A 57,671-nucleotide genomic window follows, 5' to 3' on the forward strand; every position below is an offset into this window, starting at 1 on the left:
TCTAATTTAATCATTAAAGATGGCGGCATTCGTGGCATTGTGATGTATTTAGATGCATTGCACGCCATTAAACGCGAAGGCACGAAGATTGTCGCTGGTTGTGGCGCTAAAATCATTGATGTATCCCGATTTGCCTTAGAATCATCACTTAGCGGTTTAGAATTCGCGTGTGGCATCCCAGGATCTGTCGGTGGTGCCCTATACATGAATGCAGGCGCATACGGCGGCGAAATCTCAGACGTCCTAATCGAAGCAACCGTCATTACACCATCCGGAGAAATCAAACAGCTCCAAAAAGACCAACTAGAAGCCAAATACCGCAAAAGCTCGATTGCCGATAAAAACTACACCGTATTAGAAGCAGTATTCGAATTGCAACTAGCAGAATCACACACAATCGCGCTCAAAATGGAAGAACTAACAACTTTGCGTGAAGAGAAGCAACCACTGGAATACCCATCATGCGGCAGTGTTTTCAAACGCCCACCAGGTCATTTTGCTGGGAGACTAATTCAAGACGCAGGACTTCAAGGGCACCAAATCGGCGGCGCACAAGTATCAACAAAACACGCTGGCTTTATTGTAAACATCGACAATGCGACGGCAACCGATTATATGAATCTTATTGACCACGTCCAAAAAACAGTCCTAGCGCATTCAGGTGTACTACTAGAAACAGAAGTAAAAATTATTGGTGAAGATAAGTAAAATAAATGAAACGCTTAATAAGCACTTATGGCTTTCCGATGCATAAGTGCTTTTGTTTTGTGGTGCAACACGACGCTTTTTTTGGTACAATGAAGTAAGGTCTAATACATAACCTAGGAGGATTGATTTTGGAGGCTTTTATTAATTTATTTTATAATCGTAGTTTTCGGCGAGTACTGGTCTTTGTGCTAGTTGCCTTTGTACTATATTTAATGCGGAGTATGATCGACATTATTTTGCTAACATTTATTTTCTCGTTTTTGATTAATCGCTTGGAGAACTTTATTTTGAAGCGGATATCGATTTATCGGAAAATTATCGTTATTGTGCTGTACGCGTTAATTGCGTTGGGAATTACGTTACTTATCGTGAAGTATATTCCGATGTTGATTGAACAATTGGATCAGCTGATTCGCTCGATTAATGGTTTTTACACGAAGCCTGGGAATAATGAGACCGTCAATTACATTATGAACTTGCTAAAAGAGTTCGAGGTGACGAAATATGTGAATGATGGCGTGCAGTTCTTATTTGCATACTTGGCGAACATTGGTGTCGTAGCAATGAATACGTTTATTGCGCTAATACTCAGCTTGTTCTTCTCACTAGGAAAAGAAAGACTAATCTTATTTACTAGCAAATTCGGACATAGTAAAGTCGCTTTCATTTACGAAGAATTAAGCTATTTCGGTAGAAAATTCAACGAGACATTCGGAAAAGTAATTGAAGCACAATTTATGATTGCCCTGGTGAACTGCGTGCTCACAACGATTGCCTTATGGATTATGGGCTTTCCGCAATTGTTCTCACTAGCCATCATGGTGTTCTTGCTAGGCTTGATTCCAGTTGCAGGGGTTATCATTTCCATGGTACCGTTAACGATTATTGCTTATACGATTGGCGGCGTGAACTATGTCTTAATTATTTTAGTGCTAGTCGTTGTGATTCATGCGATTGAGTCTTATATTTTGAATCCGAAATTGATGTCAGCTAAAACAGATCTACCGGTCTTTTATACGTTCATTATCCTCATTTTCTCCGAGCATTTCTTTGGTATTTGGGGACTGATTGTTGGTATTCCGGTGTTCATGTTCTTGCTGGATGTCTTAGGCGTGATTAATGAAGACGAAGTACTGGTACACCCAGATAAAAAAGTACTAGATAAATAATATGAAAGCTGAGAAAGTTGATAATGCGATTTTCTCAGTTTTTTTAACCAAAAAGGGGATATGAGTGTGACGCGTTATTTAGTAGTGGTGTCATTAGATGCGTTAGGCGCTAGTGATTTAGAAGATTTAGGCGAATTACCAACGCTTGCATTTTTAAAAGAGAATGGGGCGCATGTGAAGCGGGTGACATCGATTTATCCTTCGCTCACTTATCCAGCGCATACGACGATTGTGACGGGACATTATCCAGCAACGCACGGCATCGTTAATAATACGAAAATACAGCCCGAGAAAGAATCACCGGATTGGTATTGGTATCGCGATGCTATTAAGGTTCCGACTTTATACGACGTCGCTAAAAAGGCCGGATTAAAAACGGCAGCATTTCTTTGGCCAGTGGCGGCGCGGAGTTCGATTGATTACAATATTGCCGAGATATTTCCGAATCGGTTCTGGTTGAATCAGATGATGGTGTCTTTGTGGGGAAGTTCTCCGGGATTTTTGATAGATATGAATCGGAAGTTTGGTCATTTACGGCGTGGGATTGCCCAGCCAGAACTCGATGATTTTTTGATTGCGGCGGTAGAGGATACAATCGTTCGTAAAAAGCCAAATCTGACATTGGCGCATTTTGTTGATATGGATAGTATGCGGCATGCGTACGGTGTTCGGTCCAATGAAGCAAAGGCAGCGTTGAAGCGCCACGACGAGCGATTAGCTCGAATTATTGCAGCTACAAAACAAAATGGAACCTACGATGAGACGACATTCATTGTATTAGGTGATCATTATCAAATAGATGTCCACACAGCGATTCAATTAAATGTCTTATTTGCTAAGAAAGGTTGGCAGACGTTGAAAGAAACGCAGATCGTGGCGTGGCAAGTGTATGCCAAAAGTTGTGACGGTTCCTGCTACATATACACGAAAGAGATTGGACTAGCGTCAGAGATACGCGAACTTTTGAAGGGACTAGAAGGTATCGAGACGATTTACAGCCAAGAAGAGGCTTCGCAATTAGGTGCAGACAAAACGTGCACTTTCATGTTGGAGGCTAAAGCAGGGTACTATTTTAAAGATCAAGCAGTTGGTGCGCTAACACAAGTGATTAGCAAAGAAGATATGGGGAGTCCTGATTATTATCGCGCGGTGCATGGTTATTCGCCGCAGAAATCAGACTATGCAACGACACTCATTGCTTTTGGAAAAGGCATTCGAGAAGGTATAACGATTGAAGCGGCAAGGCTAATCGATGAAGCGCCAACTTTCGCCCGAATTTTAAATATTGATTTACCGGATACAAAAGGGCAAGTGCTAGAAGACATCTTGAAATAGAAAAGGAGAGACGTCACGATGAAACTAACAAAACAAGAGAAAAGTTGGGTTTTGCAAGATTGGGGAAATTCGGTATATTCCATCATGATTACGACGGCCATTTTACCTATTTATTTTAAAAGTATTGCGTCTAATGCTGGTATTGCAGACAATGTTTCTACCGCATACTGGGGTTACGCTAATTCGATTGGGACGCTGTTGATTTCGCTACTAGCGCCGATTTTAGGAACAATTGCGGATTATCAATTTTTTAAGAAACGATTTTTTAGCCTTTTTACATGGATTGGCGTAGCTTTTACGGTTGCTTTCGTGTTTGTACCAGGAGATCAGTGGCTGCTATTGCTCGGGTTTTATGTGTTATCCTTAATTGGTTTTGCTGGTGCGAACATATTTTATGATTCGTTCTTGGTTGATGTAACAACAAACGAACGGATGGACAAAATTTCTTCGTTCGGCTATGCATTCGGCTATTTAGGAAGCTGCATCCCGTTTATCGCCTTCATCGTGTGCCAAGCAACAGGAATCTTACCAGTAAGTCAGAAAACGTTGTTAAACGGCGCATTCTTGCTAACTGCTATTTGGTGGGTAGTATTTACGATCCCACTGTGGCGCAATGTTCAGCAAGTTTACTACATTCCACATGACAAAAAGCCGATTCGCAACAGCTTTCTTCGTCTAGGCAAAACATTGAAAAACATTAAGCAATACCGCAATATTGTGTTGTTCCTAGTCGCGTATTTCTTTTATATCGATGGTGTCGATACGATTTTCCGGATGGCGTCCTCATACGGTATTGATTTAGGCATTTCCGATACTACGCTTATCATCGTGCTTTTAGTGACGCAACTGGTGGCCTTTCCGTTCACGATTATTTACGGCCAACTTGCCAAAAGATTCGGTGGGAAGTCGCTTATTCTTGTCGCAATTTCGATTTATATTATTATTTGTATTTACGCGATTTTCATGAAAACAGCTACTGATTTTTGGATTTTAGCGATGTTGGTCGGCACATCACAAGGCGGGATTCAGGCGCTGAGTCGTTCTTACTTTGGTAAAATTATTCCGAAAACAAGATCCAATGAATTTTACGGTTTCTATAATATTTTTGGTAAATTTTCAGCGATTATGGGACCTGCTTTGATGGGAATTATCGCGCAACTGACTGGGCACACGCAATATGGCGTAGCAAGTCTCGTCGTTTTATTTATGATTGGCGGTGTGTTATTCTTATTTGTGAAAGAGACTCCAGCTGAGGAGAATTTAGTAAGTTAAGGAGAGAGATAGATGCAAGAAACATACAACAAACAAACGGATAAAACTGGAGACATGATATTTGAAATCGAATTAAAAGGTAACATTGAAACTGTGTGGAATTTAATCGCAACAACAAAAGGATTTGAACAATGGTTTCCAGAAATAAGTGTCGGCGAGCCTGGCGTGAATGGTCTGATCTTATTTGATTTCGGCGATGGCCAATATGAAGAATCGACAATTACAGCATACGAACCACCAACTTTGTTACAATACGATTGGGATAAAAATACGGTTCGGTTTGAGCTAACGGATCAAGGCGATACAACGATATTAACGTTTACAGAAAGCATTGTTAATCTAACTACACACACACCGCGGGATATTGCAGGATGGCATATGTGTTTACAACGTATCCAAGGAATCTTAGAATCGCGCGAAGTATCATTTACAGAAGATGAGTTTCTAGCTTTATTTGATAAATACCAAGCGTTATTATTCGAGAAATAGGTGAGACATGCCAATATTCATCACGGTTATCATACTTATTTATTTCATCACGAAACAATTTGAATACGAGAAAGTAAACCGGCTGACCTATGTAGCCATTCCGATCTATTCGATTTACCAGATTACTGTAACGTTGCCACATCGCAGCACAGATATTCCAGTGTGGATTGTCTTTCTCGTTTTTGTCATCGGCGCATGCATCGGTATTTACCAAGCGAGCAAGGTCCAGATAAAAGATGCGAAAGTAACGACTGGATACACAGAAGTGGCAGGCGTAGAACAAGTCGTTTATAAGAAACAAATCATGGTAAAAGGCGGCGCGCGCTATTTAATCGGTTGGGCAGCGATTATCCTGGCGAAATTTTTACTAGCGTTCTTGCTTCATCTAGATGTTCACGAAAGCATGATGGAAGCATTCGTACAAGACGCGCTGAAAGATATGGTGTTCTTCCTATCATTCGCTGCAAAAGAAGGCCCAACTGCATGGATGGACTGGACGCTAATTGGAATCTCGAGCGCTGTATACACGCTACGATTAATCCAGAAGTCACCATTAGTCAAAACGGAACTATTACACCACAAGCATAAGAAATAAGGAGGGCGTTACAATGATTGGATTTGAGATTGATATGGTAGTTGAAGATTGCTTGGAAGCCGTACCGTTTTATCAGAGCATTTTTGATCTAGAGATTGTAGAGGCGACGAGCTTTGCAAAAGGATTGAATGAGGCTGTGTTCAAGTTACATGGTGCACGATTTCACTTGTTAGATGAGAATCCGGAGTATCAATTAATTGCGCCTAAGCCTGGTGATTCGACACCGATTTGGTTTAATGTCACTGTTGCTGATATCAACGACACTTTCCAAAAAGCTGTAGCGGCCGATTGCAAAGTCATTCAAGGTGTGACAGAAATGATGGATTCGGCCATTTCAAACGCGATGTTCTCCGATAAATTCGGTTATGTTTGGATGTTACACCAAGTGCACCGAGAAGTAAGTTTTGAAGAACGCGTGAAAATGTTTGAAGACGCAGAGAAAAAAGCTGAATAAAATGGTAAACTCTTTGAAAATGGCGATAACAATGCTGTTTTCAAGGAGTTTTTTATATAGTATACTTATTGTTGTTTACAAAATAATGACAGGGGCTGATTGCATTGCAGTATGGATAGCAAGACTCGTGTAATTTAAAAAATATGGAGAGAAGGAATTTTGGATGAATAGAAATGAATTTTTGGCTGAGCTTCACGTAGATGTGGAGAAAATCGTTTTAGAACAAGGATACATTGTTTCTAGAGAAAATGAGCGCAATGAATACGTGTATGTGATTGAATCGGGTTTCTGTAGTTTTTGCCGTGATAACCATATTTCGGGATTCTTAAGTGAGGATGATATGATCGGTATTTTTGATATTTTAGATGGCGAGAAATCTACGATGACTATACGGACGCTGACAACTGTGACGGCTTTACGTTTCAAAAAAACGGGTGCAATTAAACAAATGATAAATACGCCGCAAAAATCGTATTATTTTTATAGCCGTTTGCAACGTTATCAGCAGCAATTTGTAGACAAGTCGATAATACTTACGTTAAGTGCGAATGAACGCTTGACTAAATGCTTGAAGCTGATTGCAGACACATATGGGAAGTCTTTGGATGGCGGGATCATGTTGCCAAAAGCTTTTACGATAGATATCATTGCAAATTATGTAGAAATTCGGTCTGAACGTATGCATTATTTATATAAGAAAATGATACAAACTGGTCGTATTAAAAATTATAATGGTCAATTGTTCATTATACTAGATAATTAGGGCTTAAAAAACATTAAATAAGACTAAAAACGAGAAGAGTAGGACGAATAAAGTTCTTATTTACGTTTCTCGTTTTTTAGTTTACATAATATATATTATAGGAAGTAATGGTTCGATAATAGCAAAGTCTTATACCGATTTATAAAGCTATAATTGATACTAAAACGTATGTTCTTTCGTCTAATTTGCTATGATTACCGTCGTAAATCAAAATAAAACCACTCATCAGCAATTTCTTACCGACAAGTGGTTCCAATTATTATAAATTAGGATCTTTTTTGAAGTTCTCGTGTAAAGTTTCGTTCTCATGATATGCTTGGAATGTATAACCTTTATCACGTAACATTTTAATTACTTTAGGCAATGCTTCCAATGTATTTTTACGTTCGTGGAATAAGATTACCAGCGGATCATTGCTACCAGCATATGCGTTTACTTGTGATAGAACGTTTTGATATACAGCGCCTGAATTACCTGAGGAGTAACGCCAATCGTTGCTATCAATATTCCAGTCCACAAGTCGGAAACCGTTTTGCTTCGTTTGTTCTACTTGTTGCTGTGACAGATAAGTACTGCCGTATGGAGCGCGTATTAGGTTTGTTCGAATGCCACTGATTTCTTCAAATTTATCGCGTTCCTTGCTCATTTCTGTAATGAATGTAGGATTGTTCTTGCGGTATAATTGCTTAGCATCGTGCGTATAGCTATGTAAGCCAATCACAAAGCCATTATCAATCATGCGTTTGTAGGTTGCTTTATCCGCATTTGGGAACTCGTTGCCAACAAAGAAAAACGATGATGGCACTTTCTCTTTCTCCAATATATCTAAGAAACCTTTGAGATGCACACTAGGACCATCATCAAATGTTAAATAAGCTACTTTCTTGCCTGCTGCTGGACCTGGTGGCGTTTTCGGTACTGCTTTCAATGGTTGTTGCATATCTGAAACTTTCCAATGCTGCACGGTCACTGCTTCAGCCTTTAATTCTAATATGTCTTTCGATGAGGCGCTTTCTGAAAATAGGTTTTTCGTTATCACTAATCCCCCGATAGTTAAAACAAATGTCGCTATAACGATAGCAATGAGCCATTTGAGTCTTGATGTTTTCTTGCGAGTAGCCTGTGTTCTCCTGTTTTGTCTCATTTCTTTGCCTCCTTTTAAAACTTCTACTCTACCATTTAAACATACATAAGCATATTTTTCAAGTGTTATATGTATTATTTTTAATTAAATTGCAATGATAACGTTTACTTTGTAATTTTAACGTAATAAAAGAAGACAATTCTCCCAATGGAAAGAAATTGCCTTCTTGCTATTAATTATATTTTTGTGTTTCTAAAATCTGATTTGCCATTGTGACAACATTGTCTTCTGGAGGTTCGATACCTTCAAGTGGATAACGAATGCCTAAGTTCTCCCACTTGTAAACGCCCATTGTATGGTAAGGTAATACTTCTACCCGTTCTACATTTGGCAACGTTGTGATGAACTCATGAAGCTTCGTTAAATCATTTGGATCATCCGTTTTAGTCGGAATTAGCACGTGACGAACCCAGATTGGTTGATTTTTGTCGGCTAGATATTGTGCAAAATCAAGAATTGGTGCATTTGGACGTGTTGTAAGTTTCAGATGTTTCTCTGGGTCGATTTGTTTAATATCAAGTAAGATTAAATCTGTCACTTCCATTAAACGATCTAGTTTTTCAATAAATTCAGGGTCTCTTGTAAAGCAACCACCGCAAGAATCGATTGTTGTATGGATTCCTGCTTTCTTGCACAGCGTGAAGAGTTCAATCAAGAAATCGACTTGTAACAACGGTTCCCCGCCGCTTACAGTGATTCCCCCGCCTGAAGCATCCATAAAAGCTTTATATTTATAAGCTTCTTCAAAAACATCTTGAGCCGTTCTTTCCTCTCCAATACCAATTTTCCAAGTATCTGGATTATGACAAAATTGGCAACGCAATAAACAACCTTGCATGAAAACAATAAAGCGAATTCCTGGACCGTCTACAGTTCCCATTGTTTCCACGGAATGAACTCGACCAATAACTTCAGACATGTGACTCCTCTTCCTTTCAAGTGATAAATTTACAACAGACAGGGATTGCGTAACTCACACAATCCCTGATTTGTTTTGTTATCTTACATAGATTCGTGCATTGTACGGTGAATAACATCTAATTGTTGTTCACGAGTTAATTTAATGAAGTTAACTGCGTAACCTGATACACGAATTGTTAATTGTGGGTATTCTTCAGGGTGTTCCATAGCGTCTAATAATGTGTCACGGTTGAATACGTTGATGTTCAAGTGATGACCCATCTTCGTAGAATAACCATCTAGCATTGCTACTAGGTTGTTGATTTGTGATTCATCTTCGCGACCTAATGCTTTTGGTACGATAGAGAATGTGTTGGAAATACCATCTTGTCCATATTCGTATGGAAGTTTAGCAACGGATGATAGAGAAGCAAGTGCACCTTTCGTATCGCGTCCGTGCATTGGGTTAGCTCCTGGTGCGAATGGTTCGCCAGCGCGACGTCCATCTGGAGTATTACCAGTTTTCTTACCATAAACAACATTCGATGTGATTGTAAGAACAGATGTTGTATGAACAGAATCACGGTATGTTTTATGTTTCTTCACTTTAGTCATGAATGATTTTAGTAGGTTAACAGCGATTTCGTCTACGCGATCATCGTTGTTTCCGTATTTCGGATAGTCACCGATGATTTCAAAATCAACTGCGATACCGTTTTCGTCACGGATTGGTTTTACTTGTGCATATTTGATAGCACTTAGGGAATCGGCTGCAACGGAAAGTCCAGCGATACCTGTTGCCATTGTACGTAAGATGTGTGTATCATGTAACGCCATTTCTAAGCGTTCGTATGAATACTTATCATGCATGTAGTGAATAACGTTTAGTGTATTCAAGTAAAGTTCTGCGATCCATTCCATCATTGTATCGTATTTCGCCATTACTTCTTCGTAATCTAATACTTCTGATGTGATTCCTTGGTATGCTGGTCCAACTTGTGCTTTAGACTTCTCATCTACACCACCGTTGATTGCGTAAAGCAATGTTTTCGCAAGGTTGGCACGTGCGCCGAAGAATTGCATTTGTTTACCAATACGCATTGCGGATACACAGCAAGCGATTCCGTAATCGTCGCCCCATTTAGGACGCATTACATCGTCATTTTCATATTGGATAGCACTTGTTTTGATAGACATTTTTGCACAGAATTTCTTGAATCCTGATGGTAAATGTGTTGACCAAAGTACTGTTAAGTTTGGTTCTGGAGCTGGTCCTAAGTTGTTTAATGTGTGCAAGAAACGGAATGAGTTCTTCGTAACAAGCGGTGCGCCTTCTTCTGAAATACCACCGATTGATTCTGTTACCCATGTTGGATCTCCAGAGAATAATTCATTGTAGTCAGGTGTACGTGCAAATTTTACAAGGCGTAGTTTCATAATGAAATGGTCTACGATTTCTTGTGCTTGTTCTTCTGTTAAAACGCCATTGCGAAGATCGCGTTCTACGAAGATGTCAAGGAATGTAGATGTACGGCCTAAACTCATTGCTGCACCATTTTGTTCTTTAATTGCTGCAAGGTAACCGAAGTATAACCATTGGAAAGCTTCTTGTGCTGTTACTGCTGGTTTAGAAATATCAAAACCGTGTTGTGCTCCCATTTGTTTCAATTCGCTTAATGCGCGGATTTGTTCATTTAGTTCTTCACGTAAGCGAATGATGTCGTCGCTCATTGTGCGAAGTCCTGTGTTTTTAAGGTCGTTCTTCTTGTCTTCGATTAGGCGATCCACACCGTATAAAGCTACACGACGATAGTCACCAATGATACGGCCGCGGCCATAAGCATCTGGAAGACCAGTAATAACGCCTGATTTACGAGCAGCACGCATTTCGTCATTGTAAGCATCGAAAACACCTTGGTTATGCGTTTTACGCCAGTCTCTGAAAATGTGTGAAATTTCTTCGTCCACTTTGTAACCGTAAGCTTCGCATGCAAGTTCTGCCATACGAATACCGCCGAATGGTTGTAGTGAGCGTTTGAATGGTACGTCAGTTTGTACACCAACGACTGTTTCTAAATCTTTGTTTAAGTATCCAGGATTGTGTGATGTGATCGTTGATACGATTTTTGTATCCATATCTAGAACGCCACCGTTTTCCCGTTCTTGCTTTGTCAAATCCATTACTTGATCCCATAATTGCGATGTTGCATCAGTAGGACCTGCAAGGAAAGTGTCATCACCTTCGTATAATCTGTAGTTCTTCAAAATAAAGTCTCTTACATCAATTTCGTTTTCCCAATTACCACCTGTGAATTCAAACCATTGTTCTTTCATTTCGGAAACCTCCTACGTTTCAATTGTTCGTTTATGAGCGTTAAAAAATGAGCAAAGCTACCCTAGTAACTTCTTATACTGTTATCATACCACAATTTAAAAATAATGCTACAGTTTTCACATAAAAAATTTATCTTTTTTCAAATGAAATAAAGCACTTTCATTGCTTTTATAGCGCTAAGTGATTGGTATCACAATGTTTTCTAGATTGTTATGATTATCATTAAAAAATAAAAATAATTTGATTGACACATTGTAATATTGCTGTACTATTGGAAAATGGCATTTCTGTTATAATACAGTTGACTTGTTACTAGTCTGTATTAACTCAGTATTAGAACACAGAAAAAGACTGGGACAAAACCCAAGATAAAGCAAAATCGCCTAGCCATTTACTTTGGGTAAGACGAAAAATTTTGCTTTACACAAATCGAGCGCTTGTCGCCGATTTATTTGGGTTATGTCCCAGACTCTTCTATCTCGCTTAATTTTGGCATGCCTGTTTGGGCGCCGATTTTTGTTGTGCTAAGTGCTGCTGCTTTGTTGGCGAATGCCACGGCGTCTTGTAGGTTTTTTCCAGATGTCATCGCGACTGCAAAAGCGCCATTGAACGTGTCCCCTGCTCCAGTTGAATCGGCAACATCGACCGGAAATGCTGGGACATGGTTGACACCGGATTCGTCATGGACCTCTACTCCATTTTTGCCTTGTGTCACTAGTACTGCTTTTGTTTCATCTTGGAGTATGTCTTCGGGAAGTTGCTTAAATTCTGTTTCATTCGGTGTCAGATACGTGATTTTTCGTAAAAAAGAAAGCGGGAACTGGTCTACTGGTGCTGGGTCGAAAATGGTTGGAACATCGTAGAGTCGTGCTATGTCCACTGCTTTTTCAGTGACTGTGAATGGAATTTCGTTTTGTAGTAATAAGATGGATGCGTTAGCAATGATTGTTTCCAGTGGTAGCTCATCCAGCCAGGCGTTATTTGCACCTGGGGCTACGATGATTCGATTATCGCCATTTTCGCGTAAAATCATCGCTAAACCGGTCGTTTCAGGAACCGTCCAGACATTAGTTACGTCGATACAATGACTGTTTAAGTTTGCTAGTGCATCTGCTCCAAACGCATCGTCGCCGATCATGCCGACCATCATGACATCACCGCCGAGTTTTGCCGCTGCTACTGCTTGGTTAGCGCCTTTACCTCCAGGTGAAATACCGACATTGCTGCCCTTTATTGTCTCGCCAATCTGTGGTAAGTCGTGTAGTTCTGTAGAAATATCCATATTAATGCTTCCAATAACAACAATTTTTCCCACGCTTAATCCCTCATTTCCAAAGTGATTTTTGAGATGTCGTGATCGCTGTTGCTTTTGCCGCTAAAATGTCATCCACTTGTTGTTGCGACGTGATAAGGCCTCCTGCGATAACAGGGATGTGTAGCAGTTCTGTCATTTGTTCGACCATCGTTGGTAAAATACCTGGCAATAATTCGATGAAATCGGGTTGAATTTTTTGGACGAGTGCGGTTCCTTTTGTAAAAGCGCTAGAGTCTAACATAAATAGGCGCTGAATCGCGATTACTTTATGCTGTTTTGCTTTTAGAATGACATTGCCTCGTGTGGAAATAATACCTGCTGGGCGAATTTCTTGGCATAGGAAATCGACGGCGTATTCATCGTTTTTTAGGCCATTTATTAAGTCGGCGTGCAGCAATACTTTTTTGCCACCAGAAGCGGCTAAGTTGATGAGTGATTTGAGTTGCCCGACTTGGGTTTCCAACATCACCATGTACTCCGCATCTAGGTTAAGAATTTTCTCAACGTCTCGGTGATTATGTGCGGCTGGTATGATAGTTTGACCATTAAACGACATTTTTTTCGCTCCTTATTACATAATACGTTTGAACATTTTTTCTAATTCGTAGGTGGAATAATGAATGATGACCGGCCGACCATGCGGACATGTGAACGGATCGCTTGCTTCGCGCAATGTATCCAGCAAGGTTTCCATGTCTTCTTGTGTTAAATAATGATTGGCTTTAATCGACTTCTTACAACTCATCATAATCGCTGCGTCTTCACGTAATTTATGAATGCTAATCTGCGGTTTTTGCAAGGCTTCATCCAAAATATCGCGCAAGGTGCTCTCTTCTTCGCCTTTTGGAAGCCACGTTGGATGTTCGCGGATAATAAAGCTATTTTGGCCAAAATTCTCAAGAAAAACGCCGACTTCTTCTAATTTCGCTTTTTGATCGCGTAATTTGATAAATTCATCGGTTGAAAAATCCAGCACGATTGGGACGAGCAGTTGTTGTAATTCACGGTCGACTTCCCCGATTTTTTCACGGAAAAATTCGTACTTGATGCGTTCTTGTGCGGCGTGTTGGTCGATTAAATACATGCCGGTTTCGTTTTGCGCCACGATATAGGTTGCGTGGACTTGTCCGACGGGGTACATTTTTGGTATGCGTTCTTTTTGCGGTTCTGGTTCGGTTGCTTCTATTGGTGGTGTTACGTCGTAGCTAGCCAGTTCTTCGTTGATGAAAAGCGGTGGTTCGTCGGGTAAATCAGCGCTTGTTGGTAAATCTGGTTTTGTATAGGTTTGCTGATAGATTGGTGCCTCTGGTTGGGGCGCTGCTTTTACTTCCTCGTTGGATGCCGTCTTTTCTTCTCCATCAAAATTGATAGCTAACTGTTCGGAGGCGATTTTTTGGCGTTTGGAAAGTGTCGCGTCTGGGATGAGTTGTTCTTGGTGAAATGCGGCTTTTAGCGTGTCTGCGATGAATTGGCCAAGTTCGACTTCTTTGCTCAGGCGGACTTCAAGCTTAGCTGGATGCACATTGACATCAACGATAAGCGGATCCATTTCAATCTGCAAAACTAGAATTGGAAAGCGACCGATGGGCAGTAAAGTATGATAGCCTTCTTGAATAGCGCGAACTAAGGCGTAGTTTTTGATGAAGCGACCGTTCACGATGGTAGAAATATAATTCCGATTGGAGCGGTTGACCTCTGGAAGTGCCGCGTAGCCTTTGATTTTGAAATCGAGTGATTCGGCTTGAATTGGAATCATCTTTTTGGCTACAGCGAGTCCGTAAATCGATGCCATCACTTGTTGTAAGTCGCCGTTTCCGCTTGTTTTTAGCAAACTTTTCCCGTTATGCGAAAAACGGAAGCTGACTTCGGGATGAGACAGTGCCAGACGGTTCATGATGTCTGTAATATTGCCTAGTTCGGTATGCAGGCTTTTTAAGTATTTCAAACGAGCCGGCGTATTGAAAAAGAGATTAGAAACTTGGATTTCGGTTCCTTTTCGTGCTTGGGCACTTTGTTTTTCCAGTTCTTTGCCGCCTTCTACGACGATTTTTGTTCCAGCGCCATCACCGGTTGCCGTGGTCATCTCTAGATAGGAAACAGAAGCGATACTCGGTAAAGCTTCTCCGCGAAAACCTAATGTGTGGACGCGAAATAAGTCGTGTTCGTTTTTGATTTTGCTTGTTGCATGGCGTTTGAAGGCAACAGAAACGTCTTCTGCTCCAATGCCGATACCATTATCGATAATCGTGATTTTATTTAGTCCGCCTTCTTCGACTAAGACATCGATAACGGTACTTTTGGCGTCGATTGCATTTTCGACAAGTTCTTTGACAACCGAAGCTGGGCGTTCTACTACTTCGCCGGCTGCTATTTTATTGGATAAGGCATCGGTTAGTTCGATTATTTTAGGCATCTGACTTCACCTTGCTTTCTATTGTTTCACTTTTTTCTGTAAATCATATAGTGTTGCCATCGCGTCCATTGGTGTCATGTGCATTAAGTCGATGTTCTTAATAAGCTTGATGAGTGATTGTTCTTGTTTCGTACGCACGGTTTTTTCTTCAATTGGGAACATTGATAGTTGGACTTCTTCTTGTACTTCAGGAACGCGCGCTTTTTCTGCTGGAACGATGATTTTTTCTTCGGAGCTTTCTAATTGCTCTAGAATATCGCGTGCACGACCGATGAGTTTGGCTGGTAAGTTCGCCAGTTCTGCGACATGAATGCCGTAGCTTTTGTCCGCAGGCCCGTTCTCGATTTTGTGCAGGAAGACGACTTTGCCATTTTCTTCAACGGCGCTAACGTGGACATTGTGCATGCCAGTTAATGTTTCATCTAAAATTGTCAGTTCGTGATAGTGCGTGGAGAACAATGTTTTAGCGTGAACTTCTTCGTGAATATACTCAATAATGGCTTGCGCTAGTGCCATACCATCGTAGGTTGCCGTTCCACGACCGATTTCATCGAATAAAATCAAACTTTGCGACGTCGCATTCGCAATGGCATTTCTAGCTTCTAACATTTCCACCATGAACGTACTTTGCCCAGCAATTAAATCATCCGCCGCACCAATCCGCGTAAAAATTTGATCGAAAATTGGTAGTGTTGCTTGTTCGGCAGGAATGTAACAACCAACTTGCGCCATAATTGCAGTCAAGGCTATTTGTCGCATGTACGTGCTCTTACCAGACATGTTTGGTCCTGTAATCAACAACATGTTGCGGCTATCATCCATGATGCAGTCGTTAGCAACATAACTTTGCGTGCCCATCACTTTTTCCACAACGGGGTGACGGCCTTGAATAATTTCTAATTCGCCAGTTTTATTCATTTCTGGTTTGACAAAATGGTTATTTTCACTGATATTCGCAAAACTTTGGAGGCAATCAATCTCGCTAATCACTTTCGCTAAATGTTGCAAGCGTTCGATGTATTGTTTGACCGTCTCGCGCACCTGAATAAATAATGTATATTCTAATTCCATACTCTTTTCTTCTGCATCCAAAATGAGGCGTTCTTTTTCTTTGAGTTCAGGCGTGATGTAACGCTCGGCATTGGTCAGTGTTTGTTTGCGTTCGTAACGGTTTTCTGGGAGTGCCGCGATGTTCGCCTTCGTCACTTCGATATAGTAGCCAAAAACACGATTAAAGCCGACTTTTAATGATTTAATGCCCGTCAATGCTCGTTCTTGTTGCTCGAGTTCCGCAATCCACGTTTTTCCGTTGCGGCTGGCGTCTCGATATGTATCTAACTCTGCGTTGTAGCCATCTTTAATAATGCCACCCTCACGAATCGAAATTGGCGGCGACGTATTAATCGCGCGTTCCAAAACATCAGCTAGCGTATCACACGGATCAATCTCCTCAATAATCCGCGTCAAATTCGGCTGGTTCATTGACTTAAGCGTCTCTTTCAAAAGCGGCACCTGATATAGTGAATTCTTCAACTGAATCAAATCACGCGCGTTTACATTCCCGTAAGCCACCCGTCCAGCAAGCCGTTCCAAATCATACACTTGCTTCAACTGTTCCATCAATTCCATCCGCTCAAAATAATGATTAATAAAACTGTTCACATCTTGTTGGCGCGCCTTAATCGCATCCAAGTGAATTAACGGCCGATCAATCCACTGCTTCAGCAAACGTCCACCCATCGCGGTTTTCGTCTGATCTAGCAACCACAACAATGTTCCTTGCTTTCCCTTCCCACGAATCGATTCAGACAGTTCCAAATTACGTTTCGAATAATAGTCCATTTTCATATATTGGCTTGTTTCATAATGAACCGTCTTTTGCAAATGCGACAAATCACGTTTTTGCGTATCAATAAAATAATTTAACAGCTTGGCGATAGCCTTCTTCTCAATCGGATGAATCGTGTTCGTCACTAGCGACTCATAGCCATCCGGCAATTCATTGTTATTCTCATACGAAATAAATAAGCCGAGTTGCTCACGTATCGCCTCTGGAAACGCCTCACTAAACTCAATCCCAACAACCATTTCCTTCGCGGCAAGCGTCGTCAACTCATTTAGCAAACGATCTTCTCCCATCGGAAGCACCGTCGATTTCAACTCACCAGTCGACAAATCGCAGTAGGCAAACCCGTATTCTTTCTCCTCATGCTGAAAAACCGCTGTTATAAAGTTGTTTTCCTTCTCCTTCAAGCCCTTTGCTTCCATCATCGTTCCTGGAGAAATCAACTGCACGACTTCACGCTTCACCATGCCTTTAGCCAATTTGGCATCTTCCACTTGTTCACAAATCGCAACTTTATACCCTTTATCAATCAATGTATCAATATATCCCGCAGCAGAATGGTAAGGCACTCCACACATCGGAATCGGATTATCACTATTACTAGCCCGCGCCGTCAACGTTATTTCTAGCAGTTGCGAGGCTTGAATGGCATCTTCAAAAAACATTTCATAAAAATCTCCCAATCGGAAAAATAGAAATGCGTCCTTATAATTTTCCTTAATCGCTAAGTATTGCTTCATCATCGGTGTTACTTCTGTTGCCATTTTCATCAGCCCTTTTTCTCTTTGTTTATATAGTCCTTCCGCTTTATTATAGCATAAGTGAATTCATGAAGAAAAGTGAAGCAAAGAAACGATACAGCATTCCGAATCGCCGCACCGTTTCTCACTTATTTCTTTAATTCAGATGTTACTTTATGACTAATTTCACGCGTAATGGACTGCAACAAATCATTGGCCTCTTCTTGGGAACGTTTAAATTCCTGAACGATTGGCAAATGGTCAATTTCAGCCGTCAGCGCGTCAATGTTGTCCTCGGTTTGCTTGACTGCACCAAATTTTTGATAATGTTCTAGGTTTACCGCTTCTTTCTGTAATTTCTTGATGGAACCAACGTTTGCGGCTACTTTTTGATTGGTGTTTATTTTTTCTTCGGCGGCACGATAGAAAGTCACGGCTTCTGTAGCTTGCAACGCTTCCTTGAGTTCGTTCGCCTTAGCAATAATTGTTTCTTTTTGATATGTCAAAATTGGAACCTCCTTCGCTTACATTGTGAACGGATGGTCTTCGTTAATTAAAATACGCTCAATTTTAGACGCACGGCCAGTCGTGTCATTAATGCTAATCATACAACCAGATAGCAAACCACGACCCGCTTTAGGCACTTCAAAACGCGTTGGCATCGCTGTTAAGAAACGTCGCAAACTAGCGTCTTTATCCATCCCCAAAATACCGTCATAAGGACCAGTCATTCCAACATCTGTTAAATACGCGGTCCCTTTCGGCAAAATACGATTATCCGACGTCTGCACATGGGTATGCGTCCCAACAATCGCTGTCACACGACCATCGACATACCAACCCATCGCTTGCTTCTCACTCGTCGTCTCCGCATGAAAATCGACAAAAATAATATTCGTTCTAGCTGCAGCTTCTTCAATAAGCTCGTCCATCTTGCGAAACGGATCATCCAAATCTGTCATAAATGCCCGTCCTTGCATATTAATCACAGCCACTTCCAGCTGATTACTCTTAATAAAAACAAGCCCTGTGCCTGGCGTACCTTCCGGAAAATTCGCCGGCCGCACTAAATATTTCGCGTCATCAATAAACTCAAAAATATCGCGATTATCCCAAGCGTGATTGCCTAGCGTCACCGCGTTCGCTCCTTGTTCTAAAAACTGTTTGTAAATCTTCTCCGTAATTCCCCGTCCCGCAGCAGCATTCTCCCCATTAATAACTGTCACCGTCGGGCGGTACGCTTTCTTTAGTTGCGGCAAGTACTCCGTAATCATATCTCGTCCAATCGAGCCAACAACATCACCAATAAATAATAATTCCATTCCTACGCCTCACTCTCTATATACATTACCATTATACCGCGAAACGCAAAAAATTACCCGTCCTATTTTCAAACAACCACACTTCGACGTTCCAAAAGCGCAACATCTCGAAAAACGCCTTCCATCTCACCCAGCTTCTCATGCACGCACAGCGTCTTAAAACCAAATTTCTTATGTAACGCGATACTTGCCTTATTCTCCGGAAAAATCAAGGACTGCAGCGTCCAGAAGCCCGCCTTCTCGCTTTCCGTAATCGTATGCCCCATCAAAGCACTACCAATCCCTTTTCCCGCTGCGCTCGGATCAATATAAATACTTAGCTCGGCAACCCCACGATACGATGGCATCCCTGAAAACGGCAACAACGCTGACCAGCCAATCACCGTCCCGTCCTCTACCACTACAAAACGGCATGCATCTAAATATTTCGCATCCCACGCCTCAAACGTAGGCACCTCTTTTTGAAACGTCGCATTCCGGCTATCAATCCCGTCCTGATAAATGCGAGCCACATCCGAATAATTATTTTTTTCAAAATTTCTGATTTCCCATGTTTGCATTGCGTCCAACTCCTGACATAAAGACTTCCCCACATTATAGCAAAATTTCGCGGAAAACAAAAACGCGTAGCTTACCGATATGGCTAGCTACGCGTTCCTCGTGATTACTTCGCATATTCGACTGCGCGAGTTTCACGTATAACAGTCACTTTGATATGACCAGGGTATTCTAATTCTTCTTCAATCCGTTTTCTAATGTCTCGTGCTAGGCGGTAAGAAGCTAAATCATCAATAGAATCAGGTTCTACGATGATACGTACTTCACGTCCAGCTTGAATGGCGTAGGATTTCTCAACACCTTCATAAGACTCGGAAATCTCTTCTAATTTCTCAAGACGGCGAATGTAGTTCTCCAATGTTTCACTACGAGCGCCCGGTCTAGCAGCTGATAATGCGTCTGCGGCTGCTACTAATACAGCAATAACAGAGGTTGCTTCTGTGTCACCGTGGTGAGAAGCGATACTATTAATGACAATATCATTCTCTTTGTATTTCGTTGCTAATTCGACACCAATTTCAACGTGACTGCCTTCAATTTCATGATCAATGGCTTTCCCAATGTCATGCAGAAGTCCGGCGCGTTTTGCCATCGTCACATCTTCACCAAGTTCACTCGCTAAAATTCCTGCAAGTTTCGCAACTTCAAGAGAGTGATTTAAGACGTTCTGACCGTAACTTGTACGGTAGCGTAAGCGTCCTAAAATCTTGATTAGATCTGGATGGATGGAGTGAATACCAACTTCAAATGTCGCTTGTTCTCCGACTTCACGAATATGTTCATCGACTTCTTTACGAGCTTTGTCCACCATTTCTTCAATGCGTGCTGGGTGAATTCGTCCATCTTGCACGAGTTTCTCCAAAGCAATGCGCGCGATTTCGCGACGAACGGGATCAAATCCGGAAAGAATAACTGCTTCTGGCGTGTCATCAATAATTAAATCGATACCTGTAAGCGTTTCAAGAGTACGGATATTACGACCTTCACGACCGATAATCCGACCTTTCATCTCATCATTCGGTAAGTTCACAACGCTGACTGTTGTCTCAGCAACATGATCTGCAGCAGAACGCTGGATTGCTAGTGAAAGAATGTTCTTCGCTTTCTTGTCTGCCTCTTCTTTCGCGCGTGTTTCATAATCCTTCACCATGACAGCTGTGTCGTGTGTTAGTTCTTCTTCCACTTGGCTTAAGATAACGTTCTTCGCCTCTTCTTTCGTAAGGGCAGATATTCTTTCTAGCTCACCTTGTTGTTTCTCGATCATCTCTTCAACTTTGCTTTCCTTTTCTTCAATATGTTGTTGACGTTTACTGATACTCTCCTCTTTTCTTTCAAGAGTTGCTTCCCTTTTACTTAAAGAAGTATCTTTTCTGTCGAGGTTTTCCTCCCTTTGCAATAAGCGATTTTCTGATTTTTGTAGTTCCCCTCTTCGCCCACGAAGTTCATTTTCGATTTCAGTACGTAACTTATGATTCTCCTCTTTACCTTCAAGTAACGCTTCTTTCTTCAAGGTTTCTGCTTCTTTCTTTGCATCTTCCGTGATTAATTCCGCTGTACCTCTGGCTGCTGCCAATTTTCGTTGGGAGCTTGATTTATAGATTAGAGAACCAACAACTAGACCGACGATTAAGAAAAGCAAGCTGGAGATGATTATGAGTACGATGTTCATCCTTACACCTCCTTTGCTATTCAATTCTTTTTAATGGTTATGTCGGTTGTCAAGAAAACAATTCCTGACAGCGTGTATTTTTCATTTTGACATGTAAAATATACAACTTAATTCTATAGTTCTATGACGCTAATGTCAAGGAAAGCGCAAAGATGTAAACGGAATCAAAAAATGTTCCAAAAATGACTAGAAAAACAGCCAAGGCATGGGAGCTTTGGCTGTTTCATCTTATTCTTCGTCTAACAAGTTAAATTCTTCTGGGGTTGTGTCTTCTGAAATATTAGGTTTCACGTCAATTTCGTACTCTTGACGCACACGTTTCGAGATTTCATCGCGGATTTCTGGATGCTCTTTCAAGTATTGCTTCGCATTCTCACGGCCTTGGCCAATGCGCTCTTCATTGTAAGAGTACCATGAACCACTCTTATTGATAACATCGATTTCTGATGCCATATCAACAAGCTCACCTTCACGTGAGATACCTTGGCCGTACATCACATCAACTTCAGCAACGCGGAATGGTGGGGCTACTTTGTTCTTCACGACTTTAATTTTCGTCTTGTTACCAATAACGTCTGTCCCTTGTTTCAATTGCTCGGCACGTCTTACTTCTAAACGAACAGTCGAGTAGAATTTAAGGGCACGTCCGCCTGGTGTTACTTCAGGATTACCAAACATAACGCCGACTTTCTCACGAATTTGGTTGATGAAAATCGCGATTGTCTTCGATTTATTAATGGCTCCTGATAGTTTACGCAATGCTTGTGACATAAGACGCGCTTGTAAACCAACGTGGGAGTCACCCATTTCGCCTTCGATTTCCGCACGTGGAACTAATGCGGCAACGGAGTCAATAACAAGAATATCAACAGCACCACTACGTACTAATGCCTCTGCGATTTCTAGTGCTTGCTCCCCTGTATCTGGTTGCGATAATAGCAATTCATCGATATTAACGCCTAGATTCTTCGCATAAGCTGGATCTAATGCGTGCTCGGCATCGATAAATGCGGCTGTTCCGCCTTGCGCTTGCACTTCTGCAATCGCATGTAGGGCAACCGTTGTTTTACCTGAGCTTTCTGGTCCGTATACTTCGATAATACGACCTCGTGGGTAGCCACCTACTCCAAGCGCGATATCTAATGCTAGAGAACCACTAGAAATCGTAGAAATATTATGATCCGATTGCTCCCCTAATTTCATAATGGAACCTTTACCGAATTGTTTCTCAATTTGTTTTAAAGCCTGATCTAAGGCCGCTTGACGATCACTCACATTATTGCCTCCTAGTCTTTATCTATACTATCTATTTTCTATAAAAACAGCGCTTTGTTTCCCTGCTGTTTTTATTGCCTATAGATACTATACCTTATTTTTTAGAGATATACAAGCAAAAAGCGAATATTTGTTCGTATTTTTTTAAAACGGCTATTTCGCATGAAAATTGGACGTCCGACATGCCTAGCTATCGCTTTGTCTTGGTCCCTTTATTATAGCGGGTTTAGAAGGATTCGTCTAACCTTTTTTTAATGATAAAACAGCGCATTTTAACCCCTTATTCAGAGATTTTGTTTGTTTTTTCATCCAAAAATGCTTTAATGAGCGCAAAACCTTCTTTTACAGCTCGACGACGGTTGTAATTACGATCGCGTTGGAAGACGTAACGATAGGCTAGTGTTGGTTTACCAACGATGCTAAGCCCAATCCAAACAGTTCCTACAGGATGACCTTCTAGTGATTCCGGGCCAGCTACTCCAGTGAAACTAATGCCGATATCTGTTTGGCAAATGTTGCGGACATTCTCGGCCATTTCGATAGCACAAGCTTGGCTGACAACTCCTTCATTTTCAATCGTTTCGGAGGATACGTTTAACAGCGTTTGCTTCATTTCATTGCTGTATGTCACGACACCACCTTTGAAAATTTTTGAAACGCCTGTTGTACTTGCTAGTTCCGCTTGGAAGAGACCTGCTGTAAGGCTCTCTGCTGCAGAAATTGTCATGTTGGCATCCATTAGCTGTTGAATCACCAAATCGACCAGTGTGACCTCTCCTGTGCCGTATATATAAGCACCATCACGCTTGATTATCTCTTCCTCGGTTTCCGCGATTAATCGTAATGCTTCTTCGCGGGAAGTCGCGGAAGCTGTCATTCGAATGGTTACTTCATTTTCTCCAGCGTAGGTTGCGATTGTTGGATTTGTTTGGGTGGCAATTAAATCTTTTAAATCATCGGCTAGCTTGGATTCCCCAATGCCGAAAAAGCGCAGAACTTTCGACTCTAAAATTAAGTTTTCAGCGTCATTTTGGCGTAATAATACAGGTTTGGCATATTGCACGAACATTGGTTGCATTTCAGAAGGTGGACCTGGTAAAAGCACGTATGTATGCGCTTTTTGTTGAAATACCATTCCCGCTGCGAAACCGAAATCATTCATCAAAACAGTGGAGCCTTCGATGATTTCTGCTTGTCGTTTATTGTTTTCGGACATGATGTCATTTCTTGCGGCAAAATAAGCTTCGATTTTCTGTAAATGTGTGTCGTCATATACGATTTCTTTTGATAAATACTTCGCTAAAATTTGTTTCGTAATATCGTCTTCCGTTGGTCCAAGGCCGCCTGTAAAAATCAAGATGTCACTTCTGCTCTCTGCGATTTCAATAATTTTCTGCAAGCGTTCAGGGTTATCGCCAACTACCGTATGATAATAAACGTAAATGCCACATTCTGCTAGTTCTTTGGATAAAAATGCGGCGTTAGAATTCACAATTTGACCTAATAATAGTTCTGTTCCTACTGCAATAATTTCTGCACTGCGCATTGACAACACGTCCTTTCACTTCTCTATACTACAACTTCTTCCTCTAAATTACGAATAGTTGAATCTAAGAAAACAAAAAACGCACCGCTAAATCAGCAGTGCGCGATATAATGTTACATCGATCCTTTAAAAATATTGCGGTTCTTGTAGAAATAATCCCAGCCTGACCAAACGGTGAAGAAGGCACATACATAAAGGAAGATCAAATCGACACGAATGCCGCTCCATTCAAATGGCCAGTTATGCAACAACATCAATGGGATGGCAATCATTTGAGTGAACGTTTTAATTTTACCAAGTTGACCTGCTGCCATGACTTCGCCGCCTTCGACAAGCAATAAACGCAAGCCTGTTACAGCGAACTCGCGGCTGATGATAATGATAATTACCCAAGATGGCGCGATGTGTTGTTCTACTAAAACGATGAACGCGGCAGCTACGAGTAATTTATCTGCTAGTGGATCGGCAAATTTACCGAAGTTAGTAATTAAATTATGCTTTCGTGCTAAATGGCCGTCAAACCAGTCCGTTAAGGCAGCAACAATGAAAATCACTGCGGCAATGACGTTTGATACTGGTATTGTAGAATCAAGCCATGTTACCGTACCAAGTCCGAGCGGCGCCACACAAAGAATCACGAAAATCGGAATCAAAATAATACGGGCAACCGTTATTTTATTAGGCAAATTCATTTATTTATCCCCATTTCTAAAAATTATGTAATGCAGCGTGACAACGAATGCCTATTAATCAGGTTCATTCATCACCACGCTGTAAAATCCTTGCTTATTGTGCACTATCGGAAGAAGTCCCAGTATCTGTGCTCGTTGATTCTGTAAGATTAATTGTTAATTTCTGCGTGATCGCATCTTTCGCTAAATCAGCAGCTTGATCATTGATTTTGAAAGTCACGGGCGTTGCATTTCCGATGGTTACTTTCGCAGACTTACTACTCGCTAAATCAATCGTTTTGGTTTCGCCGTCAGCAACAAGTCCACCGAAAAGGCTAGAACCGTTCGCATCGGTTACTTGAATCCAGCTCTCTCCACCTGATACGACAAATGTTAATGCTAATTTGTCAGTGTTGGAGACAGTATATGTGGAAGCACTACCAGATGTTTCGGTTTTGATTTCCATTTTCTTAGGTTCTTCTTTTTTAGTGTCTGTTGTTGTGTCTTTTTTCGTCGTATCTTTCTTCGTTGTTGTATCTTTGTCTTTCGAGTCGGAGCTTTCTTTTGTTGAATCGTCTACTTTCACGGTTTGGTCGCTGTCTGTCGTTGTTTTGACTTCGTTGCCAGATCCGCCAGCACTGTAAATCGCAAAATACCAAATAACGAAACCGATAATGACAATAAACAGCCCAATCAAAATCTTAGGCACGAGACCAAAAACGGAATGTGTTTTATGCGGATTATCATTGCCTGGTTGGCTTGCCGCAAGTGGTGCACGGCGTTGCTGCGCTCGAGTAATCTGTTCGTTTACCGTTGCTTCTTGGCTTGTTGCCGGTACCTCATTCTCAAATTCTTGGAAAAGCTCTTCACTGTTTAAATCAACAGCTTCTGCATATTGCTTAATAAAAGCGCGCGCATAAAATTTTCCTGGCATTACTGCGTAGTTACCTTCTTCAATTGCGACAAGGTAGCGTTTTTGAATTTTTGTTATTTGTTGTAGATCGTCAAGGCTCAGTCCTTTTGCATGCCTTGCTTGTTTGAGTTTCTCACCTAGTTCGGTCAATTTTAAACACCTACCATTATAAAATCTTTTCTTACCTCATAAACCAGCCACCATTTAGTCGCAGTGTCTGTCCTGTCATATAACGCGCGCCATCGCTCGCCAAAAAGGCAACAGCTTCTCCAACTTCTTCCGGTTTTGCAAAACGGCTCAGTGGAATTTCGGTTAATAGTGCGGACTTCTCTTCTTCACTAAATAACTGGTTCATCTTTGTATCTACCATTCCAGGAGATACTACATTGACGGTTGTACCTGATAAGGCTATTTCTTGCGCCAACGCTTTACAAAAAGCAATCTGCGCTCCCTTTACAGCCGAATAGGCCACTTCCATCGCTGCCCCAACTTCTCCCCAGATAGAACTAATAAAAATAATTCGTCCAGCCGTGCTTCGCTGTAACTTTGGAAGCAAGCTCTGCAATAGTTGCATTGGAACATGGACATGAATATCCCATAACTGCTTCATTTCCAGTTCGGACATATCTTGAAACAGGCCATAATAACTCGTGCCTGCTGCATGCACAAAAACATCTACTTGAAAAATAGCTTCTTGCAACGTCGCGATAGCTTCAGAATTAGTAAAATCAGCTTGAATAGGGATAACGTCAACATCGAAATGTCGTAACGCTTCTTGAAGTAGCTGTATGGCGGCGTCGTTACGATAATAATGCAAATATAGGTGAAATCCTTGTTTCGCAAGCGATAACGCGATTTCTCTTCCTATATCTCCACTCGCTCCAGTAATCAGCGCGTATTTCGTATCTTGCATCAAGACGGCAAACCCCTTCTATCCATTTCTTTCATCATAGCATGACTTAGCCATAATTGCCATTTATTTCGTTGAAAATGTACCAAGATTTTATTCTGGAATAATTTGGAATGTTGTTACTCGGTCTTCTAAATAAATGCGTTTCAAAAAGTTCTCGACATCAGCAACAGTAACAGCTTCAATCGCAGGTAAAATATCAAACAGTGACGCTTCTTCAAAAATATACTGTGAAAATTGATTCGCAATAAATTCAGGGGAATTCAACGAACGTAAAAACTGCCCCATTTTCTTGCGTTTAATCAGTTCCAAATCGGCTTCGTTAAAACCAGTTTGAATCGCATTTTCCAATGTTTCTTTGATTTTTGATTCTTGCAAATCAGGATCTTTCGCATCACCACCGATGAGTACGAAAGAGAAGCTGTCTTGTAAACTATAATCAAAACCGAACGTATCGTCAATAATACCTTGGTCGTATAAATCTAAATAAGCCGCAGATGTTGTACCAAAAAGGAGTTCTAACATGATATCGCCAGTCATTTCGTGTTGTACCGCTTCTTTTCCGCGCAACAAACCGATATCTTCTTTAATAGCAACTAGGTTTTTAGCGATTTGAACGGGAAATTTCAATGTCTTTTTAGGGACGGCGACAGATTTTGGTTCATCTGGGAAATGTCGTTTGATAGGTTTTGCTGGTGCGAAAGTTTTCTTAGCTTGGTTGGCGCGGACTTGGTCAATCGCTTGTTCTGGATCTACGTTACCAACGATGAATAAAATCATGTTGCTTGGGTGATAGAACGTGTTGTAGCAAAGGTAGAGCAAGTCCTTGTCAATGTCAGCGATAGATTCGACGGTACCAGCAATGTCGATTTTTACAGGATGGTGATGGTACATATTTTCAATCGCACCGAAATAGACGCGGAAATCAGCATCGTCATCATACATTTGGATTTCTTGGCCGATAATGCCTTTTTCTTTTTCGACTGTCTCTTCGGTAAAATACGGTTCTTGCACGAAGTCTACTAATGTTTCGAGGTTTTCTTCGACATTCGATGTGCTAGAAAATAAATAAGCTGTGCGCGTGAACGACGTAAAGGCGTTTGTAAAAGCTCCTTTTTCGCCAAATTTGAAAAAGACATCACCATCTTCTTTTTCGAATAATTTGTGTTCTAGGAAATGCGCGATGCCGTCTGGAACATGTGTAAAGGCATCTTGACCAAGTGGTACGAATTCATTGTCAATCGAACCATAATTCGTCGTGAAAATCGCAAATGTTTTGCTGAACCCGTGTTTTGGTAGGACGTATACTTGCAAACCGTTGTCTAATGTTTCATGGTAAACGGCTTCTTTTAATTGATCAAAGCTTTGTTTCTGCATTTGAATCCGCTCCTTTGCTTAAGAAATAAATGGTGTCGAGTTCAAAGGATGCTGCTGCCTTCACAACTTCTTCTTTCGTAACTTCGGAAATGCGTTTTAACCAGTTCGGCAAGTCGAGATTGGCTTGTTTCAATGTGTTATTGTACGCCAATTCGATTAGCCCTTGTGCTTGGTCGTTCGCTTCTAGTAGTTGGTTGGTTAGCATTGCTTTTGTTTGCGCAAATTCTTCCTCTGAGAAATCACCAGCTTGCATCGCCGTTACTTGTTCTTCGATAATAGCTAAGGCTTGCTCGTAGTTTTTCTCATCGATTCCTGCAGAAATGAGCATGAAACCTTGGAACGAGTCCAGTCTACTGTGTGCATAATAAGCAAGGCTCGCTTTTTCGCGGACATTTATAAAAATTTTAGAGTTGGAGAATCCGCCTAATAAGCCGTTTGCTAATTGTAATGGAACGTAAGCATCATCACCGAACAAAATGTTTGTGCGGTAGCCAAGTACTAGTTTTCCTTGATTAATTGGTTGGTTTTCTTTTACTGTATTGACTTCTATTGGATGAACCGGTGCAGGCGCCTCAATCGGACGATACGCGCGGTCGGTAAATGGCAAAGCTTTTACGTGTGCGATCACGTCTTTCTTAGCCACATCGCCACAAATAAATAAATCAATCGTGTCTTCTGCTAAAAGCTGTTGGTAATACGCAAACAAATCCGCGCCTGTAATAGCAGGAATGTCTTCTAAAACACCAGCGGCTCCGTATTTGAAATTCTCATTAGCAAACATGATTTCCGTCAAGCGTTTATTAGCATAACGAATTTTGTCATCGTAGACGCTTTCTAGTCGTTGTGCTAGATTTTCTTTCTCACGCGCTACCGTTGCTTCATGAAAAGCCCCATCTGTCACATTCGGTTGGAAAAGAATTTCTTGCAATAATGTAAAAGCTTGTCCTAGTAAGCCGTCGCCATCTGGAACGAACTGGCCATCTACCATGTCTAATACAGCGGTAAGCACGTGCTCATCGCCCTTTTTATCCACGGAAGTATAGAAATTCGCGCCATAAAGACTCGCTAATTCTTTGCGAAAAGCCGTTTGTGTTGGATATTTTTTCGTATTTGTTTCAAGTAAAGCCGCAAGCAAGGCCCGCTTTGTAGATGTCGCCCGGTCAAGTGGCGCTCTGAATTTAAAAACAATTTTATTGGATTTGTATTTATCAGAAGGAATAAGCGTGAGTTGAACCGCACCGATTTGTTCTTTGTATTCCTGTTTTTGAGTCGTCATGAAAAAATCCCTCCTTATTTTCCTAAGCTCTGTATATTGTACCGTATACCTGCATATGTACACAAAGAAAAACATCCGAGTTCGGAACATAACCCCAAGTAAATCGGCGACAAGCGCTCGCATTCAGGGCGTTTGGCGGACTTCCGGTCCTCATGTACAGTCGTACACTCCGCTTCCGGCTTCCACCAAACGCCCTGAATACAAACGCTTTCGCTCGATTTGTGTAAAGCGAAATTTCCCATCCTACCCAAAGTAACGGGATAGATGATTTCGCTTTATCTTGAGTTTTGTCCAAACCTCGAATGTTTTCGCCTTATTTTCCTTTAATATAGTTGATACCATCTGCTTTTGGAGCTTCGGATTTACCGATAAGTCCAACAAGTGCCAAGATAGTTAGAACGTAAGGCGCGATTTGTAGGTAAACATCTGGGATACCGCTGAAGAATGGTAGTTGACCACTGATAATGCTCAAACATTGCGCAAATCCGAAGAAGATGGCAGCGCCCATTGCGCCAAGCGGGTTCCACTTACCAAAAATCATCGCGGCAAGTGCCATGTACCCTTGTCCTGAAATCGTTGCATGACCGAAGTCTAGTGTAAATGATTGGGCGTAAACAGCACCACCAAGCCCACCTAGAATACCAGAGATGATAACCCCTTGATATCGCATCCAACGAACTTTGATTCCCATTGTATCCGCCGCTAGAGGATGTTCCCCAACAGAGCGAAGACGCAGACCGAATCTTGTTTTGTAAATAATAAACCAAGAAGCTATCGCCACTAAAATCGCGACATAACTCATAACTGGGACGTTTTTGAAGAAAATATCGCCAATCACTGGAATGTCTTTTAGGACTGGAATATCAGGTTTACCGAAATAATATTTGATTTGATCCGTTTGCCCTTTATCATAAAATACTTTGACAAGGAATAACGAAATACCTAATGCTAAAAAGTTAATCGCGACACCACTAATTACGTGATCTGCGCGGAAATTAATCGTTGCTACTGCATGTACTAATGAGAATAATCCACCAATAAACATACCCGCAAAAAGGGCAATCCAAGGCGTCCAATCACCAAAAATATGTGCAAACGTTAAGTTAAATACGATGGATGAGAAGGCTCCCATAATCATCATACCTTCGAGTCCGATATTAACAACCCCGGCTCTTTCCGAATAAACGCCGCCGAGCGCTGTGAAAATGAGTGGTCCAGCCATTAACAATGTACTAGAAACAATAATCGCTAACGTTGAAATCATTTTGTTTTCGCTCCCTTCTTCGCAAATTTATCCATTGCCCAGCGAATAATGTAACTGGATGCTACGAAGAAGATAATAAGCGCGATAACCACGTTTACTAACTCATTTGGAACTCCAGCAACAGCAGGCATGTTGAGCGATCCTACTTTTAATGCTCCGAACAAAATCGCGGAGAAGATAATACCGATTGGTGAGTTACCGCCTAGAAGTGCAACGGCAATCCCATCAAAACCAGTACCTGGTGATGTTGGTAAGACGTAAGCCGTTCCGTAGTTTCCAAGTCCTTCCATCGCACCTGCTAAACCAGCCAAGCCCCCAGCAATAATCATCGAAATCACGATAGTTTTCGCCACACTCATACCGGCATATTTAGAAGCGTTTTGGTTGAAACCGACTGATTTCAGCTCATAACCAAATGTTGTTTTGTCAATAACAAGCCACATAATCAGAGCGCAACCGACAGCGATTAATATACCCCAGTGAAGCGAGGAATACTGCGTCATCTCTTGTAAAAATGGAGATTGCAGTGACGCGGAAGCAGGAATTTCTTTTGTTTTGTCCATTTGGTTTGTCAGGACGTTTTGAACGATATAATTGAAAATATAAAGTGCGGTATAGTTCAGCATGATGGTTACGATTACTTCGTTCACGCGTAGGGTTGCTTTTAAAATCCCCGGAATGAACGCCCAGATAGCACCGAAAATGATACCAGCAAGCAGGGCAAGTGGTAAGTGAATCCATTTGCTTAATCCGTCAAAAGATAAAGCGACAGAAACGGCACCAATCCAGCCCATAAGTAATTGTCCTTCTGCACCGATATTGAAAAGACCAGCTTTAAAGGCAATCGCGATGGATAAACCGACTAAAATATAAGGTGTTGCTTGACGAATCGTTTCCCCTAAGTAGAAAGAATCTCCAAATGCCCCTTGAAAAAGTGCGATGTAGGCGTCAACCGGATTGTAGCCAAAGAGTAACATGATGAGTGCTCCGAAAAGCAGACCGAGAATAACGGCTGTAATCGGAATAACAAGGGCTTGTATTTTTTTAGACATGCGATTTCTCCCCCGTTTCCGCTTTTCCTGAACCCGCCATCAGCAGGCCTAGTTCTTGCTCGGTTGTTTCTTCTGGTTTCACGATAGCCACAATTTTACCTTCGTAAATAACGGCAATGCGGTCGCTGACATTCATAATTTCATCTAGCTCAAAAGACATTAGTAAAACGGCTTTACCTTCATCGCGTTGCTCGATAAGGCGTCTATGAATAAATTCGATAGCCCCGACATCCAGTCCACGTGTTGGTTGTGCTGCGATTAGAAAATCAGGATCACGGCTGATTTCGCGAGCAATAATTGCTTTTTGTTGGTTACCACCGGATAATGCTTTTGCTGCTACGTATTCGCTACTTGTACGCACGTCGTATTCTTCGATTAGTTTGCGCGCAAAGCTATACATTTCTTTATGATTTAGAAAACCTTTACTAGAAATCGGCTTTTTGTAATACGTTTGTAGCGCGATGTTCTCACCAAGTGACATTTCGAGTACAAGACCATGTTTGTGGCGATCTTCTGGAATGTGACCTAAACCGGATTCTGTAATGCGACGCGGTTTTTTGTTCTCGATATTTTCGCCTTTTAGAAGAATCGAGCCAGATGTTGTTTTTGTGAGGCCGGAAATGGCTTGGATAAGTTCGCTTTGTCCATTACCATCAACCCCTGCGATACCAACGATTTCGCCAGCACGGACAGTAAGGTTAAGTCCTCGAACGCTTTCCACACCACGTGCTTCTTTAACGACTAGATCTTTTACTTCTAGAACATCTTTACCAGGATTCGCAGGTGTTTTTTCTGTTGTGAAAACAACTTCGCGGCCGACCATAAGATTCGCTAGTTCTTGCGGATTTGTTTCTGGTACGTTTACAGTTCCCATGCCTTTACCACGACGGATAACCGTTACACGATCACACACATCCATGATTTCTTTTAGTTTATGCGTAATCAAGATAATCGATTTACCTTCTTTAATCAAGGTGCGCATAATCGAAATCAGTTCTTTAATTTCTTGCGGTGTTAAAACAGCAGTCGGTTCGTCAAAAATAAGAATATCTGCACCACGATACAATGTTTTTAGTATTTCAACACGTTGTTGCATACCAATTGAAATATCGCTTATTCTCGCATTTGGGTCTACTTTCAACCCGTAGCGGTCCGAAATCGCTTGAATCTCAGCGAGTGCTTGCTTCTTCTCAATGACACCGAATTTACTAGGTTCTTTTCCTAAAATAATATTTTCAGCAACGGTAAATTTATCAACGAGCATAAAATGTTGATGCACCATGCCGATTCCAAGGTCATTTGCTTTATTAGGGCTATGAATCGCTTCTGTTTTACCGTTGACACGAATTTCGCCACCATCAGGTTCATAAAGTCCGAACAAAACATTCATCAGTGTTGATTTTCCAGCACCATTCTCACCTAGCAACGCATGAATTTCGCCACGCTTGAGCTGCAAGGTAATGTTATCGTTTGCCACAAACCCAGAAAATTCCTTTCTGATCCCTAACATTTCAATAACATAATCCACTGTCTCACTCCCTTTATACAACTAGTTATCCATCTTTATGGACGGATTGCTTTTTTGATGTAAACCGTTTTACAAGACTGAATTCTATGTAAAATAGTCGCTTTTTCTTCTAGCGTTTTTGAACTATGTAGTTTGATAAAAAAGTCATCACCTTATTCTATTTCGAAACGCGCCGTAATGCAATTCATTTTTTGAAAAAAAGTGTAAAAAAAGCGATAATCATTTAAAAATATGCTTTTTGACCTAATTTGCGCGAATTTAATCCCAGTTATTTTGAGTAATAACGCTTACAAACCGAACAAAAAAAATAATCGCTAACGAATCATTCAGCTATTAGCCAAAATAAAAGCCGGGAGAAACCGGCTTTTATCGGAAAACATCATCAAGGTTTTTCTGGAACTTTAATGTCGCCATCGATGATTTTTTGTTTGTACTCGTCTACTGCTTTTAGAACTTCTGGTGTTAAGTTATCTTGGCTTGAAGAAAGACCTACTGCGTTTTTATCAAGACCATATTCGATTTTCTCGCCACCTGGGAAGTCTCCAGCTTTTGCACGTGTTGCTAAATCATCTACTGCGATGTCTACACGTTTGATTTCAGATGTTAATGTTACGTTATATTCTTTGCCGTCGTTTGCAGTGACAGCGCCTTCGTCCCATTGGTCACGGTCAACACCGATTACCCAAACGGCACGTGATGGATCTTTTTTCTTCAAGTTCTTAGCTTCTGCGAACACACCGTTACCAGTTGCACCAGCTGCGTGGAAAATAATATCTACGCCACCATTGTACATACCAGCTGCGATTTGTTGTCCTTTATCTGCTTTTGCGAAATCATTCGCGTATTGTACTTTCACTTCTGCTTTAGGATTAACTGCTTTTACGCCTTCTGTGAATCCAGCTTCAAAGCGATCGATTACAGCACCTTTAACGCCGCCAACAAACCCAACTTTATTTGTTTTTGTCGTTAAGCCGGCAACTACACCGACTAGGAAAGAACCGTCGTTATCTTTGAAACCGATACTTACAACGTTATCGCGGTCTGTGATAGTATCATCCACTAATGCAAAATGGTTTTTTGGTTTTTGTTTAGACACATCTTCAATAGCGTCTTTTAATTTGTAGCCAATTCCGTAAATAAGGTCATAGCCACTGCGAACTGCTGTGTTTAGGTTTGTTTTGAAATCTGCTTCAGAAGCGGACTGCAGGTAGTTGTAGCCGTCAGTGCCTTTTTCAAGACCATTAGCTTTACCAAATTTTTGTAAACCTTCCCATGCTGATTGGTTAAATGAACGGTCATCTACCCCACCAGTATCGGTTACCATGGCTACAGTAAATTTATCACTGTCTCCACCACTCTTCTTACTGTCATCTGATGATCCACACGCGCTAAGTACAACACCTGTCGCTAAAATCATGGATAGTGCTAAAGCAAATGTACGCTTTTTCACCTTAAAACCCCTCCCGAGAGATAAAATTATAGCTATTGGCATCCTATAAACGAACGTTTAGATGTTATGTATGAATTATGTTCCCCTTTTGCTGTATCTAAGCGTTAGTCCTGAAAACGGATACTATAACTACGTTTAATATACCACGTAAAATCAAATAAATAAATATCGAAGCTTAAAATAAGTATTCAAAATATATTCGGACTATTCTTACTTCTGTAAATGTATAACACTTGCCAGACAGAAAAAAGATTTGCATAATAGGATTATGTGTAAGAAACGCATAATTTTGATTAGAGACGAGATGATTTTAGATGAAAATTGGATTTATAGGTTATGGTAGTATGGCGGACTTGCTGACGCGCCAGTTTTTGGCACATTCAGATGTGGCCGCTTCAGACATTATTGTCTATGCGCGTTCGGCAAATGATAAATTGCAGGAAATGCATGATTTATTCCCCGAGTTAACGATTGCAGCAACGAGTCAGGAAGTTTTTGAGAAGGCAGCGCACACGTTTGTCTGCGTCTTACCACTTGGCGTTTTACCAGTATTGTTGGATGCAAAGCCTGCCCTGTCAGCGGATAAACATGTGATTTCAATCGCAGCCGGTGTGAGTGTCGCAGACTTGGCGCATGTAACAGATCAAGCGCAGTTTAGTAAATTGATTCCTTCTTTGACGACTTCTGTCGGTATCGGGACGAGCTTGGTGAACCACGGGTCGAATGTTTCGACGGAAAATCAGACATGGCTTTCGGATGTACTAGGAACGTTCAGCTCAGTTATGGAAGTCCCCGAGGAGAACATCGATTTAGCAAGTGACTTGACAAGCTCTTCTCCTGGCTTTATCGCAGCGATTTTTGAACAATTCGTGCAAGCTGCCGTTCGTAAATCAGATTTGACAGAAGCAGAAATTTTCCAAATGATTAGCCATTCATTAGCTGGTACGGCAAAATTATTGGCAGAGCGAGGTTACACATTCGATTCATTGATCAAGCGCGTGGCTACGAAAGGAGGAATTACTGCTGAAGGCGTAGAATTAAGCGAAGCAAAGTTACCTGCCTTCTTTGATGAATTATTAGCCCGCACAGAAAAAAAATACGACCACCATCACGCAGAAATTAAAAAACAAATAGATGAATTGTTTTAAAAATAAGACGCAGGACCAATTGCTGGCCTGCGTCTTATTTCTGTCCGTGTCGCTACGCTGAGCCTATTCAGGGATGTCGTCGGTGATATTAACTCGGCGCGGCTTGCTGCCTTCATGTGGGCCAACTACGCCGCGTTGTTCCATTTCATCGATGATTCGAGCAGCACGATTATAGCCAATCCGAAATTTCCGTTGCAACATCGAAACGGAGGCTGTTTGCATTTCGCGCACTAGTTCGACAGCTTCGTTATACAATTCATCTTCTGCTTCATCCGCTACATCAGGAACTTCGTCGGGAATCATTTCTTCGTTGTACTGTGCTTTTTGTTGCGCGACAACGAATGATACGATGTCTTCTACTTCTTGATCTGATAGGAAGGCGCCTTGAATTCGAACGGGTTTGCTTGCTCCAACTGGTAGGAAGAGCATATCACCACGACCGAGCAATTTCTCTGCGCCTCCCATATCCAAAATTGTTCGCGAATCAATCGCACTAGATACTGCAAAAGCGATTCGTGACGGGATATTGGCTTTGATTACGCCTGTGATAACGTCTACAGATGGACGTTGTGTGGCGATAATCAAATGGATCCCAGCGGCACGTGCCATCTGCGCTAAACGAGTGATGGCATCTTCGACATCATTGGAAGCTACCATCATCAAATCGGCCAACTCGTCGACGATGACAACAATGAATGGAAGTTCTGCTTGTTTCGCTTCATTTTGCTCGTTATGTTGGCGAACATGTGCGTTATAGCCTGCCATATTACGGGTTCCTGTATGTGAAAATAAATCGTAACGTCGCTCCATTTCGGATACTACTTTTTGTAATGCTTGGGCAGCTTTTTTTGGATTGGTTACGACGGGTGCTAGTAAATGCGGAATACCATTGTACACGTTTAGTTCGACCATTTTTGGATCAATCATCATCATTTTCACTTCATGTGGTTTCGCTCGTAAAAGGATACTTGTAATAATGCCGTTAATACATACTGATTTACCGCTACCTGTCGCACCTGCAACGAGCATGTGTGGCATCTTGTCTAAATTCGCGACAATGGCGTCACCAGAAATATCGCGTCCTAGAGCGATTTGTAACTTCTCATCAGGTCGATCATTCGGATTGTTCTCCAACACTTCGCGGAGCGCTACCATGGCGACCGTTTGATTGGCCACTTCTATCCCGATGGCTGATTTTCCTGGGATTGGCGCTTCGATGCGGATATCTTTAGCGGCGAGTGCCAAGGCAATATCATCACTTAGACCAACGATTTTACTTACCTTCACGCCGACAGATGGCTGCACTTCGTATTTCGTTACTGCTGGGCCTAGATGTACTTGCGTTATTTTTGCTTTTACGCCGAAGCTTTCGAATGTGGATTCTAGTTTCTGCGCGTTCGCTTTGATTTGGTCGTATTCTTTGCTTTGGTCGGTTGGTTTTGCTGGAGTTAGGAGGTCGATTGGTGGCAACTGGTAGATTTCATTCTCAAATGATTCTTGCTGAAATGTTATCGGCGCGACTTCTTCCTCTTCTTTCGGTTCTACTACTTCTTTCTTCACGGGTTCTTGCGCTTTCTGGAAATTCGAAATGATTGGTGGCAAGCCGGATTCTTTCTGCTCTTTCACTTCTTCTACGATTGGTTCTGCTTCAATGACTGGTTGTTTTTTTGGTTTTGGTGCTTTTTTTGGTTTCGGTTTGCGGTTCTTCCCTTTTTCAAATAAGTGCTGTAGTTGCTCAAATGCCTGTGTTAGAAAGGCACTTACTTTGGAAAAGGCGGTTTTTAATGGAATTCCGGTTAGTAGCGATAAGCCGTAAAGCACGATGATTGTTGCTAAAATATTTGTGCCAATTCGGTCGACTAAAAAATATGTAACGGCTACAATGCCTGAACCGATGATGCCCCCGCCAACGTTGTCAATTTGACTTGGATGCAAAATGTTCTGTGTTAATAGCTTCCACATCGTTGCAAAAACGGAGGACCCGTCTGCCATCACATGTGACACGTACCACATTTCTATGAATGTAAGTAAACCAATAAAAATCAAATAACAGCCTAAAAGCCGCTTTGTAAACAATTGTGGAAATTTTCCTTTGAAAACAAAATACACGCCTAAGATGGTTAATCCGGCAAGTAATACGATTGCCAAATTCCCCGCGACAAACTCGCCTAATGCGTAGACTAGTCGACCGATAAAACCGAGATGGAATATGCCGATAAGACTGAGTCCAGCCATAATAACGCCGCTTATTTCAAAGGAGTAAGATTTTGCTGTTTGTTTTTTCTTTCTCGTCGTCTTTTTTGAACGCGAGTTTTTTTTCTTTGTTTGATTTGCCAATGTCCCCACCCTATCCTTTTTTTGCTCGTTTCATTATAGCATACATGGGACGATTATTCCTCCACCTTTAGTACGAAATACGAAAATATGTTCTTATATGCAAAAAAGACATTTCCGATACTGGGAAACATCTTTTTGCATTTATAGGTGTGGTGTTCGTTTCTTCATCATTTTTCCGCCGCGGACTTCGGACATGCTATTGCCGACTGCCATGAAGGCTTCGGGGTCGATGTCATCCAAGATGGAAATAAGTTTCGGTTCTTCAAAACGGGAGATAATAACGAAAACTACTTTTTTTATGTCGCCTGAATAGCCACCGGTTGCATCGATATATGTAACGCCTTTACCAAGTTGTTCGATGATTTCGGTACCAATTTTTTCATAGTGATGGCTAATAATAAAAGCACTTTTCGATTCGTCTACGCCGCTAATGACGATGTCGATTACTTTATATGCTAGAAAGTATGTGATAAGCGAGTACATTGCCCGATCCCAGTTAAATACAAGTCCTGCGATTAGGAAAATGACGATGTTGATTGCCATAATAATTTGACCCGTGGAAAATGGTGATTTGCCATTAATAATGATGGAGACGATTTCCGTACCATCCAGCGCCCCGCCGTTACGAATAACGATGCCTACGCCAAGTCCAAGTGTCACACCACCGAACACGGTTGCCAGTAATAAATCATCGGTGACAGGCTCTAAATCATGCAAAATCAATGTGACTGTTGACATGACTGCGATGCCATACAAGGTAAACAAGGCGAAATTCTTGCCAATTTTGCGATAACCAATAATGAAAAATGGAATATTTAAAACAAAAGTTAGCACACCGAGTGGCGCTGGCGTCAATTGTGAAATAATGATGGAAATACCAACAACGCCCCCATCTAAAATTCGATTATTTACTAAAAAAAGTTCTAAACCCACACCCATCAAAATGGCGCCTAACGTAATCATTAAGATTTTGTAGATAAGCCATTTCGTTTTGTTCCGCTTTTTTTGAAATACGTCTTGCACTATCTTTTCTTCTAGTGCAGCTTCTCCTGATTGCAATCCCCTTCACTCCCATGCTGTTTTCTCATTCTTAAATTATACCATATAATAATGGTCGGCAAAATAATTATTTCATAAATTGAACTACTTTTATGGCTAAATTGCTCAATTTTTCTTGCATATGTAGCAATATGTATAGTATCATAGACAATGCGCAAACTAGGAAATTCATTTTTCCAATAAAATTTAATTAAGGGTGGTTAGAACATGAACAGCTATCAAGTGTTGTTATATTACAAATACACAACGATTGATAATCCTGAACAATTCGCAACCGAGCACCTCGCTATGTGTAAAGAAATCGGTCTTAAAGGACGGATTTTAGTGGCAGAGGAAGGCATTAATGGTACGGTTTCAGGAACAGTAGAAGAAACGGAAAAATATATCGAAGCAATGCACGCAGATCCGCGTTTTGCCGATATGGTATTTAAGATTGATGCAGCAGACAAGCATGCGTTCCAAAAAATGCACGTTCGTCCACGCACAGAAATCGTCTCCCTTTCTCTAGAGAATGACGTCAATCCTTTAGAAGTAACTGGTAACTACATGGAGCCTGAAGAGTTCCGCGAAGCTTTAAAAGATGAAAATACAGTGATTTTAGATGCACGAAATGATTATGAGTTTGATTTAGGTCATTTCCGTGGCGCTATTCGTCCAGATATTACAGCATTCCGTGATCTTCCTGATTGGGTAGAAGAGAATCGTGACATGTTTGAAGATAAGAAGATTGTAACGTATTGCACGGGCGGTATCCGTTGTGAGAAATTCTCTGGTTGGTTGAAAACAGCTGGCTTTGACGATGTTTCTCAATTACATGGCGGTATTGCAACGTACGGCAAAGATGAGACCGTAAAAGGCGACCTTTGGGATGGCATGATGTACGTATTTGATGAGCGTATTGCTGTTCCGATTAATCGTGTCGATCATACGATTGTTGGTAAAGATTATTTCGATGGTACGCCATGTGAACGCTACATTAATTGCGCGAATCCATATTGCAATAAGCAAATATTAGCTTCCGAAGAAAACGAAGAGAAGTATTTGCGTAGTTGTTCTCATGAATGCCGCGTACATCCAGCCAATCTTTACGTGAAAAAACACGCGTTAAGTCAAGAAGAATTAGAAGCTCGCATTGCTAATTTAGAAGAAACAGTAAGTGCAAAATAAAAAAATGAGTGGTTCCCGTCAAAATTGGGAGACCACTCATTTTTTAGTTATCTCGATTGGCGAGTCTTGCAAAATCGACATGACGAAGTTCTGCAAAATCTCGAAGTTCCCCTTGTACCAAAAGCGATTTCCGCGTTAATGCTGCAATGTTTTTAGCACTTAGCAACGTCATGATGCTTTGTAACTGCTCCGTCCAACCTCGCAAAAATTGGATTGTTGTTTCGACATCAGCTGTTTTTAGTTGATGTAAAACGGTGCCTGCAATCCCGACTGATTTTGCGCCAAGGGCTAGGCATTTCACGACGTCAAGTGGTGTTTTAACCCCACCAGAAGCTAGCAAGCTGACCGTTGTATTTTGGCAGTCAAGCAAAGATTCCGCCGTCGTTAAGCCCCACTGTTCCAAGAATGTGTATGCCCCGTCACGCCTGCGGTCATTTTCAATTTTGGCGAAATTAGTTCCGCCTTGCCCGCCTAAATCAATCGTTTCAACACCGATATCTTGCAGTTGTTGCATCAGTTCGCGACTCATTCCGAAACCGACCTCTTTCACAATGACTGGGAATTCTTGCAGTGAAACGATTTTTTCAATCGCGCGTAACCAATTGGAGAAATCACGATCACCTTCTCGCATAACAAGTTCCTGCGCCACATTAATATGTATTTGCAAAGCATTGGCCTGCAACATGTCTACCGCTTTTCTCGCGTTATCGACCGAATTATCCGCACTTACATTCGCGAAAATAATCCCATCTGGATTTTCCGCTCGAACGATGCTATACGTCTCTTCCATCCGCGCATCTTTAAGCGCCGCCGACTGAGAACCGACCGCCATGGCTATCCCGACCTCGCGCGCCACAATCGCCAGTTGCTGATTCACTTGCTTCGTCCGTGCACTCCCGCCTGTCATCGCATTAATATAAAACGGTAAAGCAAAACGCTGCTCTGCAAAAAACGTTTCTAACTGCACCTCCTCTTGCCTAAAATCCGGCAAAGTCTGTGGCACAAAGCGAATCCCATCAAATGCCGATAGCTCCTCATCGTATTGCTGATACGCCAATGTAATATGTTCATCTTTCCTGCGTGACCGCTGATTTTCCGTCACAGCCCTCTTCTCCCTTCCATAAAAAAACACCTATAAATCAGGTGCTTTCTTCGATTTCACGCTCCAAAAACGAGAAATACAAAACTTTCTCTTCCGTCGTCGGTTCATAAACTTTCCCATTTTGAAATAAAATGAGTCCGTGAAACGTTTGGATATCATCGTCACATTCCTCACAATATTGCGTCTCATCCTCCGACCATGTTGCGAGTAGCACCGTTTTTTTCGCGGCATGGTGCGGATAAGTCCCTACTAATTCACGCGCCATTTCTAAGTACTTCGTCATCGCTTCTGTTTTCTCTGTATAAGTAAACGATGCCTCAATATCGCTTTGCCAATCCTCAAAAAACCACCAAGGCTCATATTCGCCCTTTGTTTTAATCACTTGAAATTCATTCATCTAAAAAACTCCTAACATTCGTTCACTTCGTGTATGTAAGTCATTATAACACAGCAGCGGCCAATCTCATCCTATCTTGCTTCGATTATGTTATTTTTTGAAATATAATAGGAAACACGGTACACTATTGGTAATGACAATAAAGAGTCTGGGACATAACCCAAATAAATCGGCGACAAGCGCTCGCATTGTTGAGGCTGTTCGAAGAAACTGAGATACAGCCTCAATATGCCTACGAGTTTACGAGTAGGCGTTCCATCAGGATTCAGACGGCAAGTTCCAAGCGGTTCTGCTACACTAACGTTACGCATAACTTCTCGCATGGTCGGGGATACGACTCCCTCCCTGCTTTCAGTCATCACATACACAAGTATGCTCCGCTTCCGGCTTCCACCAAACGCCCTGAATACAAACGCTTTCGCTCGATTTGTGTAAAGCCAAACTTTTCATCCTACCCAAAGTAAATGGCTCGGCGGTTTTGCATTATTTTGAGTTTTGTCCCAACCTCACTATTGATAATGACAATAAAGGATAGGTGATGAATTATGGCTCGCAAGACTGTAATAATGCGTGTAACTGGCATGGTGCAAGGCGTTGGCTTCCGTTACACAACGAAACATTTAGCGTATAAATTAAACATTAGCGGCATCGTAAAAAACTTAGAAGATGGCTCTGTTGAAATTCAAGCCATTGCAGAAGAAGACGATTTGGAGAAATTCATCGAAGCGGTCAAAAAAGGACCCTCTCCTGCTGCTAGAATCGGCGAAGTTTACATTTATAAAGATGCTCCTGTCGAAGAACGCAAAACATTTGATATTGAGTATTGATTAAGCGCTACTTTTCGATTATAGTTAAGGCTGTAGTTATTTTTATGAAGGAAGGAGTGGTTGCGTGTGTTTGAGTCATTAATCCAGATGGCTTTAGGTCCAGAATATATTTCGCTTTATGTCACCTTCTTTATGACGATGGCTGTGTTGCGTTACTGGCCGATTTTAGCGATGGTGAAGCCAACAATGGTATTGCACACGAAACATCTGTGCATCACGCCACTTCCTGTTATTCACTTGAAGCCTGTGGTAGCTTATCCGATGCGCTTTATCATCGTATGGCTCGTCCAAGCAATAACGCGTTTTTCCAGTACCGACGACGAAGCTTCCTTGTCTTTTTCCTAATGACGCATAAATACGAACTGAAATTTTAGGAGGAAATAAGACATTGAAAAAGAAAAATATATTATTACTTATTATGATTGCCGCATTATTTTTTGCGCTGGCGGGTTGTAGCATGGACCCTTCACAAAACACGGATGGTTTTTTCTACATCTATCTGATTAAGCCGTTCACAACGTTTATCGAATGGATTGCTTCCTTGTTTGGTGGTAATTATGGGATTGCGATTATCGTAACGACACTTGTTATCCGCGCCGCTATCATGCCTTTAAACCTACGTACTGCAAAAGCACAAATGGGCATGCAATCGAAAATGGCCGTTGCCAAACCAGAAATCGACGAAATCCAAGCGCGTCTAAAAAGAGCGACTTCTAAAGAAGAACAAGTCAAAATTCAACAAGAAATGACAGCCGTTTATTCGAAATACAATATCAATCCGTTACAAATGGGTTGTTTGCCACTCTTAATTCAAATGCCCATTCTGATGGCGTTTTATTATGCGATTCGTGGTTCATCCGATATCGCGCATCACACGTTCTTATGGTTTAGTCTAGGTAGCCCCGATATGATTTTGGCGTTTATCGCCGGAGCTGTTTATTTACTTCAATATTTCGTATCACTCATCGGCTACACGCCAGAACAAAAGAAACAAATGCGGATTATGGGCTTGATTTCGCCAATGATGATTTTATTCGTCTCCTTCTCCGCACCGTCCGCACTCGCACTATATTGGGCAGTCGGTGGTCTTTTCCTAGCAGGACAAACGCTACTAACGAAGAAACTATACATGAAGAAACATCCAGAAGTTGAAATCATGGAAAAAGAAGAGAAAGAAATCGAGCAATTAGAACACGAACAAAATAAAAAATAAAAAAGACGTTTCGATGATTCGCGTATTGTACCTGCGGATTATCGAAACGTTCTTTTTTTATTTATCGACTTGTTTTTCAATGAGTGGTAACGTGATGGTGATTGTTGTGCCAACGTTATCTTCGCTTTCGGCTTGAATCGAACCTTGGTAACCACTAACTAACTCCTTGGCAATTGCAAGTCCCAGACCATTTCCGCCGACTTCACGGCTACGCGCTTTATCAACACGATAGAAACGGTTGAATATCTTATCAATTTCCTCTGGTGAAATACCGACACCGTAGTCTTTTACGGAAACTTTAATTTGTTCTTCTTCTTGATAAACGTGCACATCGATTTGTTTGCTATCACCGGAATATTTCACTGCATTATCGGCAATGATAATTAGGATTTGTTCCAAGTGATTATGCTGAATCATGGCGTGAAGGTCTTTGTCATCTTCTTTTAGCGTGAATAAGAAGTCTTCGTGCATCACTTCAAAATTACGTCTGACTTGCTCGACAACATCGTTTACACAAACAATTTGTAGTTCTTTCGTTTGCGAAATTTGTTCTGCACGAGATAAGTCTAGCATTTCTTGCACCAATTTCTTCATTCGCTCAAGCTCCGTTAACGACGCATTTAATGACTCATCTAATACTTCTGGATCATCTTTGCCCCAGCGGTTTAGCAGTTTCAAATGCCCTTCCATAATTTGTACCGGCGTCCGTAACTCATGCGACGCGTCCTCTACAAATTGTTTCTGTTGCTCAAAACTACGCTCGATTTGCGCCATCATGTCGTTAAACACAAGCGTTAACTCGCCGATTTCATCTTTAGTGATCGTCGTTGCTTCGATACGTTTTTGGAAACCGTTGTTACGGATATCGTTCATTGTTTTAGCCATGCGTGTCAGTGGGTTTAAGAAGTTTTGCGCAAGGAGATAACCTAGCATACCACTAATGAATAAGGCGACACCACCAAGTAAGAACATCGTCGCTAACAATTTGCCCATCATGCTATTGTAGGATGTCATCGGATTAATCACTTGTATATAACCAATCACAGTTGCATTATCTTGACTATTAAAAATCGGCATTTGCGAGATGACCATTTGTTGGCCGTTGATTGTCGGTTTAGAAAGTGTGCCAACTTGTGTTGGGCCTGTGGTAAGATAGGCGCTGTAATCATATTTGGTGTAAGCTTTGTCGTTGTAAGGAGTTCCCATATATTGTTCAATGCGTTTGCCTTTTTTATCGTAAAATACGAGTACTTGGTCTTCCATCCGATCTCTTAATGTCATACTGCTTTTTACGACCGCATCAATGTTTTCTTTCGTTAGATTGGCTGCACTAGATGTTAAGCCTGCATTGGATAAAGCGTTGCTCGCAGAAAGTGCCGTAGATGTGACTGTTTTATCTTTTTCATTGAGTAACATGCTCCCAATACCTTGATAAATCGCAAATGAAAACAAGAAGAATGTTAGAAAAATGGCTGCACTGGCGCCAAATGTCCATTTAAATTTGAGTGATCTGCTTTTTAGGGAGAATGTGTTTGGTTTTGTCATGTACGCATCACATACCCCGTACCACGAACGGTTTGAATGTAACTCTCGTCGTCATCTTTGTTATCAATCTTATTACGCAAATACCGCACGTATACATCGACAACATTGGTTTCTACTTCTGTCTCATAACCCCATACTTTGTTCAAAAGTACTTCGCGGGTTAGCACGATATTAATGTTTTCCATCAGCGTCAAGAGCAGTTCGTATTCACGCTTCGTTAGATCGATAATGTCTTCTCCACGTTTCACGATACGGCTTTCTTTCTCTACGACAATATCGCGATATTCAAGCGTCGTTTGCTTCGTTTCGTTTTCACTTGTTTCGATACGACGAAGTAAAGCCCGCAGTCTTGCAAGCAACTCTTCAATAGCGAATGGTTTCACGATATAATCATCCGCGCCGTGATCCAAGCCAGAAACGCGGTCAATAACCGAATCACGCGCAGTAATCATAATAATCGGTGTTTCTTTCACTTGACGTACGCGACGACAAACTTCTACACCGTTTAGTTGCGGTAACATTAAATCAAGTAAAATGGCATCCCATTCTTGGGTAATCGCCAGTTCTAAGCCTGTACGGCCATCATTAGCAACCGCCGTTTCATATCCTTCATGTTGCAACTCTAGTTCTATAAAGCGAGCTAAGTTCTTCTCATCTTCTACTATTAATATTCTATTCATTTACCATCCCCACCTTCAGACCCAGATATATTCCTATTACTATTGTAACTAAAATCGCCGTAAAAACAACTAATAACGGTCTTGTTTCGCAATTTATTCGTATATATTCATCGCTTCTTCATATTGTGGTAGAATTTCTCATTGGTTTGTCATTTAGCCTATGTAAAAAAACGAATGGAGGCTTATCTTATAGTAGACAAACTCCCATTCGCTTCGTATTTCTCTTATTCGTCGATTTCTGGCCATTCAGTATGGAATGTTCCAGCTTTGTCAACACGTTCGTAAGTGTGGGCACCGAAGTAATCGCGTTGTGCTTGGATTAAGTTCGCTGACAATACTTCTGAACGATAGCTATCATAGTAGCTGATCGCTGCAGTGAATGTTGGTACAGGAATTCCAGCTTTAACAGCTTCTGAAACAACTTCACGTAGCGCCCCTTGGTATTTATCCGCAATGTCTTTGAAATACGGATCTAATAGCAAGTTGTTCAAGTTCTTATCGTTATTGTACGCGTCTGTAATTTTTTGTAGGAAACGAGCACGGATGATACAGCCAGCGCGGAAAATTTTCGCGATTTCGCCGTATTGTAAATCCCAGTTGTATTCTTCGGACGCAGCTTTCATTTGAGCAAAACCTTGTGCGTAAGATGCGATTTTACTGAAATACAAGGCGCGACGTACAGATTCGATGAAGGCTTTTTTGTCGCCGTTGAATGAGTAGTTGCTTGGACCAGATAAAACAGTACTTGCATGCACACGTTCGTCTTTTAATGCCGAGATATAGCGAGCAAATACGGATTCAGTAATTAGGGAAAGTGGTACGCCTAAATCAAGCGCGCTTTGGCTTGTCCATTTACCAGTTCCTTTTTGGCCAGCTTTATCTAGGATAACGTCTACGATTGGTTTTCCTGTTTCTGGATCTTTTGTTTTCACGATGTTTTTCGTGATTTCGATTAAGTAGCTGTCTAACTCGCCGTCGTTCCATTCAGTGAACACATCAGCAAGTTCGTCATTTGTTAAACCACCGATTTGTTTTAGAATCGTATATGCCTCAGCGATTAATTGCATGTCACCGTACTCGATGCCATTATGCACCATTTTTACGTAGTGACCAGCGCCATCTGGGCCGATATATGTCACACAAGCTTCTCCGTCAGCAACAGCCGCAATTTCTTGCAAAATAGGCGCTACTAAGTCATAAGCTTTGCGTTGTCCACCAGGCATGATAGAAGGTCCTTTTAACGCGCCTTCTTCTCCACCAGATACACCCGTTCCGATAAAGTTAAATCCTTCTTCGCTTAACATTTTGTTACGGCGAATCGTATCTTTAAAGAACGTGTTCCCGCCATCGATTAAAATGTCGCCTTCTGATAGGAATGGTTTGACTGCATCAATCATCATATCGGTTGCTTCCCCAGCTTGTACCATTAATAAAATACGACGGGGTACTTCGATTGAGTTTACAAATTCCTCTAAATTGTACGTAGGAACCAATTTTTTGTCGCTATGTGCTTCTGCAACTGCTTTCGTTTTTTCGCTAGAGCGGTTAAAAATCGAGACCGAGTAACCACGACTTTCAATATTTAGAGCCAGATTGCGACCCATTACGCCCATTCCGATAACGCCAATTTCTTGTTTTGCCATTTTTTACATTCGTCCCTTCTTCTTTCGAGTCATTCGTTAAATGAATGCTGCCATTTTCTCAACACTAACAACTATATCAAAACTTTGGCTCTACGGCAATGAAACAAACCCGAATTTAGCGAATTTATTGTTAGTTTGCCGTTACTTTAATGATTTCTGCGACCAGTTTTGTTAAATGATGTAATTCGGTGACAGCGATTCGTTCGCTAGTCGTGTGCGGATTTTCATAGCCTGCTGCCAGTACGAGAAATGGAATGCCGCGATCGTTAAACACATTGGCATCCGTTCCGCCTTCAAGTTGGACAGTTTGTTGCGGGAGCTCGAGATTAGCCATCGCTTGTGTGGCGATTAAGCACGGTTTACTTGTTGATGCTAGGTGGAAGTGGTGGTAATTCATGTGCGTTACGTCTTGTACATCAGCTTTGTGCGCGACACCGATTTCGATGAATATTTGCTTGATTTGTTCGACGTATGGTAAACAGTGTTCCAATGGGAAATCTGCGGATAATTCGGATAAAATCGTGACTTTCTCGTTTCCGTTTTCTAGTACTTCTCCGCCAAAATGGTAGACTTGCCAATGCATCTCGGTCGGGAATTTATGCTTATGAATTTTCTTCAAGGCTTCTCGAGCAATTTGAATCGCGGATTTATCGTGCGACTCACCCACTTCTATCCAAAAGTCTAATTGTAAATGCGTACGGCTTGTGCGAATCATGCTACCGACTGGGCCTGGTGCGTCTAAGCAAAAACCGAAGTCTGCTTCTACGAGATCGAGGTCAAATAGTTTTGCGCCGGTTAAGCCTTCTTCTTCTTTTGTTGTAAAGATAAATTCGATTTGACCGTGGGGTTCGGGATTTTGAGTTAGTTGGTCAATGGCAACGAGCATGGCTGTGACTCCTGCTTTATCATCGGCGCCTAGCAGAGCCTGGTTCGTCGTTTCGATGTAGCCGTTGGTTAATGTGATTTCTGGTGCGGCTGGTGTTGTAGCGGTGTCTACATGGGCGGAGAATGCGATGATTGGTGCTTTTTCTGTGGTTTCATCTGTTGCTGGGAGTGTCGCGACTAGGCCGGATTGTTGTTTGCTTGGCTTAGATGAGATGTTTCTTTGTTTCAGGAAGGTTTGGATGTACGTGATGATTTCCTGTTCTTGACCTGATTCGGACGGGATTGCCACTAGTTCTAAAAAAAGGTCTTGTATGGTATCTTGTGTCATGGGATTCACCTCTGTCTTTTTTAATCTTTTTTTTGCTGATTTCACTTGAAAATCTTATGTAAAGCAAGTATGATGGAGATAACGAGATTTTATTTGGAAGGAGCCATCCAATTTTATGACTAACAAAAAAGTTGCCAGAGTTATCGTTATTTTGATGCTTGTTGCGATTGTAGCCTCTTCTGTTTTAACCGGGGTTTTGATGTTTTTATAGGTGATGATGTATGGAAAACCACATTGGATGATGTGGTTTTTTTGTGTTTTTGTAGTGTTATTAATTATAGGTTATTTTTAGAGGGATGTCTTGTTTGGTGTGTTGTGCGTGTTTATTAATTTATTTTGATTTAAGGGAGGTTTGGTGTTTCTTTGGTTTTTGAGGCTCTTTTTGTTTTTTAGTGCTTATTGGATTTGATAGTTAATCACGCCAGTTTAAGGATACAACGCTCCTCTTTGATACGCCTTGTATTGGGGCTGTTACGCATGGGATGCGTAACAGCCCCAATAAAAAAGAGTGATACCGTATTTTTATATACGTACCACTCAAGACATCTAGGGAGTTTAGGGGTATGGATCTAGATGTATTATTTTTATACCCGTTGCATTTTTTGTTAAACATCTGGGTATTTTGGTCACGCTTGTTATTTTTCTCCCTGTTTTTTAATAAATTGGTGTGTTTTCTTTTGTAATTGTTTCTACGTTTTCTTTGACTTTTTGCAGGAATCTGCCGGCAACAAGACCGTCTAGTATGCGGTGGTCGATAGAAAGACATAGGTTTACCATGTTGCGAATGGCGATCATATCGTCAATCACGACTGGGCGTTTCACGATGGATTCTACTTGCAGTATCGCTGCTTGTGGGTGGTTGATGATACCCATCGATTGAACGGAGCCGAATGAACCTGTGCTGTTTACTGTGAATGTTCCGCCGGACATGTCGTCTTGTGTTAGTTTGCCAGCGCGTGCTTTTGCGGCTAGTTCGTTGATTTCGCGTGCAATGCCTTTGATTGATTTCTCATCGGCATGCTTGATTACAGGTACGAACAAGTGGTCATCGGTTGCTACGGCGATAGAAATGTTGATATCGGCGCGTTCGATGATTTTGTCGCCTGCCCATGTGCTATTTAAAATTGGGAATTCTTTCAGCGCTTGTGCGACTGCTTTTACGAAAAAGGCAAAATAGGTTAACGCGTAGCCTTCTTCGGCTTTGAATTTATTTTTTAAGCCGTCACGGTAACGAACTAGGCCTGTTGCGTCTGCTTCGACCATCATCCATGCGTGTGGGATTTCGTGTTTACTTGTTACCATATGCTTCGCGATTGCTTTTCTGATGCCGTCAATTGGTGTTTCGCGGTCGCCTACTTGACTTGTCGGCATTGGTGCTGCTTTTTGTGGTGCGCTGCTTGCTGCTGGTTCTGCTGGTTTCGTTGGGGCTGCTGCAACTGGTGCGCCATTTTCAACGTAAGCAAGAACGTCTTTGCGTGTAATACGACCGTCACGGCCTGAACCGGTAACTTGACCTAAGTCAATGTTATGTTCGGCTGCTAATGTTAGCACTGCTGGTGAGAAACGACCGGCTGGCGCGTTTTGTTTTGCAGGCGCTTTTTTTGGTGTTTCGGGTGCGGAAGCTTCTGGTGTTGGCGCTTCTTCTTTAGCTGGCTCTGCTGGTTGTTCGTCTGCTCCTTCTGTTTCTAGAATACAGATGACAGCGCCGACTTCTAGTGTTTCGTCTTCTTCGGCGATGAGTTCTTTTACTGTTCCCGTGAATGAAGATGGGATTTCGGCTGTTACTTTATCGGTTAACACTTCTGCAAGTGCATCGTATTTATTGACGTGGTCACCTGGTGCGACTAACCATTGGCTGATGGTTCCTTCTGTTACGCTTTCACCAAGTTGTGGCATTGTAATTTTTTCAAGTGCCATTTTTTTCACTCCTTTAAAATTCCGCTAAGTCACGCATTGCTTTTTCTACTTTATCGGGGTTAATCATGAAATATTTCTCCATAGTTGGTGCAAATGGCATCGCTGGCGTGTCCGGTCCTGCTAAACGCTTGATTGGTGCGTCTAGGTCGAATAAACAGTTCTCTGCGATGATTGCGGCAACTTCGCCGATAATGCTACCTTCTTTGTTATCCTCCGTGACAAGCAGGACTTTTCCGGTCTTTTTGGCTGCGGCAATAATTGCTTCTTTGTCGAGCGGATAAATCGTTCTTAAATCTAAAATTTCTGCTTCCATGCCGTCACTTGCTAATTTCTCAGCAGCTTGTTGGGCAAAATGAACAGCTAAACCGTATGTGATAACCGTAATGTCATCGCCTTCGCGGACAACATTGGCTTTACCGATTGGAACCGTATAGTCCGTTTCGGGTACTTCGCCTTTAATGAGACGGTACGCGCGTTTATGTTCTAGGAAAAGAACGGGATCATTGTCGCGGATTGCGGCTTTTAGAAGACCTTTTGCGTCGTATGGGCTTGATGGCATCACGATTTTCAAACCAGGTTGGCCAGCGAATACTTTCTCGATTGACTGGGAATGGTAAAGGGCGCCGTGGACACCACCACCGTAAGGCGCACGAAAAACAATCGGACAGTCCCAATCATTGTTGGAACGGTAACGAATGCGTGATGCTTCTGAAATGATTTGGTTCACTGCAGGCATAATAAAATCGGCAAATTGCATTTCGGCAACTGGGCGCATACCGTACATCGCAGCGCCAATACCAACACCGGCAATCGCAGACTCAGCAAGTGGCGTATCAAGCACGCGGTCTTCGCCAAATTGGTCGTATAAACCAGCTGTTGCTTTAAAAACGCCTCCTTTTTTACCGACATCTTCTCCTAAAATAAATACGTTCTCATCGCGCTCCATCTCTTCACGAAGCGCGGCCGTAATGGCGTCAATATATGAAATGACAGGCATCTTTATTCCTCCTAAATTAAAGCTTTCTTAAAAGTCACGATTATTTTTCTTCGTAGACGTGTCGTAATGCTGATTCTGGATCGGCGTAACTAGCCGCTTCTGCGTAGTCTGTTGCTTCGTTTACTAGTGCCATGATTTCTTTTTCATAGGCTTCTTTTTTGGCGTCGTCTAGTAGGCCGAGTTCTTCTAGTTCTTTTGTGTAGATCGCTAGTGGATCGCGTTCTTTGGCTGTGTTTACTTCTTCTAATGTGCGGTAGCTTCTGTCGTCATCGTCTGAGGAGTGCGGTGTGAAGCGGTATGTCATTGTTTCAATCAGTGTTGGACCTTCACCGCGGCGAGCACGGTCTACGGCTTCTTTAAACGCGAGGTAGACTTCGGCCATGTTATTGCCGTCTACGCGAACGCCTGGAATGCCGTAACCTAATGCGCGATCTGATAGTTTTTTCGCGGCATATTGTTTTTCAACCGGTACGGAAATGGCGTATTGGTTGTTATGGATAACGAATACGACGGGTAATTTATGCACGCTGGCAAAGTTGATGCCTTCGTGGAAATCGCCTTGGTTGGATGAGCCTTCTCCTGTAGAAGCATAGGCTACGATTGGATCTTTTTTCATTTTTGCGGCTAAACCGATTCCTGCGGCGTGCGGGAATTGTGTCGTTACTGGTGAACTTTGTGTAACGATGCGGTTGGACTTTTGACCGAAATGGGCTGGCATTTGACGGCCGCCTGAGTTCGGGTCTTCTGCTTTGGCAAATGCGCTCAACATGATGTCGCGCGCGGTCATGCCAAACGAAAGAACAACTGCGAGGTCCCGGTAGTACGGCAAGCAATAGTCTTTCTCTAAATCAAAGGCATATGCTGCGCCGATTTGCGCGATTTCTTGTCCTTGTCCTGATATCGTGAACGGTATTTTTCCAGAGCGGTTAAGCAACCATAAACGCTCGTCAACGCGTCTTGTTAATACTAGTTTTTGATACATTTCTAATAAGGTTTCATCTGATAAACCTGTTTCTTTTAATCCCATTGCCAAATTTCCTCCTTATTTTTAACCGTGAATCGCGAGTCCATCGACTGCTAATGCTGCTTCACCGAATGCTTCTGCTAATGTCGGATGCGGGTGAATAGTGTTGCCGATTTCAAATGGTGTCGCATCTAGAACGTGTGCCAAAGCGGCTTCGGAAATCATGTCTGTTACATGCGGACCAATCATGAAAACGCCGAGTAAATCGTTGGTTTTCTTATCGGCTACAACTTTAATGAAACCGTCTGATTCACCGTATACTAATGCTTTACCAATACCACGGAAAAAGAATTTCCCTGTCTTCACGTCAAAACCTTCTGCTTTTGCTTGTTCTTCGGTGATACCAACGCTTGCGATTTCTGGGGATGTGTACGTACAACGTGGTACGTGATTGTAGTTGATTGCTGGTTGTGGGTTTCCACTAATATGTTCTGCTGCGATAATGCCTTCTTCCATCGCGACATGCGCCAGTTGTAAGCCACCGATACAATCGCCAACAGCGTACATATGGCTTTCTTTTGTTTGGAAGTTATCGGTTACTTGGATAACGCCTTTGTCGACAATGATGTCTGTATTTTCTAGACCAATATTTTCAACGTTTGCGCTTCTACCGACGGATACGAGCATTTTTGAAGCAGTGAATGTTTGTTCTTCGCCTTTTACAAGAGCTTTTATTTCAACGCCGTCCGCTGTTTTTTTGTAGGTGTCTGCTTGTACTTCAGCGCTTGTAACGATTTTGATTTTTTTCTTTTTGTAAAGGCGGTTTAGTTCTTTGGAGATGTCTTTGTCTTCGGTTGGTAGGATGCGATCGCTGTATTCGACGACGGTCACTTGTACGCCGAAATCATGCAACATGGATGCCCATTCCATACCAATAACACCGCCACCGACGATGATGATGGATTCTGGTAAAGTTTCTAATTGTAATGCGCCATCAGAAGAAAGAACGAACTCTTCGTCAAAAGCTAAACCGTTCAAGGCTCTTGGTTTGGAGCCAGTCGCGATGATAAGATTTTTTGGGATTAGCATTTCATTTTCTGCGCCGTCGTTAAATTCTACGGAGATTGTTCCTGCTGTTGGTGAGAAAATGGATGGACCAAGAATCGTTCCGCGGCCTTCGTATAAATCGATTTTACCTTTTTTGAATAGCTGTTGGATGCCGCTTTCTAATTGGTCAACGATGCCTTGCTTGCGTTCTTGAGCTTTCATAAAACTAAAAGTCGGTTCAGGAGCTTCGATGCCAAACTCAGCTGCTTTACGAACGGTTTGTAAAACTTCTGCAGAGCGAAGTAGCGCTTTACTTGGAATACAACCGCGGTGCAAACATGTTCCGCCGACTCTATCTTTTTCAACAACGGCTACTGTTAGCCCCTTTTGTGCGGCGCGAATGGCTGCGACATACCCGCCTGTTCCGCCACCTAATACTACAACGTCATACTCTTTTGCCATTTCTATTCCTCCCCATTATAAGTTTGTGCCATTTCTTGTTTTTGTAAAATTCGTTGGGCACCGTCGTTCAAAGCGGCCATTTCGTCTTCGCCTGGCTCGGTCATAATTGGTGCTATCCAATGAATGTACTGCGTGATTTCTTGAATAAATGCGTCACTTCGGGCTAATCCACCAGTCAGGACAATCGCGTCAATCTGACCTTTTAACACGGCGGCATTTGCTCCGATTTCTTTTGCGACTTGGTAGGCCATTGCTTCAAAAAGTGCTTTTGCTTCGGGGTCCCCGTCTTTTATTTGGCGTTCGATGTCGCGCAGGTCATTGGTACCTTTGTAAGAAACGAGACCGCCGCGCCCTACTAGTTCTGTATGTAATTGCTCTTTTGTTACGCCTTCGGAAAAAGCCCATGCTAGGAAACTCGCCATCGGTAAGGAACCGGAACGCTCAGGACTCATTGGGCCGTCACCATCAAGGGCATTGTTCACATCAATCACACGACCACGGTCATGCGCGCCAACAGAAATACCGCCGCCAAGATGGGCAACAATTAAATGCAGTTCTTCGTAGGCTCTCCCTAGTTTAGCCGCAACGTTTCGGGCCACCGCTTTCTGATTCAAGGCATGGAAAATGCTTTGGCGCTCGATATGGGCATTTCCAGAATACCTAGCGATTGGCGCTAGTTCATCGACGACAACCGGGTCAACGATATAAGCTGGAATAGCGTAGTCATCCGCGATTTTTCGAGCTAGTAAGCCGCCTAGATTAGACGCATGTTGCCCTGAAATACCAACTTCTAAATCGCGTTGCATCGCGTCATTGACTTCATAAGTGCCGCCTGCCATTGGACGAAGTAAACCACCGCGTCCAACAACAGCCGCTAAATGGGTGGTATCCGTACTTGCTAATGCTTCTTTTATGAGGTTATATCGAAATGAAAACTGCGCCATTATGGTTTCAAAAGCTGCGATTTCTTCTCGTGAATGTGAGATTTCTTGCTTTAAAAGAACGGTTTTCCCTTCGAATAAAGCGATTTTCGTAGATGTTGATCCTGGATTGATTGCCAAAACTTGAAATGCCACGTATTTCTCCTCCATGTGAATCAGATTTGCTGTTACAATTCCTATCAGGTTGCTATCTCCAGCCTATTGTATCATGAGAGTATCACAAACTTAAAAAGCTTTGCACCCCAAGGCTTGAAATCGTTTTATTCAAAGTTTTGTATCATTTTCCGACCATTCCAACAGTTAGTATTAGTGAGGCAAGTTTGTTATCGACCGAATCGCTTCTAGATGCGATGATAACAGGGACTTTCACGCCCGCAATGAACCCACCAACTCGTGCACCTGCAAAAAATACAAGCGACTTATACAAAATATTTCCAGCTTCAATCGATGGCATGATGAGTATATCAGCGTCTCCAGCCACATTGTTATCGATGTTTTTATGTTGCGCGGCAGCTTTAGAAATCGCATTATCAAATGCTAGCGGCCCTTCTACTTCCGCCTCATCACTCGCAAATGCTTTGAAGTACGCAGCAACTTGTGCGGCTTGAACAGAAGAATGCATTTTTGGGCTTTCTTTTTCGACGGCGCTTAAAACAGCAACTTTTGGTTTGGTGATGCCAAGTTTTTGCGCAGATGCGATTGCGTTTTGTGTAATTTGGATTTGTGCATCTTCGTCGGGTGCTATATTCATGGCAACATCAGACACGATTAACGGCTTGTGATACGCTGGAATTTCGAAGACCGCAACATGTGACAGCAGTTCTTTATCACGTAATTGATATTCTTTTTTTAAGATTGTTTTGAGGATAAGCGCTGTTGGCAAATTACCTTTCATCAAGATATCGGCTTGCTTTTTGGTCACAGCTTCTGTCGCTTTTTCCGCTGCTTCTTGATCGGTTTTCGTAGCGATGACTTGTACATGTGGTGACTTAATCGTGATTAGTTCGGCACGTCCAAACAACAAGAAGTCGGCAAAATCATGTGCTAATGCTTGTTTTACTACTTCTAAAATGACAGCATCATCCGCGCCAGCAATAGCAATTCGCGCTCGTTTCGCTGTTTTTTCTAATTGGAAAATCGATTTTTGGGTCATAAATAGGCCTCCTTATTTTCCGCATTTTCGCAGAAAAAAACCTACATCTCAAAAATTAGCACTTGTTTTTATGACCTGGTAATAAAAACTTACCTCATCATTGTAAGCAAATTTCGATAGAGATGCAAGCTATTTCATTCATTTTTAGTTAGGTTTGTTTCTCTGATTTAATTTTGGTTGCTTGGGTTAGCATCTCGGTTGCATGTTGTTTCGTCACGTCTGTAACTTCAATTCCGGCAATCATTCGGCTAATTTCCTCGACTTTTTCATCGCCAGATAAGGCGGTAACAGATGTCATTGTGCGGTTGGCAGTCGTTGTTTTGGAAATGTAGAAATGATGATCGGCCATTGCGGCAACTTGTGGTAAATGGGAAATACATAGCACTTGTGAGCCGACAGCAACTGCGTAGATTTTCTCCGCGATAGCTTGAGCCACACGTCCACTTACGCCCGTGTCCACTTCATCGAAAATAATCGACGTAATACCCTGATGACGCGAAAAGATGGTTTTTAAGGCTAACATCATCCGCGACAATTCACCACCAGATGCGATGCGAGACAACGGTTTTAACGGTTCACCTGGGTTGGTACTCATGTAAAATGCGACTTTATCAATACCGTTTTCTGTGAATTCACTTGCTGGTGTCGCAAAGTTTACTTGGAAAATCGCTTTTTCCATATACAGCTGATTTAGTTCGTTTTTGATTTGTTTTTCGAGCTGTTTTGCGGCTTTTTGACGGATGGTTGTGAGTTTTTCAGCTAGTTTTTGCAAGTCTTGTTTGGCGCTCTCTAGTTCTTTTTCTAGTTGACCAAGATGGGTTTCGCGATCGGATAGTTCTAGAATTTCTTGGTCGATTTCTTCGTTGTAGTGAATGATGGCTTCGACTGTTTTGCCATATTTGCGTTTTAGCTGATTCAATTCATTAAGTCGGGATTCGATCGTGTCTAATTCGTCTGGTTGAAACTCCAATTTGTCGAGTTCTTGGCGAATTTGCATGGCACTTTCTTCTAATAAATAAAAACTAGAGGCCACAGATTCGCTCAATGTTTTAAATTCTGGCAAAATATCGCTCGCCGCACCGACATAACGCATAGCCTCAGAAACAAACTCCAAGCCACGTTCTTCGCCTTGTAGTGCAGTATAGGCATTTTGCAAATTCTCATTGATTTTCTCAAAATTGGCTAACACGTGTTTCTGCTCCATCAAGGCTTCTTCTTCGCCTAAACGTAAATCAGCATTCGTAATTTCATCTTGTTGAAAACGCAACATGTCTAGACGCTGTGCTAACTCTTGTTCGTTTTTTGTCCAGTTATGCCATTTCGCTTTCATTTCTTTGTACTCAGCGTATTTAGCTTCGTACTGCGACAATGTCGGCGCAATTTCTTTCCACGCAAAACGATCGAGCAACTGCAAATGGAACTCATCGTTCATCAGTTCTTGATGCTCATGCTGGCTATGAATGTCGATTAAACGAGAACCGATTTCGCGAAGTACGCCCGTTGTTGCCAGCTTGCCGTTGATACGACATGTATTTTTGCCACTTTGGAAAAGCGTTCGTTCCAGCACAAC

At 41.9% G+C, this 57,671-nt stretch carries 51 protein-coding genes (2 of these 51 cut by a window edge); 14 read left to right on the plus strand and 37 right to left on the minus strand.

Going from position 1 to position 57,671, the window contains the following annotated elements:
• The 8 genes from murB to EP57_RS06550 all read left to right on the plus strand — a co-directional run.
• A protein-coding gene (murB, locus tag EP57_RS06515) for a UDP-N-acetylmuramate dehydrogenase (RefSeq protein ID WP_036085333.1) crosses the window boundary here: on the plus strand, positions 1 to 708 show its 3' portion. The gene continues 207 nt to the left of window position 1, outside the view; only the last 708 of its 915 coding nucleotides appear in the window; its start codon lies beyond the left edge, outside the window; the stop codon is at positions 706 to 708.
• A gap of 128 nt (positions 709 to 836) precedes the next feature.
• Positions 837 to 1,877 carry an AI-2E family transporter gene (locus tag EP57_RS06520; RefSeq protein ID WP_036085335.1) on the plus strand — a complete coding sequence of 347 codons (1,041 nt, stop codon included), beginning with the start codon at positions 837 to 839 and terminating at the stop codon, positions 1,875 to 1,877.
• Between the two features lie 66 nt (positions 1,878 to 1,943).
• Positions 1,944 to 3,212, plus strand: a complete 1,269-nt coding sequence (locus EP57_RS06525; RefSeq protein WP_036085337.1) for an alkaline phosphatase family protein — start codon at positions 1,944 to 1,946, stop codon at positions 3,210 to 3,212.
• Positions 3,213 to 3,230: 18 nt separating this feature from the next.
• A complete protein-coding gene (locus EP57_RS06530; protein ID WP_036085338.1) occupies positions 3,231 to 4,484 on the plus strand; it encodes an MFS transporter in 1,254 nt (417 codons plus the stop codon).
• 12 nt (positions 4,485 to 4,496) lie between these two features.
• Positions 4,497 to 4,973 carry an SRPBCC family protein gene (locus EP57_RS06535; protein ID WP_036085339.1) on the plus strand — a complete coding sequence of 159 codons (477 nt, stop codon included), beginning with the start codon at positions 4,497 to 4,499 and terminating at the stop codon, positions 4,971 to 4,973.
• Between the two features lie 7 nt (positions 4,974 to 4,980).
• Complete coding sequence (locus EP57_RS06540; RefSeq protein WP_036085340.1) at positions 4,981 to 5,568, plus strand: hypothetical protein; 588 nt, start codon at positions 4,981 to 4,983, stop codon at positions 5,566 to 5,568.
• A 13-nt stretch (positions 5,569 to 5,581) separates the two neighbouring features.
• Positions 5,582 to 6,022, plus strand: coding sequence for a VOC family protein (locus tag EP57_RS06545; RefSeq protein ID WP_036085341.1), 441 nt, complete (start codon positions 5,582 to 5,584; stop codon positions 6,020 to 6,022).
• A 163-nt stretch (positions 6,023 to 6,185) separates the two neighbouring features.
• The gene (locus EP57_RS06550) at positions 6,186 to 6,785 is read left to right on the plus strand and encodes a Crp/Fnr family transcriptional regulator (RefSeq protein ID WP_036085343.1); all 600 of its coding nucleotides are present in this window, start codon (positions 6,186 to 6,188) and stop codon (positions 6,783 to 6,785) included.
• Between the two features lie 259 nt (positions 6,786 to 7,044).
• Here the strand turns inward: EP57_RS06550 and EP57_RS06555 are convergent, their stop codons facing one another.
• The 22 genes from EP57_RS06555 to EP57_RS06660 form a co-directional block, all read right to left on the minus strand.
• Positions 7,045 to 7,929 carry a polysaccharide deacetylase family protein gene (locus EP57_RS06555; protein ID WP_036085345.1) on the minus strand — a complete coding sequence of 295 codons (885 nt, stop codon included), beginning with the start codon at positions 7,927 to 7,929 and terminating at the stop codon, positions 7,045 to 7,047.
• 172 nt (positions 7,930 to 8,101) lie between these two features.
• The gene (pflA, locus tag EP57_RS06560) at positions 8,102 to 8,848 is read right to left on the minus strand and encodes a pyruvate formate-lyase-activating protein (RefSeq protein WP_036085347.1); all 747 of its coding nucleotides are present in this window, start codon (positions 8,846 to 8,848) and stop codon (positions 8,102 to 8,104) included.
• An 83-nt stretch (positions 8,849 to 8,931) separates the two neighbouring features.
• On the minus strand, positions 8,932 to 11,163 hold the full coding sequence (gene pflB, locus EP57_RS06565; RefSeq protein WP_036085349.1) for a formate C-acetyltransferase: 2,232 nt from the start codon (positions 11,161 to 11,163) through the stop codon (positions 8,932 to 8,934).
• A 458-nt stretch (positions 11,164 to 11,621) separates the two neighbouring features.
• A complete protein-coding gene (locus tag EP57_RS06570) occupies positions 11,622 to 12,479 on the minus strand; it encodes a ribokinase (RefSeq protein WP_052167594.1) in 858 nt (285 codons plus the stop codon).
• Positions 12,480 to 12,489: 10 nt separating this feature from the next.
• The gene (locus tag EP57_RS06575; protein WP_036085350.1) at positions 12,490 to 13,035 is read right to left on the minus strand and encodes a glycerol-3-phosphate responsive antiterminator; all 546 of its coding nucleotides are present in this window, start codon (positions 13,033 to 13,035) and stop codon (positions 12,490 to 12,492) included.
• Positions 13,036 to 13,050: 15 nt separating this feature from the next.
• On the minus strand, positions 13,051 to 14,892 hold the full coding sequence (mutL, locus tag EP57_RS06580; protein ID WP_036085351.1) for a DNA mismatch repair endonuclease MutL: 1,842 nt from the start codon (positions 14,890 to 14,892) through the stop codon (positions 13,051 to 13,053).
• Positions 14,893 to 14,910: 18 nt separating this feature from the next.
• Positions 14,911 to 17,502, minus strand: coding sequence for a DNA mismatch repair protein MutS (gene mutS, locus EP57_RS06585; protein ID WP_036085674.1), 2,592 nt, complete (start codon positions 17,500 to 17,502; stop codon positions 14,911 to 14,913).
• A gap of 125 nt (positions 17,503 to 17,627) precedes the next feature.
• Positions 17,628 to 17,984 carry a YlbF/YmcA family competence regulator gene (locus EP57_RS06590; protein WP_036085352.1) on the minus strand — a complete coding sequence of 119 codons (357 nt, stop codon included), beginning with the start codon at positions 17,982 to 17,984 and terminating at the stop codon, positions 17,628 to 17,630.
• 18 nt (positions 17,985 to 18,002) lie between these two features.
• Entirely contained in the window at positions 18,003 to 18,800 is a 798-nt protein-coding gene (locus EP57_RS06595; protein WP_036085353.1) for a TIGR00282 family metallophosphoesterase, read from the minus strand.
• A 68-nt stretch (positions 18,801 to 18,868) separates the two neighbouring features.
• On the minus strand, positions 18,869 to 19,360 hold the full coding sequence (locus EP57_RS06600; RefSeq protein WP_036085354.1) for a GNAT family N-acetyltransferase: 492 nt from the start codon (positions 19,358 to 19,360) through the stop codon (positions 18,869 to 18,871).
• 104 nt (positions 19,361 to 19,464) lie between these two features.
• Positions 19,465 to 21,027: a ribonuclease Y gene (gene rny / locus EP57_RS06605; RefSeq protein ID WP_036085355.1), complete on the minus strand. Its 1,563-nt coding sequence runs from the start codon at positions 21,025 to 21,027 to the stop codon at positions 19,465 to 19,467.
• A gap of 228 nt (positions 21,028 to 21,255) precedes the next feature.
• Positions 21,256 to 22,302, minus strand: a complete 1,047-nt coding sequence (recA, locus tag EP57_RS06610; RefSeq protein ID WP_036085356.1) for a recombinase RecA — start codon at positions 22,300 to 22,302, stop codon at positions 21,256 to 21,258.
• A 280-nt stretch (positions 22,303 to 22,582) separates the two neighbouring features.
• Positions 22,583 to 23,848, minus strand: coding sequence for a competence/damage-inducible protein A (locus tag EP57_RS06615; RefSeq protein WP_036085357.1), 1,266 nt, complete (start codon positions 23,846 to 23,848; stop codon positions 22,583 to 22,585).
• A 113-nt stretch (positions 23,849 to 23,961) separates the two neighbouring features.
• Positions 23,962 to 24,540, minus strand: coding sequence for a CDP-diacylglycerol--glycerol-3-phosphate 3-phosphatidyltransferase (gene pgsA / locus EP57_RS06620; protein WP_036085359.1), 579 nt, complete (start codon positions 24,538 to 24,540; stop codon positions 23,962 to 23,964).
• Between the two features lie 94 nt (positions 24,541 to 24,634).
• A complete protein-coding gene (locus EP57_RS06625; protein ID WP_036085360.1) occupies positions 24,635 to 25,582 on the minus strand; it encodes a helix-turn-helix domain-containing protein in 948 nt (315 codons plus the stop codon).
• Positions 25,583 to 25,613: 31 nt separating this feature from the next.
• The gene (ymfI, locus tag EP57_RS06630; RefSeq protein ID WP_036085362.1) at positions 25,614 to 26,348 is read right to left on the minus strand and encodes an elongation factor P 5-aminopentanone reductase; all 735 of its coding nucleotides are present in this window, start codon (positions 26,346 to 26,348) and stop codon (positions 25,614 to 25,616) included.
• An 87-nt stretch (positions 26,349 to 26,435) separates the two neighbouring features.
• Positions 26,436 to 27,719 carry an EF-P 5-aminopentanol modification-associated protein YfmH gene (gene yfmH, locus EP57_RS06635; protein ID WP_036085363.1) on the minus strand — a complete coding sequence of 428 codons (1,284 nt, stop codon included), beginning with the start codon at positions 27,717 to 27,719 and terminating at the stop codon, positions 26,436 to 26,438.
• Positions 27,700 to 28,995: an EF-P 5-aminopentanol modification-associated protein YfmF gene (gene yfmF, locus EP57_RS06640; protein ID WP_036085364.1), complete on the minus strand. Its 1,296-nt coding sequence runs from the start codon at positions 28,993 to 28,995 to the stop codon at positions 27,700 to 27,702. The genes yfmH and yfmF overlap by 20 nt, the downstream gene beginning before the upstream one ends.
• Before the next feature lie 313 nt (positions 28,996 to 29,308).
• A complete protein-coding gene (locus EP57_RS06645) occupies positions 29,309 to 30,259 on the minus strand; it encodes an ABC transporter permease (RefSeq protein ID WP_036085365.1) in 951 nt (316 codons plus the stop codon).
• Positions 30,256 to 31,311: an ABC transporter permease gene (locus EP57_RS06650; protein ID WP_036085367.1), complete on the minus strand. Its 1,056-nt coding sequence runs from the start codon at positions 31,309 to 31,311 to the stop codon at positions 30,256 to 30,258. The genes EP57_RS06645 and EP57_RS06650 overlap by 4 nt, the downstream gene beginning before the upstream one ends.
• A complete protein-coding gene (locus EP57_RS06655) occupies positions 31,304 to 32,839 on the minus strand; it encodes an ABC transporter ATP-binding protein (RefSeq protein ID WP_036085368.1) in 1,536 nt (511 codons plus the stop codon). The genes EP57_RS06650 and EP57_RS06655 overlap by 8 nt, the downstream gene beginning before the upstream one ends.
• 382 nt (positions 32,840 to 33,221) lie before the next feature.
• The gene (locus EP57_RS06660; RefSeq protein ID WP_036085370.1) at positions 33,222 to 34,289 is read right to left on the minus strand and encodes a BMP family lipoprotein; all 1,068 of its coding nucleotides are present in this window, start codon (positions 34,287 to 34,289) and stop codon (positions 33,222 to 33,224) included.
• Positions 34,290 to 34,603: 314 nt separating this feature from the next.
• Between EP57_RS06660 and proG the strand changes: the two genes are divergently transcribed.
• Complete coding sequence (gene proG / locus EP57_RS06665; RefSeq protein ID WP_036085371.1) at positions 34,604 to 35,437, plus strand: pyrroline-5-carboxylate reductase ProG; 834 nt, start codon at positions 34,604 to 34,606, stop codon at positions 35,435 to 35,437.
• Between the two features lie 63 nt (positions 35,438 to 35,500).
• Here proG and EP57_RS06670 read toward each other — a convergent pair whose 3' ends face one another.
• Together EP57_RS06670 and EP57_RS06675 are read right to left on the minus strand one after the other, a co-directional pair.
• Entirely contained in the window at positions 35,501 to 37,774 is a 2,274-nt protein-coding gene (locus EP57_RS06670) for a DNA translocase FtsK (RefSeq protein WP_036085373.1), read from the minus strand.
• Positions 37,775 to 37,915: 141 nt separating this feature from the next.
• Positions 37,916 to 38,737, minus strand: a complete 822-nt coding sequence (locus EP57_RS06675) for a YitT family protein (RefSeq protein ID WP_438361526.1) — start codon at positions 38,735 to 38,737, stop codon at positions 37,916 to 37,918.
• A gap of 303 nt (positions 38,738 to 39,040) precedes the next feature.
• Between EP57_RS06675 and trhO the strand changes: the two genes are divergently transcribed.
• Complete coding sequence (trhO, locus tag EP57_RS06680) at positions 39,041 to 40,000, plus strand: oxygen-dependent tRNA uridine(34) hydroxylase TrhO (protein ID WP_036085376.1); 960 nt, start codon at positions 39,041 to 39,043, stop codon at positions 39,998 to 40,000.
• A gap of 43 nt (positions 40,001 to 40,043) precedes the next feature.
• On the opposite strand, the gene fni is transcribed toward trhO, so the two are convergent.
• Together fni and EP57_RS06690 are read right to left on the minus strand one after the other, a co-directional pair.
• The gene (gene fni / locus EP57_RS06685) at positions 40,044 to 41,102 is read right to left on the minus strand and encodes a type 2 isopentenyl-diphosphate Delta-isomerase (protein WP_036085378.1); all 1,059 of its coding nucleotides are present in this window, start codon (positions 41,100 to 41,102) and stop codon (positions 40,044 to 40,046) included.
• A gap of 37 nt (positions 41,103 to 41,139) precedes the next feature.
• Entirely contained in the window at positions 41,140 to 41,499 is a 360-nt protein-coding gene (locus tag EP57_RS06690; protein ID WP_036085379.1) for a DUF1033 family protein, read from the minus strand.
• A 545-nt stretch (positions 41,500 to 42,044) separates the two neighbouring features.
• Here EP57_RS06690 and EP57_RS06695 point away from each other — a divergent pair.
• The 3 genes from EP57_RS06695 (at position 42,045) to yidC (ending at position 43,539) form a co-directional block, all read left to right on the plus strand.
• A complete protein-coding gene (locus EP57_RS06695) occupies positions 42,045 to 42,326 on the plus strand; it encodes an acylphosphatase (protein ID WP_036085380.1) in 282 nt (93 codons plus the stop codon).
• A 66-nt stretch (positions 42,327 to 42,392) separates the two neighbouring features.
• Complete coding sequence (locus EP57_RS06700; protein ID WP_052167596.1) at positions 42,393 to 42,671, plus strand: hypothetical protein; 279 nt, start codon at positions 42,393 to 42,395, stop codon at positions 42,669 to 42,671.
• Positions 42,672 to 42,714: 43 nt separating this feature from the next.
• Positions 42,715 to 43,539 (plus strand): membrane protein insertase YidC, encoded by an 825-nt coding sequence (gene yidC, locus EP57_RS06705; protein WP_036085381.1) that lies wholly within the window; start codon positions 42,715 to 42,717, stop codon positions 43,537 to 43,539.
• 57 nt (positions 43,540 to 43,596) lie between these two features.
• Here the strand turns inward: yidC and EP57_RS06710 are convergent, their stop codons facing one another.
• The 4 genes from EP57_RS06710 to EP57_RS06725 form a co-directional block, all read right to left on the minus strand.
• Positions 43,597 to 45,084: a HAMP domain-containing sensor histidine kinase gene (locus tag EP57_RS06710; protein WP_036085382.1), complete on the minus strand. Its 1,488-nt coding sequence runs from the start codon at positions 45,082 to 45,084 to the stop codon at positions 43,597 to 43,599.
• Positions 45,081 to 45,764: a response regulator transcription factor gene (locus EP57_RS06715; protein WP_036085383.1), complete on the minus strand. Its 684-nt coding sequence runs from the start codon at positions 45,762 to 45,764 to the stop codon at positions 45,081 to 45,083. The genes EP57_RS06710 and EP57_RS06715 overlap by 4 nt, the downstream gene beginning before the upstream one ends.
• Positions 45,765 to 45,988: 224 nt before the next feature.
• Positions 45,989 to 47,407, minus strand: a complete 1,419-nt coding sequence (gndA, locus tag EP57_RS06720) for an NADP-dependent phosphogluconate dehydrogenase (RefSeq protein WP_036085385.1) — start codon at positions 47,405 to 47,407, stop codon at positions 45,989 to 45,991.
• A 130-nt stretch (positions 47,408 to 47,537) separates the two neighbouring features.
• On the minus strand, positions 47,538 to 48,620 hold the full coding sequence (locus EP57_RS06725) for a M20/M25/M40 family metallo-hydrolase (RefSeq protein ID WP_036085386.1): 1,083 nt from the start codon (positions 48,618 to 48,620) through the stop codon (positions 47,538 to 47,540).
• Between the two features lie 115 nt (positions 48,621 to 48,735).
• Between EP57_RS06725 and prli42 the strand changes: the two genes are divergently transcribed.
• Positions 48,736 to 48,831 (plus strand): stressosome-associated protein Prli42, encoded by a 96-nt coding sequence (gene prli42 / locus EP57_RS16825; protein ID WP_114982877.1) that lies wholly within the window; start codon positions 48,736 to 48,738, stop codon positions 48,829 to 48,831.
• 443 nt (positions 48,832 to 49,274) lie between these two features.
• On the opposite strand, the gene EP57_RS06730 is transcribed toward prli42, so the two are convergent.
• The 7 genes from EP57_RS06730 to recN all read right to left on the minus strand — a co-directional run.
• Complete coding sequence (locus EP57_RS06730; RefSeq protein WP_036085387.1) at positions 49,275 to 50,537, minus strand: dihydrolipoamide acetyltransferase family protein; 1,263 nt, start codon at positions 50,535 to 50,537, stop codon at positions 49,275 to 49,277.
• A 13-nt stretch (positions 50,538 to 50,550) separates the two neighbouring features.
• Positions 50,551 to 51,534 (minus strand): alpha-ketoacid dehydrogenase subunit beta, encoded by a 984-nt coding sequence (locus EP57_RS06735; protein WP_036085388.1) that lies wholly within the window; start codon positions 51,532 to 51,534, stop codon positions 50,551 to 50,553.
• Between the two features lie 40 nt (positions 51,535 to 51,574).
• On the minus strand, positions 51,575 to 52,561 hold the full coding sequence (locus EP57_RS06740; RefSeq protein ID WP_036085390.1) for a thiamine pyrophosphate-dependent dehydrogenase E1 component subunit alpha: 987 nt from the start codon (positions 52,559 to 52,561) through the stop codon (positions 51,575 to 51,577).
• A gap of 21 nt (positions 52,562 to 52,582) precedes the next feature.
• On the minus strand, positions 52,583 to 54,007 hold the full coding sequence (gene lpdA / locus EP57_RS06745; protein WP_036085392.1) for a dihydrolipoyl dehydrogenase: 1,425 nt from the start codon (positions 54,005 to 54,007) through the stop codon (positions 52,583 to 52,585).
• Positions 54,008 to 54,009: 2 nt separating this feature from the next.
• On the minus strand, positions 54,010 to 55,083 hold the full coding sequence (buk, locus tag EP57_RS06750) for a butyrate kinase (protein WP_173405081.1): 1,074 nt from the start codon (positions 55,081 to 55,083) through the stop codon (positions 54,010 to 54,012).
• Between the two features lie 142 nt (positions 55,084 to 55,225).
• Complete coding sequence (locus EP57_RS06755) at positions 55,226 to 56,101, minus strand: phosphate acyltransferase (RefSeq protein ID WP_036085395.1); 876 nt, start codon at positions 56,099 to 56,101, stop codon at positions 55,226 to 55,228.
• A gap of 148 nt (positions 56,102 to 56,249) precedes the next feature.
• Positions 56,250 to 57,671: the 3' portion of a DNA repair protein RecN gene (gene recN, locus EP57_RS06760; RefSeq protein ID WP_036085397.1), read on the minus strand. The gene runs 276 nt beyond the window's last position; the window shows 1,422 of its 1,698 coding nt (coding positions 277-1,698); its start codon lies beyond the right edge, outside the window — the gene reads right to left on this strand; the stop codon is at positions 56,250 to 56,252.

The sequence above is a fragment of the Listeria booriae genome (assembly GCF_000766865.1).
GTDB lineage: Bacteria > Bacillota > Bacilli > Lactobacillales > Listeriaceae > Listeria_A > Listeria_A booriae.

What these genes read in the sequence shown, in the direction of transcription:
- EP57_RS06735 (WP_036085388.1), bottom strand. Translation starts at nt 51,534, where the DNA reads ATGCCTGTCATTTCATATATTGACGCCATTACGGCCGCGCTTCGTGAA.
- EP57_RS06535 (WP_036085339.1), top strand. Translation starts at nt 4,497, where the DNA reads ATGCAAGAAACATACAACAAACAAACGGATAAAACTGGAGACATGATA.
- EP57_RS06730 (WP_036085387.1), bottom strand. Translation starts at nt 50,537, where the DNA reads ATGGCACTTGAAAAAATTACAATGCCACAACTTGGTGAAAGCGTAACA.
- EP57_RS06690 (WP_036085379.1), bottom strand. Translation starts at nt 41,499, where the DNA reads ATGAATGAATTTCAAGTGATTAAAACAAAGGGCGAATATGAGCCTTGG.
- yfmF (WP_036085364.1), bottom strand. Translation starts at nt 28,995, where the DNA reads ATGACGACTCAAAAACAGGAATACAAAGAACAAATCGGTGCGGTTCAA.
- EP57_RS06550 (WP_036085343.1), top strand. Translation starts at nt 6,186, where the DNA reads ATGAATAGAAATGAATTTTTGGCTGAGCTTCACGTAGATGTGGAGAAA.
- proG (WP_036085371.1), top strand. Translation starts at nt 34,604, where the DNA reads ATGAAAATTGGATTTATAGGTTATGGTAGTATGGCGGACTTGCTGACG.
- EP57_RS06725 (WP_036085386.1), bottom strand. Translation starts at nt 48,620, where the DNA reads ATGACACAAGATACCATACAAGACCTTTTTTTAGAACTAGTGGCAATC.
- EP57_RS06710 (WP_036085382.1), bottom strand. Translation starts at nt 45,084, where the DNA reads ATGACAAAACCAAACACATTCTCCCTAAAAAGCAGATCACTCAAATTT.
- EP57_RS06645 (WP_036085365.1), bottom strand. Translation starts at nt 30,259, where the DNA reads ATGATTTCAACGTTAGCGATTATTGTTTCTAGTACATTGTTAATGGCT.
- lpdA (WP_036085392.1), bottom strand. Translation starts at nt 54,007, where the DNA reads ATGGCAAAAGAGTATGACGTTGTAGTATTAGGTGGCGGAACAGGCGGG.
- EP57_RS06715 (WP_036085383.1), bottom strand. Translation starts at nt 45,764, where the DNA reads ATGAATAGAATATTAATAGTAGAAGATGAGAAGAACTTAGCTCGCTTT.
- gndA (WP_036085385.1), bottom strand. Translation starts at nt 47,407, where the DNA reads ATGGCAAAACAAGAAATTGGCGTTATCGGAATGGGCGTAATGGGTCGC.
- rny (WP_036085355.1), bottom strand. Translation starts at nt 21,027, where the DNA reads ATGAACATCGTACTCATAATCATCTCCAGCTTGCTTTTCTTAATCGTC.
- EP57_RS06595 (WP_036085353.1), bottom strand. Translation starts at nt 18,800, where the DNA reads ATGGAATTATTATTTATTGGTGATGTTGTTGGCTCGATTGGACGAGAT.
- EP57_RS06555 (WP_036085345.1), bottom strand. Translation starts at nt 7,929, where the DNA reads ATGAGACAAAACAGGAGAACACAGGCTACTCGCAAGAAAACATCAAGA.
- yfmH (WP_036085363.1), bottom strand. Translation starts at nt 27,719, where the DNA reads ATGCAGAAACAAAGCTTTGATCAATTAAAAGAAGCCGTTTACCATGAA.
- EP57_RS06540 (WP_036085340.1), top strand. Translation starts at nt 4,981, where the DNA reads ATGCCAATATTCATCACGGTTATCATACTTATTTATTTCATCACGAAA.
- EP57_RS06600 (WP_036085354.1), bottom strand. Translation starts at nt 19,360, where the DNA reads ATGCAAACATGGGAAATCAGAAATTTTGAAAAAAATAATTATTCGGAT.
- EP57_RS06545 (WP_036085341.1), top strand. Translation starts at nt 5,582, where the DNA reads ATGATTGGATTTGAGATTGATATGGTAGTTGAAGATTGCTTGGAAGCC.
- pflA (WP_036085347.1), bottom strand. Translation starts at nt 8,848, where the DNA reads ATGTCTGAAGTTATTGGTCGAGTTCATTCCGTGGAAACAATGGGAACT.
- EP57_RS06530 (WP_036085338.1), top strand. Translation starts at nt 3,231, where the DNA reads ATGAAACTAACAAAACAAGAGAAAAGTTGGGTTTTGCAAGATTGGGGA.
- trhO (WP_036085376.1), top strand. Translation starts at nt 39,041, where the DNA reads ATGAACAGCTATCAAGTGTTGTTATATTACAAATACACAACGATTGAT.
- EP57_RS06695 (WP_036085380.1), top strand. Translation starts at nt 42,045, where the DNA reads ATGGCTCGCAAGACTGTAATAATGCGTGTAACTGGCATGGTGCAAGGC.
- EP57_RS06615 (WP_036085357.1), bottom strand. Translation starts at nt 23,848, where the DNA reads ATGCGCAGTGCAGAAATTATTGCAGTAGGAACAGAACTATTATTAGGT.
- EP57_RS06675 (WP_438361526.1), bottom strand. Translation starts at nt 38,737, where the DNA reads ATGATTACGTTAGGCGCCATTTTGATGGGTGTGGGTTTAGAACTTTTT.
- pflB (WP_036085349.1), bottom strand. Translation starts at nt 11,163, where the DNA reads ATGAAAGAACAATGGTTTGAATTCACAGGTGGTAATTGGGAAAACGAA.
- EP57_RS06575 (WP_036085350.1), bottom strand. Translation starts at nt 13,035, where the DNA reads ATGTCGTTTAATGGTCAAACTATCATACCAGCCGCACATAATCACCGA.
- EP57_RS06650 (WP_036085367.1), bottom strand. Translation starts at nt 31,311, where the DNA reads ATGTCTAAAAAAATACAAGCCCTTGTTATTCCGATTACAGCCGTTATT.
- EP57_RS06740 (WP_036085390.1), bottom strand. Translation starts at nt 52,561, where the DNA reads ATGGGATTAAAAGAAACAGGTTTATCAGATGAAACCTTATTAGAAATG.
- mutL (WP_036085351.1), bottom strand. Translation starts at nt 14,892, where the DNA reads ATGCCTAAAATAATCGAACTAACCGATGCCTTATCCAATAAAATAGCA.
- mutS (WP_036085674.1), bottom strand. Translation starts at nt 17,502, where the DNA reads ATGGCAACAGAAGTAACACCGATGATGAAGCAATACTTAGCGATTAAG.
- EP57_RS06755 (WP_036085395.1), bottom strand. Translation starts at nt 56,101, where the DNA reads ATGACCCAAAAATCGATTTTCCAATTAGAAAAAACAGCGAAACGAGCG.
- pgsA (WP_036085359.1), bottom strand. Translation starts at nt 24,540, where the DNA reads ATGAATTTGCCTAATAAAATAACGGTTGCCCGTATTATTTTGATTCCG.
- prli42 (WP_114982877.1), top strand. Translation starts at nt 48,736, where the DNA reads ATGACTAACAAAAAAGTTGCCAGAGTTATCGTTATTTTGATGCTTGTT.